General features: G+C 71.6%; 47 protein-coding genes and 3 pseudogenes (2 of these 50 only partly in view). 32 read left to right on the forward strand and 18 right to left on the reverse strand.

Features of this window, described 5'->3' with window-relative positions; all coding sequences use genetic code 11:
• From paaK to ACHMXE_RS35770, 16 genes are all read left to right on the forward strand, one after another.
• Nucleotides 1-1,069, forward strand: the 3' portion of a protein-coding gene (paaK, locus tag ACHMXE_RS35695; RefSeq protein WP_203204700.1) for a phenylacetate--CoA ligase PaaK. It extends 242 nt beyond the left edge of the window; 1,069 of the gene's 1,311 nt are visible here — the last part of the coding sequence; the start codon falls outside the window, past its left edge; it ends in the stop codon at nt 1,067-1,069.
• A 31-nt stretch (nt 1,070-1,100) separates the two neighbouring features.
• The gene (locus ACHMXE_RS35700) at nt 1,101-3,566 is read left to right on the forward strand and encodes a penicillin acylase family protein (RefSeq protein ID WP_395348604.1); all 2,466 of its coding nucleotides are present in this window, start codon (nt 1,101-1,103) and stop codon (nt 3,564-3,566) included.
• 41 nt (nt 3,567-3,607) lie between these two features.
• A complete protein-coding gene (gene paaA / locus ACHMXE_RS35705; protein ID WP_203204698.1) occupies nt 3,608-4,615 on the forward strand; it encodes a 1,2-phenylacetyl-CoA epoxidase subunit PaaA in 1,008 nt (335 codons plus the stop codon).
• On the forward strand, nt 4,612-4,908 hold the full coding sequence (gene paaB, locus ACHMXE_RS35710; protein WP_395348605.1) for a 1,2-phenylacetyl-CoA epoxidase subunit PaaB: 297 nt from the start codon (nt 4,612-4,614) through the stop codon (nt 4,906-4,908). The genes paaA and paaB overlap by 4 nt, the downstream gene beginning before the upstream one ends.
• Before the next feature lie 118 nt (nt 4,909-5,026).
• Entirely contained in the window at nt 5,027-5,806 is a 780-nt protein-coding gene (gene paaC, locus ACHMXE_RS35715; RefSeq protein WP_395348606.1) for a 1,2-phenylacetyl-CoA epoxidase subunit PaaC, read from the forward strand.
• 11 nt (nt 5,807-5,817) lie between these two features.
• On the forward strand, nt 5,818-6,336 hold the full coding sequence (gene paaD / locus ACHMXE_RS35720; protein ID WP_093352182.1) for a 1,2-phenylacetyl-CoA epoxidase subunit PaaD: 519 nt from the start codon (nt 5,818-5,820) through the stop codon (nt 6,334-6,336).
• A gap of 11 nt (nt 6,337-6,347) precedes the next feature.
• Nucleotides 6,348-7,442, forward strand: coding sequence for a 1,2-phenylacetyl-CoA epoxidase subunit PaaE (paaE, locus tag ACHMXE_RS35725; RefSeq protein WP_093351767.1), 1,095 nt, complete (start codon nt 6,348-6,350; stop codon nt 7,440-7,442).
• Between the two features lie 47 nt (nt 7,443-7,489).
• On the forward strand, nt 7,490-8,635 hold the full coding sequence (locus tag ACHMXE_RS35730) for an ABC transporter substrate-binding protein (RefSeq protein ID WP_057593734.1): 1,146 nt from the start codon (nt 7,490-7,492) through the stop codon (nt 8,633-8,635).
• 115 nt (nt 8,636-8,750) lie between these two features.
• The gene (locus ACHMXE_RS35735; protein WP_209544569.1) at nt 8,751-9,779 is read left to right on the forward strand and encodes a branched-chain amino acid ABC transporter permease; all 1,029 of its coding nucleotides are present in this window, start codon (nt 8,751-8,753) and stop codon (nt 9,777-9,779) included.
• A complete protein-coding gene (locus ACHMXE_RS35740; protein WP_395348607.1) occupies nt 9,776-11,692 on the forward strand; it encodes an ATP-binding cassette domain-containing protein in 1,917 nt (638 codons plus the stop codon). Before ACHMXE_RS35735 ends, ACHMXE_RS35740 begins: the two co-directional genes overlap by 4 nt.
• On the forward strand, nt 11,689-12,432 hold the full coding sequence (locus tag ACHMXE_RS35745; protein WP_057593731.1) for an ABC transporter ATP-binding protein: 744 nt from the start codon (nt 11,689-11,691) through the stop codon (nt 12,430-12,432). Before ACHMXE_RS35740 ends, ACHMXE_RS35745 begins: the two co-directional genes overlap by 4 nt.
• Before the next feature lie 140 nt (nt 12,433-12,572).
• A complete protein-coding gene (gene paaZ, locus ACHMXE_RS35750; RefSeq protein WP_395348608.1) occupies nt 12,573-14,639 on the forward strand; it encodes a phenylacetic acid degradation bifunctional protein PaaZ in 2,067 nt (688 codons plus the stop codon).
• The gene (locus ACHMXE_RS35755; protein ID WP_395348609.1) at nt 14,639-15,397 is read left to right on the forward strand and encodes an SDR family NAD(P)-dependent oxidoreductase; all 759 of its coding nucleotides are present in this window, start codon (nt 14,639-14,641) and stop codon (nt 15,395-15,397) included. The genes paaZ and ACHMXE_RS35755 overlap by 1 nt, the downstream gene beginning before the upstream one ends.
• A gap of 157 nt (nt 15,398-15,554) precedes the next feature.
• A complete protein-coding gene (locus ACHMXE_RS35760; RefSeq protein ID WP_395348610.1) occupies nt 15,555-16,118 on the forward strand; it encodes a methyltransferase family protein in 564 nt (187 codons plus the stop codon).
• A 204-nt stretch (nt 16,119-16,322) separates the two neighbouring features.
• Nucleotides 16,323-17,243: a cytochrome c gene (locus tag ACHMXE_RS35765; protein WP_057593727.1), complete on the forward strand. Its 921-nt coding sequence runs from the start codon at nt 16,323-16,325 to the stop codon at nt 17,241-17,243.
• 73 nt (nt 17,244-17,316) lie between these two features.
• Nucleotides 17,317-18,117: a lysostaphin resistance A-like protein gene (locus ACHMXE_RS35770; protein WP_395348611.1), complete on the forward strand. Its 801-nt coding sequence runs from the start codon at nt 17,317-17,319 to the stop codon at nt 18,115-18,117.
• Nucleotides 18,118-18,230: 113 nt separating this feature from the next.
• On the opposite strand, the pseudogene ACHMXE_RS35775 reads toward ACHMXE_RS35770, so the two are convergent.
• From ACHMXE_RS35775 to ACHMXE_RS35830, 12 genes and pseudogenes are all read right to left on the reverse strand, one after another.
• Nucleotides 18,231-18,846, reverse strand: a pseudogene (locus tag ACHMXE_RS35775) (flavin reductase family protein).
• 57 nt (nt 18,847-18,903) lie between these two features.
• Entirely contained in the window at nt 18,904-20,469 is a 1,566-nt protein-coding gene (locus tag ACHMXE_RS35780) for a transporter associated domain-containing protein (protein ID WP_395352946.1), read from the reverse strand.
• A gap of 259 nt (nt 20,470-20,728) precedes the next feature.
• Entirely contained in the window at nt 20,729-22,204 is a 1,476-nt protein-coding gene (locus ACHMXE_RS35785) for an amidohydrolase family protein (RefSeq protein WP_395348612.1), read from the reverse strand.
• Nucleotides 22,201-23,112, reverse strand: a complete 912-nt coding sequence (locus ACHMXE_RS35790) for a MurR/RpiR family transcriptional regulator (protein WP_057593723.1) — start codon at nt 23,110-23,112, stop codon at nt 22,201-22,203. The genes ACHMXE_RS35785 and ACHMXE_RS35790 overlap by 4 nt, the downstream gene beginning before the upstream one ends.
• Before the next feature lie 11 nt (nt 23,113-23,123).
• Nucleotides 23,124-24,425 carry an amino acid deaminase gene (locus ACHMXE_RS35795; RefSeq protein WP_395352949.1) on the reverse strand — a complete coding sequence of 434 codons (1,302 nt, stop codon included), beginning with the start codon at nt 24,423-24,425 and terminating at the stop codon, nt 23,124-23,126.
• Between the two features lie 2 nt (nt 24,426-24,427).
• Nucleotides 24,428-25,405: an ABC transporter ATP-binding protein gene (locus ACHMXE_RS35800; protein WP_395348613.1), complete on the reverse strand. Its 978-nt coding sequence runs from the start codon at nt 25,403-25,405 to the stop codon at nt 24,428-24,430.
• Nucleotides 25,402-26,439 carry an ABC transporter ATP-binding protein gene (locus ACHMXE_RS35805; RefSeq protein ID WP_395348614.1) on the reverse strand — a complete coding sequence of 346 codons (1,038 nt, stop codon included), beginning with the start codon at nt 26,437-26,439 and terminating at the stop codon, nt 25,402-25,404. The genes ACHMXE_RS35800 and ACHMXE_RS35805 overlap by 4 nt, the downstream gene beginning before the upstream one ends.
• Entirely contained in the window at nt 26,439-27,278 is an 840-nt protein-coding gene (locus ACHMXE_RS35810; RefSeq protein WP_395348615.1) for an ABC transporter permease, read from the reverse strand. The genes ACHMXE_RS35805 and ACHMXE_RS35810 overlap by 1 nt, the downstream gene beginning before the upstream one ends.
• A 3-nt stretch (nt 27,279-27,281) precedes the next feature.
• Nucleotides 27,282-28,238, reverse strand: a complete 957-nt coding sequence (locus ACHMXE_RS35815) for an ABC transporter permease (protein WP_395348616.1) — start codon at nt 28,236-28,238, stop codon at nt 27,282-27,284.
• Nucleotides 28,235-28,834: a lactonase family protein gene (locus tag ACHMXE_RS35820; protein WP_395348617.1), complete on the reverse strand. Its 600-nt coding sequence runs from the start codon at nt 28,832-28,834 to the stop codon at nt 28,235-28,237. Before ACHMXE_RS35820 ends, ACHMXE_RS35815 begins: the two co-directional genes overlap by 4 nt.
• On the reverse strand, nt 28,735-29,493 hold the full coding sequence (locus ACHMXE_RS35825) for a lactonase family protein (protein ID WP_395348618.1): 759 nt from the start codon (nt 29,491-29,493) through the stop codon (nt 28,735-28,737). Before ACHMXE_RS35825 ends, ACHMXE_RS35820 begins: the two co-directional genes overlap by 100 nt.
• Nucleotides 29,494-29,512: 19 nt before the next feature.
• The gene (locus tag ACHMXE_RS35830; protein WP_395348619.1) at nt 29,513-31,084 is read right to left on the reverse strand and encodes an ABC transporter substrate-binding protein; all 1,572 of its coding nucleotides are present in this window, start codon (nt 31,082-31,084) and stop codon (nt 29,513-29,515) included.
• A gap of 204 nt (nt 31,085-31,288) precedes the next feature.
• Here ACHMXE_RS35830 and ACHMXE_RS35835 point away from each other — a divergent pair, with 204 nt between their 5' ends.
• Nucleotides 31,289-31,678, forward strand: coding sequence for a RidA family protein (locus ACHMXE_RS35835; protein WP_057597741.1), 390 nt, complete (start codon nt 31,289-31,291; stop codon nt 31,676-31,678).
• Between the two features lie 151 nt (nt 31,679-31,829).
• Here the strand turns inward: ACHMXE_RS35835 and ACHMXE_RS35840 are convergent, their stop codons facing one another.
• Nucleotides 31,830-32,444, reverse strand: coding sequence for an ATP-dependent Clp protease proteolytic subunit (locus ACHMXE_RS35840; protein ID WP_209544589.1), 615 nt, complete (start codon nt 32,442-32,444; stop codon nt 31,830-31,832).
• A gap of 83 nt (nt 32,445-32,527) precedes the next feature.
• Here ACHMXE_RS35840 and ACHMXE_RS35845 point away from each other — a divergent pair, with 83 nt between their 5' ends.
• Nucleotides 32,528-33,310 (forward strand): sigma-70 family RNA polymerase sigma factor, encoded by a 783-nt coding sequence (locus tag ACHMXE_RS35845; RefSeq protein WP_395348620.1) that lies wholly within the window; start codon nt 32,528-32,530, stop codon nt 33,308-33,310.
• Nucleotides 33,311-33,443: 133 nt separating this feature from the next.
• Here ACHMXE_RS35845 and lolD read toward each other — a convergent pair whose 3' ends face one another.
• On the reverse strand, nt 33,444-34,118 hold the full coding sequence (gene lolD, locus ACHMXE_RS35850) for a lipoprotein-releasing ABC transporter ATP-binding protein LolD (RefSeq protein ID WP_395348621.1): 675 nt from the start codon (nt 34,116-34,118) through the stop codon (nt 33,444-33,446).
• On the reverse strand, nt 34,111-35,367 hold the full coding sequence (locus ACHMXE_RS35855; protein WP_203204684.1) for a lipoprotein-releasing ABC transporter permease subunit: 1,257 nt from the start codon (nt 35,365-35,367) through the stop codon (nt 34,111-34,113). The genes lolD and ACHMXE_RS35855 overlap by 8 nt, the downstream gene beginning before the upstream one ends.
• A 106-nt stretch (nt 35,368-35,473) precedes the next feature.
• Here ACHMXE_RS35855 and ACHMXE_RS35860 point away from each other — a divergent pair, with 106 nt between their 5' ends.
• The 5 genes and pseudogenes from ACHMXE_RS35860 (at nt 35,474) to ACHMXE_RS35880 (ending at nt 43,742) form a co-directional block, all read left to right on the forward strand.
• Nucleotides 35,474-36,445: a hypothetical protein gene (locus ACHMXE_RS35860; protein WP_395348622.1), complete on the forward strand. Its 972-nt coding sequence runs from the start codon at nt 35,474-35,476 to the stop codon at nt 36,443-36,445.
• Complete coding sequence (recJ, locus tag ACHMXE_RS35865) at nt 36,445-38,166, forward strand: single-stranded-DNA-specific exonuclease RecJ (protein WP_203204682.1); 1,722 nt, start codon at nt 36,445-36,447, stop codon at nt 38,164-38,166. Before ACHMXE_RS35860 ends, recJ begins: the two co-directional genes overlap by 1 nt.
• A 217-nt stretch (nt 38,167-38,383) precedes the next feature.
• Nucleotides 38,384-39,184, forward strand: a complete 801-nt coding sequence (locus tag ACHMXE_RS35870) for an SDR family NAD(P)-dependent oxidoreductase (RefSeq protein WP_395348623.1) — start codon at nt 38,384-38,386, stop codon at nt 39,182-39,184.
• A 324-nt stretch (nt 39,185-39,508) separates the two neighbouring features.
• A pseudogene (locus ACHMXE_RS35875) lies at nt 39,509-39,697 on the forward strand (WGR domain-containing protein); the annotation flags it as partial.
• A gap of 3,211 nt (nt 39,698-42,908) precedes the next feature.
• Nucleotides 42,909-43,742, forward strand: a complete 834-nt coding sequence (locus ACHMXE_RS35880; RefSeq protein ID WP_395352951.1) for a DUF4132 domain-containing protein — start codon at nt 42,909-42,911, stop codon at nt 43,740-43,742.
• 359 nt (nt 43,743-44,101) lie between these two features.
• On the opposite strand, the gene ACHMXE_RS35885 is transcribed toward ACHMXE_RS35880, so the two are convergent.
• Nucleotides 44,102-44,710: a hypothetical protein gene (locus ACHMXE_RS35885; protein WP_395348624.1), complete on the reverse strand. Its 609-nt coding sequence runs from the start codon at nt 44,708-44,710 to the stop codon at nt 44,102-44,104.
• Between the two features lie 287 nt (nt 44,711-44,997).
• Here ACHMXE_RS35885 and ACHMXE_RS35890 point away from each other — a divergent pair, with 287 nt between their 5' ends.
• The 8 genes and pseudogenes from ACHMXE_RS35890 (at nt 44,998) to ACHMXE_RS35925 (ending at nt 54,165) form a co-directional block, all read left to right on the forward strand.
• Nucleotides 44,998-47,268, forward strand: coding sequence for a DUF4132 domain-containing protein (locus tag ACHMXE_RS35890; protein ID WP_395348625.1), 2,271 nt, complete (start codon nt 44,998-45,000; stop codon nt 47,266-47,268).
• 91 nt (nt 47,269-47,359) lie between these two features.
• Nucleotides 47,360-48,502 carry an AAA family ATPase gene (locus tag ACHMXE_RS35895; RefSeq protein ID WP_395348626.1) on the forward strand — a complete coding sequence of 381 codons (1,143 nt, stop codon included), beginning with the start codon at nt 47,360-47,362 and terminating at the stop codon, nt 48,500-48,502.
• Nucleotide 48,503: 1 nt separating this feature from the next.
• Nucleotides 48,504-49,148: pseudogene (locus tag ACHMXE_RS35900) on the forward strand (DUF5682 family protein); the annotation flags it as partial.
• A 119-nt stretch (nt 49,149-49,267) separates the two neighbouring features.
• Nucleotides 49,268-49,528 (forward strand): DUF5682 family protein, encoded by a 261-nt coding sequence (locus ACHMXE_RS35905; RefSeq protein WP_395348627.1) that lies wholly within the window; start codon nt 49,268-49,270, stop codon nt 49,526-49,528.
• Between the two features lie 59 nt (nt 49,529-49,587).
• Complete coding sequence (locus tag ACHMXE_RS35910; RefSeq protein WP_395348628.1) at nt 49,588-50,904, forward strand: DUF5682 family protein; 1,317 nt, start codon at nt 49,588-49,590, stop codon at nt 50,902-50,904.
• Nucleotides 50,901-52,025 carry a VWA domain-containing protein gene (locus ACHMXE_RS35915; RefSeq protein ID WP_395348629.1) on the forward strand — a complete coding sequence of 375 codons (1,125 nt, stop codon included), beginning with the start codon at nt 50,901-50,903 and terminating at the stop codon, nt 52,023-52,025. The genes ACHMXE_RS35910 and ACHMXE_RS35915 overlap by 4 nt, the downstream gene beginning before the upstream one ends.
• Nucleotides 52,022-53,812: an SWIM zinc finger family protein gene (locus ACHMXE_RS35920; protein WP_395348630.1), complete on the forward strand. Its 1,791-nt coding sequence runs from the start codon at nt 52,022-52,024 to the stop codon at nt 53,810-53,812. The genes ACHMXE_RS35915 and ACHMXE_RS35920 overlap by 4 nt, the downstream gene beginning before the upstream one ends.
• Nucleotides 53,755-54,165: a hypothetical protein gene (locus tag ACHMXE_RS35925; protein WP_395348631.1), complete on the forward strand. Its 411-nt coding sequence runs from the start codon at nt 53,755-53,757 to the stop codon at nt 54,163-54,165. The genes ACHMXE_RS35920 and ACHMXE_RS35925 overlap by 58 nt, the downstream gene beginning before the upstream one ends.
• A 13-nt stretch (nt 54,166-54,178) precedes the next feature.
• Here the strand turns inward: ACHMXE_RS35925 and ACHMXE_RS35930 are convergent, their stop codons facing one another.
• Nucleotides 54,179-54,685: a helix-turn-helix transcriptional regulator gene (locus ACHMXE_RS35930; RefSeq protein WP_395348632.1), complete on the reverse strand. Its 507-nt coding sequence runs from the start codon at nt 54,683-54,685 to the stop codon at nt 54,179-54,181.
• 59 nt (nt 54,686-54,744) lie between these two features.
• Nucleotides 54,745-55,059, reverse strand: a complete 315-nt coding sequence (locus ACHMXE_RS35935) for a hypothetical protein (protein ID WP_395348634.1) — start codon at nt 55,057-55,059, stop codon at nt 54,745-54,747.
• A 281-nt stretch (nt 55,060-55,340) separates the two neighbouring features.
• Here ACHMXE_RS35935 and ACHMXE_RS35940 point away from each other — a divergent pair, with 281 nt between their 5' ends.
• Nucleotides 55,341-56,527: the 5' portion of an LVIVD repeat-containing protein gene (locus ACHMXE_RS35940; RefSeq protein WP_395348636.1), read on the forward strand. 466 nt of this gene lie beyond the right edge of the window; only the first 1,187 of its 1,653 coding nucleotides appear in the window; the start codon lies at nt 55,341-55,343; the stop codon falls past the right edge of the window.

A 56,527-nucleotide genomic window follows, 5' to 3' on the forward strand; every position in this document is an offset into this window, starting at 1 on the left:
CGGCATGTTCGCGGTGCCGCGCCAGCAGGTGGCGCGCATCCACGCCTCGTCGGGCACCACCGGCAAGCCGACCGTGGTGGGCTACACCAAGAAGGACATCGACACCTGGGCCGACCTGGTCGCGCGCTCGATCCGCGCCGCGGGCGGCCGCGCCGGCGACCTGATCCACATCGCCTACGGCTACGGCCTGTTCACCGGCGGCCTGGGCGCGCACTACGGCGCCGAGCGCGCGGGCTGCACCGTGGTCCCGATGTCGGGCGGCCAGACCGAGAAACAGGTGCAGCTGATCCAGGACTTCCGGCCCGACATCATCATGGTCACGCCGAGCTACATGCAGGTGATCATCGAGCAGTTCGAGCGCCTGGGCCTGGACGCCAAGGACAGCTCGCTTCGCATCGGCATCTTCGGCGCCGAGCCCTGGACCGAGGCCATGCGCCGCGACATCGAGGCCAAGGCCGGCATCGACGCCGTCGACATCTACGGCCTGAGCGAAGTCATGGGCCCGGGCGTGGCCAGCGAATGCGTCGAGAGCAAGGACGGCCCGGTGATCTGGGAAGACCACTTCTATCCCGAGATCATCGATCCCGAGACCGGCGAACTGAAGGCCGACGGCGAGGAAGGCGAGCTGGTCTTCACCTCGCTGAGCAAGGAAGCGATGCCGATCATCCGCTACCGCACGCGCGACCTCACGCGCCTGTTGCCGCCCACCTCGCGCGCCTTCCGCCGCATGGGCAAGATCGTCGGGCGCAGCGACGACATGATGATCATCCGCGGCGTGAACGTGTTCCCCACGCAGGTGGAGGAGATCGTGCTCGCGCACGGCGCCCTCTCCGGCCTCTACCAGGTGCACGTGAGCCGCGAAGGCCTGCTCGACCAGGTCGAGGTGCACTGCGAACTCGCGCCGAACGAAGCCGCCGCGGCCGACCGCGCGGCCATCGCCGGCTGGGTGCAGCACCGCGTGAAGACGCTGGTCGGCATCTCCACCCGCGTGGTGGTGCATGCACCGAACGAGATGGAACGCACGCAGACCGGCAAGGCCCGGCGCGTCGTCGACAACCGCCCGCGCTGAGGCGCCGCCGCTTTCCCTTGAACCGCCACCGATGACACTGAATTTCCGATCGATCGCCCTCGCCTGCGCCCTGGTGGCGCTGGCCGGCTGCGCCGCCAACTCCACCGCCCCGGCCACCGGCGCGGCCATGCCCCCGGCCGGCAAGGTCACGATCAAGCGCGACGACTACGGCGTGCCCCACGTCTATGCCAACGACGTGCGCGGCCTGTTCCACGGCTTCGGCTATGCCGTCGCGGAAGACCGCCTGTTCCAGATGGAGATGGCGCGCCGCGCGGTGCTGGGCACCGTCGCCGAAGTGATGGGCCCGGCCTATGTCGCGCTCGACAAGGGCAGCCGCGCCAGCTTCGATCCCGCCTCGATCCGCGCGCAGATGGCGCGCCTGTCGAGCGACGACAAGGCCATCTTCGACGGCTATGCCGCCGGCTTCAATGCGCGCGTGAACGAAGTGCTGGCCGCGCCGGCCACGCTGCTGCCCAAGCAGTTCGCCGATGCCGGCTTCCGCCCGAAGGCCGACTGGACCGGTTACGACGTGGCGATGATCTGGGTCGGCACCATGGCCAACCGCTACTCCAACGTGAGCAGCGAGCTCGCCAACCTGCGCCTGCTCGAGCAGCTGCGCAAGGCGCGCGGCGACGAGGCCGGCCGCCAGCTGTTCGACCAGATCCGCTGGGTGGAAGACCCGCTCGCGCCCACCACCGTGCCGCGTCCCAAGGCCGTGGCCCGAGGCGCCGCCGACGATGCGCACGCCGCCCATCGCGCGGCGCTGGCGCCGGTCTCGCCCGAGCTGCTGGTCGCGCGCAACGAGATCGATGCCGCGCAGCGCGGCGTGGCCGAGCCCTGGACCCGCCCGATCGCCAGCAACCTCTGGATCGCCGGCCCGAACAAGACCACCGACGGCAGCACCGTCTTCATCAACGGTCCGCAGTTCAACTGGTTCAATCCCTCGTACGTGTTCGGCATCGGCCTGCACGGCGCCGGCTTCGACGTGACCGGCAACACGCCGTTCGCGCATCCCGTGGTGCTGTTCGGCACCAACGGCAAGATCGCCTGGGGCGCCACCGCCGGCCCGCTCGACGTGAACGACATGTACCAGGAGAAGCTGGACCCGGCCAACCCCTACCAGTACCGCTTCAACGGCGCGATGCGCGCCATGAGCAAGCGCACCGAGCTCATCAAGGTCAAGGGCCAGCCCGACCAGAGCCTGGACGTCTACGCCACCGTGCACGGCACCGTGACCAACTTCGACCTGCCCAACGGCACCGCGTATTCGATGAAGCGCAGCTGGGACGGCTACGAACTCGAGTCGCTGCTGGGCTGGATCCACGCGATGCGCGCGCAGAACTGGGAGCAGTGGCTGGCGCAGGCCTCGCGCGTGGCCATCACCATCAACTGGTACTACGCCGACACCGCCGGCAACATCGGCTACGTCTCGCCGGGCCGGCTGCCGATCCGCCCGGCCACGCAGGACATCCGCCTGCCCGCCGTGGGCGACGGCTCGATGGAATGGCTCGGCATCCGCCCGTTCGGCGAGGACCCGAAGACCTTCAACCCGACGCAGGGCTACGTCGCCAACTGGAACAACCAGTCGGCGCCGGGCGCGGTCAGCGACGGCGGCAACTACTCGGTGGTCGACCGGGTGCACGAGTTCACGGCGCGGCTCGAGGCCAAGCCCCGGCTCACGCCCGACGAGCTCTGGGCGCTCAACCGCACCACCGCCTACGCCGACACCAACGCGCGCTACCTCGTGCCCTTCGCCCTCGAGGCGACGCGCGGCCTGCCGGCCGCCGACCCGGCGCGCCGCGCGGCCCAGGTGCTGGCGGACTGGAACATGCTCAACGAGGACCCGGCCGAGCGCGGCGTCTACGACAGCCCGGCCACCACGCTCATGACGGCGTGGCTGCCGATCCTCTACCGCAAGGTGCTGGCCGACGACCTGCCGCCCGAGGTGTTCGCGGCCTATGCGGGCACCGGCTATGCCGGCGAGACGCAGGTGGCCAGCATCCGCCCGGGCAACGGCCTGAAGCTGGTCTACAACGCGCTGCTCGGCCCCAAGGCCGGCGTGCCGCAGCGCTACGACTTCTTCAACGGCGAAGACAAGAACGCCGTGCTGCGCGCCACGCTCGCGCAGGCCGTGGCCGAGCTCGACAAGCGCTACGGCAGCGACACCGCCAAGTGGCGCACGCCGGTGACGAAGCATGTGTTCCTCACCAGCAACTTCATCGGGGCGCCGCAGGCCGGGGCCGACGAGCAGCTGACCCTGCCGAGCTACATGAACCGCGGCACGCAGAACGACAAGGTGGTGCTCGGCGCCAAGGGCGTCGTGCTGTGCACCGCCGCCCCGCCGGGCCAGAGCGGCTTCGTCGGACCCGACGGCCGCAAGTCGCCCCACTACGCCGACCAGATGGCGCTGTTCAAGGATTTCGGCTGCAAGAGCGAGGCCCTGACACCGGCCGAGGTGGACCGCCGCGCGCAGTCCAAGAAGCAGCTGAGCTACTGACCACCGATCGACGACCTCTTCACCTCTCAAGGAGAACCGCGATGTACACACAAGCCATGGACACCATGGGCAAGGATGCCGGCGACGGCAAGAAGGCCCTGCGCTCGGCCGACGAGTTGCGGCTCGAGGAACGCTTCGACGCGCGCATCGACGCCGGCGACTTCATCGAGGCCAAGGACTGGATGCCCGATCACTACCGCAAGACGCTGGTGCGGCAGATCAGCCAGCATGCGCACTCGGAGATCGTCGGCATGCTGCCCGAGGGCAACTGGATCAGCCGCGCGCCCACGCTCAAGCGCAAGGCGATCCTCTTGGCCAAGGTGCAGGACGAGGGCGGCCACGGCCTCTACCTCTATGCCGCGGCCGAGACGCTGGGCACCTCGCGCGACCAGATGTTCGACGCGCTGCACACCGGCAAGGCCAAGTACAGCTCGATCTTCAACTACCCCACGCTGACCTGGGCCGACATGGGCACCATCGGCTGGCTGGTCGATGGCGCGGCCATCATGAACCAGGTGCCGATCTGCCGCTGCTCCTACGCGCCCTATGCGCGCGCCATGATCCGCATCTGCCGCGAGGAGAGCTTCCACCAGCGCCAGGGCTACGAGGCACTGCTGACCATGATGACCCACGGCACCGACGCGCAGAAGGCGATGGTGCAGGACGCGGTCAACCGCTGGTGGTGGCCCTCGATCATGATGTTCGGCCCGCCCGACGACCAGTCGCCCAACTCGGCGCAGTCGATGCGCTGGGGCATCAAGCGCTTCAGCAACGACGAGCTGCGCCAGAAGTTCATCGACGCCACCGTCGAGCAGGCGGCCATCCTCGGCGTGACCCTGCCCGACCCCGACCTCAAGTGGAACGAGGAACGCCAGGCGCACGACTTCGGCACCATCGACTGGAGCGAGTTCTGGCGCGTGATCGGCGGCGACGGCCCCTGCAACCGCGAACGCCTGCAGGCCCGTGTCGACGCCTGGGACGACGGCGCCTGGGTGCGCGAAGCCGCACTCGCCCATGCCAACAAGCAACCGATGAAGGAGGCGGCATGACCGTCGAACAGAAACAAGAATGGCCCCTGTGGGAAGTGTTCGTGCGCAGCAAGGCCGGCCTGGACCACAAGCATTGCGGCAGCCTGCATGCCGCCGACTCGAAGATGGCGATCCAGATGGCGCGCGACGTCTACACGCGGCGCCAGGAAGGCTGCAGCATCTGGGTGGTGCGCTCCGAGCAGATCGTCGCGAGCGATCCGGGCGACAAGGACATGTACTTCGATCCCGCCGAGGACAAGGCCTACCGCCACCCGACCTTCTACGCGCTGCCCAAGTCCGTCGACCACATGTGATGCAACCCGTCGTGCCACCCCACCCGTTCGGGCTGAGCCTGTCGAAGCCGGGCACCGCCGTTCGACAAGCTCAGGGTGAACGGTCTGGGGTCTGCGACAGCCATAGGACACACAACACATGCAAGCATCGATCGAACTGAACCGCACGCCCGCCGTGCAGTACCTGCTGCGCATCGGCGACACCTGCCTGGTGCTGGCCCAGCGCATGGGCGAGTGGTGCGGCCACGCGCCCGTGCTCGAGGAGGACATCGCGATGGCCAACATCGCGCTCGACCTCGTGGGCCAGGCGCGCGCGCTGCTCACCCACGCCGGCAAGCTCGAAGGCGCCGGCCGCGAGCACGACGAGGACCAGCTCGCCTACCTGCGCGAGGAACGCGACTACTTCAACCTCACGCTGGTCGAGCTGCCGCGCGGCGACTTCGCCTTCTCGGTGGTGCGCAACACCATGATCGCCACCCTGCTCAAGCTGCTGTGGGAACGGCTGGCGAGCTCGAGCGACGAGGAAGTGGCCGCCATCGCCGGCAAGGCGCTGAAGGAAGCGCGCTACCACCAGCAGCATTCGGCCGACTGGGTCGTGCGCCTGGGCGACGGCACCGAGGAGTCGCGTCGCCGCACCGAGGCCGCGCTCAAGCAGGCCTGGCTCTACATGCCCGAGCTGTTCGAGGCCGACGCGGTCGACCGCGAGGCCAGCGCCAGCGGCCTGGGCCCGGCCTGGAACGAACTGCGCGAGCCGTGGTTCGCCGAGATGCAGCAGGTGCTCAACGCCGCCGGCCTGGCCGCGCCGGCTGAGGCCAAGTTCCGCAGCACCGGCAAGCAGGGCGTGCACAGCGAGCACATGGGCTACATCCTGGCCGAGATGCAGCACCTGCAGCGCGCCTTCCCCGGGGGCGTGTGGTGACTGCCGACACCATGGCCGCCTCGCGCATCGACGCCGCCTGGGAGGTGCTGCACTCGGTGCCCGACCCCGAGGTGCCGGCCGTGTCGGTCTGCGACCTCGGCATCGTGCGCGACGTGATCGAGCACGACGACGGCCTCGAGGTGGTGCTGACGCCGACCTATTCGGGCTGCCCCGCGACCGAGGCCATCGAGCACGACGTGCTGGCCGCGATCGAGCGCGCCGGCCTCGGCCCCGCGCGCGCCACCCTGCGCCGCGCGCCGGCCTGGACCAGCGACTGGATCAGCGACGAGGGCCGCGCCAAGCTCAAGGCCTACGGCATCGCCCCGCCCGCCCACCTCACGCCCGAGCAGGCCGCCGGCACCGCGGTGCCGATCCGCCTGTTCGGCCGCCTCGCCGGCGAGCGCATCGCCTGCCCGCGCTGCGCGAGCGAGCGCACCGAGCGGCTTTCGGCCTTCGGCTCCACCGCCTGCAAGGCGCTGTACCGCTGCCTCGCCTGCCGCGAACCCTTCGAACATTTCAAGCCGATCTAGGCCCCACGCCGATGAGTACCCTGTTCCACCCCCTGCGCGTGAAGGCCATCGAGCCCGACACGCCCGAGGCCGTCATCGTCTCCTTCGAGGTCCCCGAGACGCTGCGCGAAGTCTTCGGCTTCACGCAGGGCCAGTACCTGACCCTGCGCAACGAGATCGACGGCCAGGACCTGCGCCGTTCCTATTCGATCTGCGCCGGCGTCGACGACGGCGAGCTGCGCGTGGGCGTGCGCAAGGTGCGCGGCGGCCAGTTCTCCAACTGGATCAACGCCCACCTCAAGCCCGGCGACTCGATCCAGGTGATGGCGCCGCAAGGCCGCTTCTTCGTGCCGATCGAGGGCGAGTCCGCGCGCCACCACGTCGGCATCGCGGGCGGCAGCGGCATCACGCCGATCCTGTCGATCATGAAGACCGTGCTGGCGCGCGAGCCGAAGAGCCGCTTCACGCTGATCTACGGCAACCGCCAGCTCCAGTCCACGATGTTCAAGGAAGAGATCGAGGACCTGAAGAACCGCTACATGACGCGCCTGGTGCTGCAGCACGTGTTCTCCGACGAGCACACCGACTCGCCGCTGGGCTTCGGCGTGATGAACCGCGAGAAGATCGGCGAGTTCCTGCAGGGACTGGTGCCGGCCGGCAGCATCGACCACGTCTACATCTGCGGCCCGTTCCAGATGAACGACGAGGCCGAGGCCGCGCTGCTGGCCGCGGGCGTGCCCGAGGAACGCATCCACATCGAGCGCTTCGGCGTCGCGCTGCCCTCGGCGAGCTCGACCGCCCAGGTCGGCGCCGTGGTGCACGAGGCGCTGCCCGGCGACGCCAAGCGCGCGCGCGTGACCATCGTGCGCGACGGCCTGCAGCGCGAGATCACCTACACCGAAGGCCAGCCCAGCATCCTCGACGCGGCCTCGGCGGCCGGCCTCGAGGTGCCGTTCTCGTGCACCTCGGGCGTGTGCGGCACCTGCCGCGCGAAGTGCGTGGACGGGGAAGTCCGCATGGAAAGAAACTTCGCGCTCGACAAGAATGAAGTGGCCGCGGGATTCGTATTGACCTGCCAGGCCCACCCCCTTACCGAACGCGTCACCCTGTCGTTCGACGAGCGCTGAGATACTTCAGGCCTCAACCTTTCTTTTCAACCGGAGACAAGCCAACCATGAAATTCTTCAAGCCCCTGCTGATCGCCGCCCTGTGCGCCACGGCCCTGTCGGCCTGGGCCGACGTCAACGTCGGCGTGACCATCTCGGCCACCGGCCCGGCGGCTTCGCTGGGCATCCCAGAGAAGAACACGATCTCGCTGATGCCCAAGACCATCGGCGGCCAGAAGATCAACTACATCGTGCTCGACGACGCCTCCGACACCACGGCCGCCGTCAACAACACGCGCAAGCTGATCGCCGAGAACAAGGTCGACGTGATCCTGGGCTCGACCACCACGCCGGCCTCGCTCGCGATGATCGACGTGGCCGCCGAAGCGCAGACGCCGATGATCTCGGTGGCCGCGTCGGCGCGCATCATCGAGCCGATGGACGCCAAGAAGAAGTGGGTCTTCAAGACGCCGCAGAACGACATCATGATGTCGCTGGCCATCGCCGAGCACATGGCGGCCAACGGCGTGAAGAGCGTTGCCTTCATCGGCTTCTCCGACGCCTACGGCGAAGGCTGGTCGCAGGAATTCGCCAAGGCCGCCGAGCTCAAGAAGATCAAGGTCGTGGCCAACGAGCGCTATGCGCGCACCGACACCTCGGTCACCGGCCAGGCGCTGAAGATCATGGCCGCCAAGCCCGATGCGGTGCTGGTCGCCGGCTCCGGCACGCCGGCCGCGCTGCCGCAGAAGACGCTCAAGGAGCGCGGCTACACCGGCAAGATGTACCAGACGCACGGCGTGGCCAACGCCGACTTCCTGCGCGTGGGCGGCAAGGACGTGGAAGGCACCTTCCTGCCCGCCGGCCCGGTGCTGGTGGCCGACCAGCTGCCGGCCTCCAACCCGGTGAAGAAGTCCGCGCTCGCCTACGTGGCCGCCTATGAAGCCGCCTACGGCAAGGGCTCGGTCTCGACCTTCGGCGCGCACGCCTGGGACGCCGGCCTGCTGATGAGCTCGGCCGTGCCGGTCGCGCTCAAGAAGGCCCAGCCGGGCACGCCCGAGTTCCGCGCCGCGCTGCGCGACGCGCTCGAGCAGACCAAGGACGTGGCGGGCGCGCACGGCGTGTTCACCATGAGCGCCACCGACCACCTGGGCCTGGACCAGCGCGCGCGCGTGATGGTCAAGATCGAGAACGGCGCCTGGAAATACCAGCCCTGACCGCACGGGGTTGAACGACGGACACCGCGGGCCGGCGCCACCGGCCCGCGGTGTTCCTGCAAGAGGGGCACGGTTTTTCTTTTCGCCCCTGGTCTTCTGAAGGAAAGTTGGTCGTATGGATTTGCAGATCGCCCTGCTGCTCGGGCAGGACGGCATCGTGAACGGCGCGGTCTACGGACTGATGGCGCTCGCGCTGGTGCTGGTGTTTTCGGTCACGCGCGTGATCTTCATCCCGCAGGGCGAGTTCGTCGCCTTCGGCGCGCTGTCGATGGCCGCGCTGCAGGGCGGCCGCGCGCCGTCCACGCTGTGGCTGCTGCTGGCGCTGGCGGTGACCGTGCTGGCGGTCGAGGCCTGGCGCTGGAAGCGCGGCGCCACGGTCGACTGGCGCTCGGCGCTGACCTGGTGCGTGGCCTTCCCCGCGGTCGCCGCCGCGCTGGTGCTGGTGCTCAAGCCCACCTCGCTGGCCGCGCAGGCGCTCACCGTGCTGGTGCTGATCGCGCCGCTGGGCCCGCTGCTCTACCGCCTCGCCTACCGCCCGCTGGCCGACGCCAGCGTGCTGATGCTCCTGATCGTCTCGGTCGCGCTGCACGGCGTGCTGGTCGGCCTCGGGCTCTTCTTCTTCGGCGCCGAGGGCTCGCGCACCAGCGCGTTCTCCGAGCTGCGCCTCGACCTCGGCGGCATTCCCGTCAGCGGCCAGTCGCTGGTGGTGGTCGGCGTCACGCTGGTGCTGGTGATCGCGATGTTCTGGTTCTTCGGCCGCTCGATGATCGGCAAGGCGCTGCGCGCCACCGCCATCAACCGCGTGGGCGCGCGCCTGTCGGGCATTCCCACCGAGCTCTCGGGCGACCTGAGCTTCGCGCTGGCGGCCGTCATCGGCGCCATCTCGGGCCTGTTGATCGCGCCGATCACCACGGTCTATTACGACACCGGCTTCCTGATCGGCCTCAAGGGCTTCGTGGCCGCCATCGTCGGCGGCCTCGCGAGCTATCCGCTGGCGCTCGCGGGCGCGCTGCTGGTGGGCCTGCTCGAGGCCTTCTCCTCCTTCTGGGCCAGCGCGTACAAGGAAGTGCTGGTCTTCACTTTGATCATCCCGGTGCTGTGGTGGCGTTCGCTGCGCAGCCATCACGTGGAGGACGAGGAATGAACCCGTCTTCATCGACCCCTGTGGCTTCTTCTTCCGCCAGCGCCGTGCCCGAGGGCCGTCCGCTCGTCACGCCGCGCGTGCTCACGCTCGTCTTCATCGTCGCGCTCGCGCTGGCCTGGGGCTGGCTGCCGGCCTTCACCGTCACCGTGCTCAGCAACATCGGCCTCTATGCGCTGGTGGCCGTGGGCCTGGTGCTGCTGACGGGCGTCGGCGGCATGACCTCCTTCGGCCAGGCCGCCTTCGTCGGCATGGGCGCCTATGCCACGGCCTGGATCTGCACCTCGCCGACCGCGGCCGGCTGGCTCGGCGGCCTCGCGGGTTCCGCGCTGGTGCCCTGGCTCGGCCTGCTGCTCGGGCTGGTGCTGACCTTCGCGCTGGCTTGGGCGCTCGGCGCGGTCACGCTCAAGCTCTCGGGCCACTACCTGCCGCTGTGCACCATCGCCTGGGGCCTGAGCCTGTACTTCCTGCTCGGCAACATGGAGTTCCTCGGCGGCCAGACCGGCATCACCGGCATTCCGCCACTGGTGGTGGCGGGCTTCTCCTTCGCCACGCCGCGCATGCTCGGCGTGGTGATCTGGGCCGTGCTGCTGCTCGCGCTGTGGGCCATGCACAACCTGCTCGACTCGCGCGAGGGCCGCGCCATCCGCGCGCTCAAGGGCGGCCGGCTGATGGCCGAGTCGATGGGCGTGGACACCGCGCGCCACCGCATCAAGCTGTTCGTGCTGGCCGCGCTGCTGGCCGCGATCTCGGGCTGGCTCTATGCCCACATGCAGCGCTTCGTGAACCCCACGCCCTTCAACCTCAACATCGGCATCGAGATGCTGTTCATGGCGGTGGTCGGCGGCGCGGGCCATCTCTGGGGCGCGGTGCTCGGCGCCACGCTGATCACGCTGCTGAAGGAGAAGCTGCAGGACATCCTGCCCGCGCTCTTGGGCACCAGCGGCAACTTCGAGGTGGTGGTGTTCGGCCTCTTGATGCTGTTCGTGCTGCAGCGCTTCGCCGACGGCCTGTGGCCCACGCTGGCGCGGCTCACGCGCCGCTGGGTGCGCGAACTGCCGCGCGCCGCCGGCGCCGGCCCGGCCGTCTCGAGCACCGAGCAGCTCGCGCAGCGCGCGCTGCCGGCCACCGGCAGCCTGCTGCTGCAGGCCGACGGCGTGAGCAAGCGCTTCGGCGGGCTGGTCGCCAACAACGACATCTCGATGACGCTCAAGGCCGGCGAGGTGCATGCGCTGATCGGCCCCAACGGCGCCGGCAAGAGCACCTTCTTCAACATGATCTCGGGCGTGGACGATCCCACCACCGGCGAGGTGCGGCTGGTCGGCCAGGCGATGTCGGGCCAGCCCTCGCGCGCCTTCGCCGCGCTGGGCCTGGGCCGCACCTTCCAGCACGTGCGCCTGCTCGGCCAGCGCAGCGTGATCGAGAACGTGGCGCTCGGCGCCCACCTGCGCGCCAAACGCGGCTGGGTCTCGGCGATGCTGCGGCTGGACCGCGCGGAGGAAGCCGCGCTGATGGCCGAGGCACGGCGCCAGATCGAGCGCTGCGGCCTCGGCGCGCATGCCGACACGCCCGCGGCCTCGCTCTCGCTGGGCCAGCAACGCGTGGTCGAGATCGCGCGCGCGCTCGCGGGCCAGCCCTCGGTGCTGCTGCTCGACGAGCCCGCGGCCGGCCTGCGCCACCTCGAGAAGCGCGCGCTGTCCGAGCTGCTCGGCCAGCTGCGCGCCGAAGGCCTCGGCATCCTGGTGGTGGAACACGACATGGAGTTCGTGATGAACCTCGCCGACCGCATCACCGTGCTCGAGTTCGGCACCGTGATCGCCACCGGCTCGCCCGCCGAAGTGCAGGCCAACCCGCGCGTGCTCGAGGCCTACCTCGGCGGCGCCGACGACGAACTGCTCGAGGACGCATCGCGATGAGCCAACCCCTGCTTCAACTCGACGGCTTCTGCGTCGCCTACCGCGAGGTGGAGGCGGTGCACAGCGTGCGCCTGCACGTGAACGAAGGCGAGATCGTCACCGTGATCGGCCCGAACGGCGCCGGCAAGACCACGCTGCTGTGCGCGGCGATGGGCCTCCTGCCCTCCACCGGCAGCCTGTCGCTGCACGGCGAGCGCATCGCGCGCCCCGGCGTCGAGGCCATGGTCGCGCGCGGCGTGGCGCTGGTGCCCGAGCGGCGCGAGCTGTTCGGCGAGATGTCGGTGGAAGACAACTTGCTGCTCGGCGGCTTCTACCAGTGGCGCAAGGGCAAGCGCGACCAGCGCGCGCGCATGGACGAGATCTTCGAGATCTTCCCGCGCCTGAAGGAACGCCGGCCGCAGATGGCCTCCACGCTCTCGGGCGGCGAACGCCAGATGCTGGCCATCGGTCGCGCGCTGATGGCGCGCCCGCGCCTCCTGATGCTCGACGAACCCTCGCTGGGCCTGGCCCCGCTGGTGGTGCGCGAGGTGCTGCGCGTGGTGGCGCAACTGCGCAAGCACGGTGTGTCGGTGCTGCTGGTGGAGCAGAACGCACGCGCCGCGCTGCAGGTGGCCGACCGCGCCTACGTGCTCGAGATGGGCGCCGTGGCGCTCGAGGGCCCGGCGCGCGAGCTGCTGCACGACCAGCGGATCATCGATACCTACCTGGGCATCGGCAACCGCGATGCCGAAAAGCACTGAGGCGCGCACCGCCGCGATCTTCCATCCCCGTTCACGTTGCTGAACATCCATCCCCATCACCGTTCGGGCTGAGCTTGTCGAAGCCGGCGCAAGGCTTCGACAAGCTCAGCCCGAACGGTTTTAACTTCGAGGACCCTTTCATGACCACCCTCCAAAGCTACATCGCCGGCCGCTGGATCGGCCGCGAAGCCGCGCAGTCGCTGCGCAGCGCCGTCAACGGCCAGGCCATCGCCAGCACGCACGCCGAGGCGATCGACTTCGCCGAGGCGCTGGCCCATGCGCGCCGCGTCGGCATCCCGGCGCTGATGGCGCTCGACTTCCAGCAGCGAGCCGAACGCCTCAAGGCGCTGGCCAAGTACATCGCCGCCAACAAGGAAACGCTCTACGCCGTCTCGGCCCACACCGGCGCGACGCGCGCCGACGGCTGGGTCGACATCGAGGGCGGCGCCGGCACGCTGGCGGCCTACGCGGGCATCGGCAGCAACGAGCTGCCTTCGGGCAACCTGGTGCACGAAGGCCCGGCCTTCCCGCTGGGCAAGAAGGGCGGCTTCGCGGGCACCCACATCCTGGTGCCGCGCGGCGGCGTGGCGGTGCACATCAACGCCTTCAACTTCCCGGTCTGGGGCCTGCTCGAGAAGTTCGCGCCCAGCTTCCTCGCGGGCATGCCCTGCATCGGCAAGCCGGCCACCGCCACCAGCTACCTCACCGAGGCGGTGGTGCGGCTGATCGTGCAGTCGGGCATCCTGCCCGAGGGCAGCCTGCAGCTGGTCATCGGCGGCACGGGCGACCTGCTCGACCGCCTCGAGGGCCCCGACGTCGTGACCTTCACCGGCTCGGCCGACACCGCCGCCAAGCTGCGCGTGCATCCGAACCTGGTGCGCCAGTCGATCCCGTTCAACGCCGAGGCCGACTCGCTCAACTGCGCGATCCTCGCGCCCGACGTCACGCCCGACGACGAGGAGTTCGACCTGTTCGTGAAGGAGGTGGCGCGTGAGATGACGGTGAAGGCCGGCCAGAAGTGCACCGCCATCCGCCGCGCCATCGTGCCGCGCCAGCACCTCGACGCCGTGGCCGAGCGCCTGCGCGCGCGGCTGGCCAAGACGGTGGTGGGCGATCCCTCGCGCGAGGACGTGCGCATGGGCGCGCTGGCCTCGCACGCACAGCAGGCCGACGTGGCCGAGCGCGTGGCCGAGCTGCGCAAGGGCGCCGAGCTGGTGTACGGCGGCGGCGACGGCTTCTCGCCGGTGGGCGACGGCACGGCCGAGGGCGCCTTCTTCGCGCCCACGCTGCTGTTGAGCCGCAAGCCGCTCGAGCACGACGCGGTGCACGACATCGAGGCCTTCGGCCCGGTCAGCACGCTGATGCCCTACGAGGGCATCGACGAGGCGCTCGCATTGGCCGCGCGCGGCCGCGGCAGCCTGGTCGGCACGCTGGTCACGCGCGATCCCGCCACCGCCGCCAAGGCGATCCCCGTGGCCGCGGCCTGGCACGGCCGGCTGCTGGTGCTCGACCGCGAGGCCGCCGCCGAATCGACCGGCCACGGCTCGCCGCTGCCGCCGCTCAAGCACGGCGGCCCGGGGCGCGCCGGCGGCGGCGAGGAGCTCGGCGGCCTGCGCGCCGTCAAGCACTACCTGCAGCGCGCCGCGCTGCAGGGCTCGCCCACCATGCTGGCGGCCGTCACCGGCGAGCACGTGCGCGGCGCCAAGGTGCGCGAGAGCGAGGTGCATCCGTTCCGCAGCCACTTCGAGGACCTGCAGATCGGCGACTCGCTGCTGACGCACCGCCGTACCGTGAGCGAGGCCGACATCGTGGCCTTCGGCGGCCTGTCGGGCGACTACTTCTACATGCACTTCGACGAGATCGCGGCCAAGGAGTCGCCGTTCGGCAAGCGCATCGCGCACGGCTACTTCGTGCTGTCGGCGGCTGCGGGCCTGTTCGTCTCGCCCGCGCCGGGCCCGGTGCTGGCCAACTACGGCCTCGACACGCTGCGCTTCGTCAAGCCCGTGGGCATCGGCGACACCATCCGCGCGCGCCTGACCTGCAAGCGCAAGATCGACCGCAACCGCAAGGACGCCAACGGCCAGGGCCAGGGCGTGGTGGCCTGGGACGTCGAGGTGACGAACCAGGACGGCGAGCTGGTCGCGAGCTACGACATCCTGACGCTGGTCGCGAAGAAGCCGGTGCCGGCGGCGGCGGCGGCGGCCTGATGTTCGACCTCGGCGGCAAGGTCGCGCTGGTCACCGGCGGCAACGGCGGCCTGGGCCTCGGCATGGCCCAGGGCCTGGCGCGGGCCGGCGCGCGCGTGGCGATCGCCGCGCGCAACCCCGAGAAATCGGCCGCCGCGGTCGAGACGCTGAAGGCGCTCGGCAGCGACAGCTTCGCGGTCGCCATCGACGTGGCCGACGAGGCCTCGGTGCAGCAGGCGGTCGACGCCGTGGCCGCGCGCTGCGGCCGGCTCGACATCCTGGTCAACAACGCCGGCACCACCGTGCGCAAGCCGGTCGACCAGCTGACGCTGGACGAGTGGAACCTCGTGCTCCAGACCAACCTCACCAGCGCCTTCCTCGTGAGCCGCGCGGCGCATCCGCACATGCAGCGCGCGGGCGGCGGCAAGATCGTCAACGTCGGCTCGATGATGTCGATCTTCGGCGCCGCCTACTCGCCCGCCTATGCCGCGAGCAAGGCCGGCGTGGTGCAGCTCACCAAGTCGACCGCGCTCTCGTGGGCGGCCGACAACATCCAGGTCAACGCGATCCTGCCGGGCTGGTTCCAGACCGAGATGACCGATGGCGCGCGCGCCCAGGTCGCGGGCCTCTACGAACGCGTGGTCGCGCGCACGGCCGCGGGCCGCTGGGGCCGGCCGGCCGACATCGCGGGCACGGCCGTGTTCCTCGCGAGCCCCGCGGCCGACTACGTGACCGGCGTGTCGATCCCGGTGGACGGCGGCTACTCGACGATGGGCTGACAAGGTATGAATAAACCTACTGCGCGCCCCGATCTCGCACCTGCGGTCCTCACCGTACGTGAGTACGGCTGCGGTCCTCGGCGCGACCTCGGGGCGCTCGCTACGGTTTCTTCACACCTTGTGAGGGCGCCGCGGCCCGGCGTGTAGATTCGGGCCCATGCCTTTCGCCTGGATCCAGATCGCCCTCTTCGTCGCCGTCTCGGCCGCGCTGCTGCACGTCTCGCGCGGCGCGCTGCGCCGGCGCGGCTCGCACGGCTTCTATCGCTTCTTCGCCTGGGAGTGCATGCTGGCGCTGATCCTGTTGAACCTGCCCGTGTGGCACGTGGATCCGCTGGCGCCGCACCAGTTGCTGTCGTGGCTGCTGCTGGCGCTGTCGGCCTGGCTGCCGGTGCATGCCTGGCGCCGGCTGCGGGCCGCGGTGCGGCCCGGCGCGGCACGCGACGACGATCCCGCGCTGCTCGGCTTCGAGAAGACCGCGTCGCTGGTCACCGACGGCGCCTTCCGCTACATCCGCCATCCGATGTACACCGCGCTGATGCTGCTGGCCTGGGGCGCCTGCCTCAAGGACATCGGCGGCCCCGGCCTCGCGCTGGCGCTCGCGGCCACCGTGCTGCTGGTGCTGACCGCGCTCAGCGACGAGCGCGAATGCATCGCGCATTTCGGCGACGCCTACCGCGCCTACATGCGCGGCACCCGGCGCTTCGTGCCCTTCCTGGTCTGACAAGGTCCGAGGCCTCGGCCGGCCCGGCGCCGGGCATAGGCAATCCGGCCAATGCCCATGGCCGGCGCTTTCTCCTATCGTTCGGGCCTGAACGGCGCGCGCCCATCCGGCGTCGCCAACGATCCCACGATTCCCCATGACAGAGAAGAAGAAAAAGAAGCCCGCCCGCCGCGCGCCATGCCATCGCAGCGCGGAGGCGGCGCGATGAGCGCGCCCGGCGCCACCGCCCGCTGGCTGCGCCGCGGCGTGCTCGCGCTGTTGACGCTGGCCCTGCTCGCCGCGGCCGCGCTGGCCGGCGGCGTGCTGATGGCGCGCCACAAGATGGAACGCCGCGTCGACATCGAGGTCAAGCCGGTGGCCCTGCGCCCGCGCGGCGACACCGCGGCGCTCGAACGCGGGCGCTACCTCTATGCCTCGCGCGGCTGCGTCGACTGCCACGGCGCCAACGGCGGCGGCCGCCGCTTCATCGACGCGCCGAACGGCCTGCGCGTGGCCGGGCCGCAGATCGCGCCCGGTGCCGCGAACGCGACCGCCGGCTACCGGCCCGAGGACTGGGTGCGCGCGATCCGCCACGGCGTGGCGCCCGGGGGCCGGCCGCTGATGATCATGCCGAGCGAGGACTACAACCGCCTCACCGACGAGGACCTCGCCGCGCTGGTGGCCCACGTCCGCGCCCTGCCGCCGGTGCAGGGCACGCCCGCCGTGGTCGAGATGCCGCTGCCGGTGCGCGCGCTCTACGGCTTCGGCCTGATCCAGGACGCGGCCGCCAAGATCGATCACCGGCTGCCGCCCGCGCAGCCGGTGGCCGAGGGCGTGAGCGTGGCGCATGGCGCCTACGTGGCGAACATGTGCCTGGGCTGCCATGGCGCGCAGCTCGCGGGCGGCAAGGTCCCGGGCGGCCCGCCCGACTGGCCCGCGGCCTCGCGACTCGCGCCCGGCGGGGATTCGGCGATGGCGCGCTATCCCGATGCCGAGTCGATGATCCGCCTCTTCCGCAGCGGCCTGCGCCCCGACGGCACGCCGGTGCGCGTGATGCCCTTCGAGTCGCTGCGCGAGATCAGCGACACCGACATGCGGGCGCTGCACCTGTACCTGCGGCAGCTGCCGGCGCCGCGCCAGGGCTGAACGCGGCGGTCAGGCGGGCCGGGGCGGCGCGCGGCTAACATGCCGCGCCACCTCCCCGCCAGCGCCCGTGCCCATGCCCTCCCCGAACCGCCCGGCCTTCCCCTCGGCGACGCAGGCCGTCCTGCTCTACCTCGCCCTGTTCCTCTGCGAGCTGGTCGTGGGCGCCGCGCTGCGCGACGCCAACCGGCTGTTCGGCCTGAGCGGCATGCAGATCGGCGTGCTGTCGGCCGTGCTGGGCAACGGACTGGTGTTCGCGGTCGTGATGCAGCGGCAGAAGCTGGGCTGGCGCGCGCTGTTCCATTCCTCGCACGCATCGATGCGCGCCACCTTGATGCTGGTGGTGCCGCCCACGCTGCTGCTGGTGCCGGCGCTGATGCTGGCGATCACCTGCGCGATCAACCTGCTGACGCTGGCGATGCCGCTGTCGGCCTGGGAGGAGGCGATGTTCAGCCGCATGGCCGACGGCAGCGTGGCGGCGGTGCTGGCGGTCTGCGTGATGGCGCCGCTGCTCGAGGAGATGCTGTTCCGCGGCATCGTGCTGCGCGGCTTCCTGCAGCGCTACCCGCGCTGGCAGGCGATCCTGATGTCGGCGCTGCTGTTCGGCGCGGCCCACATGAACATCTACCAGTTCGTGGTCGGCGTCGCGATGGGCGCGGTGCTGGGCTGGCTCTACGAGCGCACGCGCTCGCTGATCCCGTGCATCGCGCTGCACGCGGCCTACAACAGCACCACGCTGCTGGTGGCCGGCTGGCTCGAGGACGCCTCGCCGGCCGGCGTGCTGAGCTTCGTGCTGCTGGCCGGCGCGGCCGCTTTGTGCGGCGGGGTGGTGCTGCGGCAGCTGCTGGTGGCGTCGGGGCGGACCAGCGAGGGCTGATCTACGAAAACCGTTCACGCTGAGCTTGTCGAAGCGCCGCGCCGGGCTTCGATCCTTCGACAAGCTCAGGACGGGCCGAGCTCAGCCAGAACGGTTCTGTCGGTGCTGCCGCATCAACCGCTGAAGGGCGCCAGCGGCTTCGCGTCCACCGCCTCGCCGTCGACGATGAAGTGCCCGCCCGCCACATGGTGCAGCGTGCGCAGGTCGTCGTGGCCCTCGAAGTGCCAGCGGCCGTTCGAGAACACGCCGCGCGTCGGCCTGGGCCGCGATCACCTCGCCGAGGAACAGGTCGTAGCGCTGCTGGATCGGCGGCTCGGGCAACAGCCGGCATTCGAGCCAGGCCGCGCAGCCCTCGAGCAGGGGCGCCTCGGTGGCGCTGCCCGCGAAGCTCTGCAGCCCGTAGGCCTCGAACTTGTCGCGGCCGTCGCGTTCGACCAGCTCGCGGCCCGAGCTGCTGCCCAGCGCCTCGGTCAGGTCGAGCTGCGCGCGCACCGGCACCTGCAGCGCGAAGCTGCCCGCGCCCTCGAGCAGCACGCGGGTCCAGGTGCTCTTGTCGAGCACCACCGCCACCTTGGGCGGATCGAAGTCCAGCGGCATGGCCCAGGCCGCCGCCATGATGTTGCGCCGGCCCGCGTGGGCCGCGCTCACCAGCACCGTGGGGCCGTGGTTGAGCAGGCGGTAGGCCTTGGCGAGGGGAACGGGCTGGCGGTGAGCGGCGTTGGAGGTCATGCGCGGAGCGGGTCTGAAAGCGGAGCGCCAGCCTACCAAAGCGGCGCCCCGCGCGCTTCAGGCCTCGGGCAACGCCACGGGCACGCGCCGCACCGCCACCTCACGGATGCGCTGCGCATCCACGCCGGTGACGACGAACTCCCAGCCGTCGTGCACCCAGGTGGCCTCGGCCGCGGGCAGGCCGCCGAAGCGATCGAGCAGCAGCCCCGCCACCGAGGTGTAGCTGTCGTCCTCGCTCGCCAGGCCATCGGTCTGCAGCGCCTGCTCGAGCAAGTGCGGGTCGGCGCTGCCGGCCACGGTCCAGGCCTCGGGGCCGGTCTGCTGGATCTCGAGCGCCTCGTCCTCGTCGGGGAACTCGCCCGCGATCGCCTCCAGCACGTCGATCGGCGTGACCACGCCCGTGAGCGTGCCGTGCTCGTCGGCCACCAGCGCGAGCTGGCCGCGCGCGCCGCGCAGGGTGTCGATCAGGCGGATCACGCGCGTCGACTCGGCCACGTAGATCGGCGCGCGCAGGCCATGGCCCTCGTCGATGCGGCCATGGCGCAGCAGCTGGCCCAGCAGGTCCTTGGCGCGCGCCACGCCCACCACCTGGTCGAGCGAGCCGCGGCACACCGGGAAGATGCCGTGCGGCGTGTCGAGCAATTGCTCGCGCAGCGCCTCGGGATCGTCGTCGAGGTCGACCCAGGAGACGTCGGCGCGCGGCGTCATCACCGAGCGCACGTTGCGCTCGGCCAGCGAGAGCACGCCGCTGACCATGTTGCGTTCCTCGATGCCGAAGGCGGGCTCGGCCGCGGGCGCATCGGCATCGGCCGCATCGCCGCCCACGGGTACCGGCTCGCCGCGCGTGCGGCCGCCGAGCAGGCGGATCACCGACTCGGCCGTGCGCTCGCGCAGCGGCCGACGCGCCTCGTGGCGCAGTTCGTTGCGGCGCACCCACTGGTTGAGCGCCTCGATCAGCACCGAGAAGCCGATCGCGCCGTAGAGGTAGCCCTTGGGAATGTGGAAGCCCAGGCCCTCGGCCACCAGGCTCAGGCCGATCATCAGCAGGAAGCTCAGGCACAGCACCACCACCGTGGGATGGGCGTTGACGAAGCGCGTCAGCGGCTTCGAGGCCCACAGCATGATCGCGATCGAGATGATCACCGCGGCCATCATCACCGGCAGGTGGTCGACCATGCCGACGGCGGTGATCACCGCGTCGAGCGAGAACACCGCATCGAGCACCACGATCTGCGCCACCACCACGCCGAAGCTCGCATAGGCCGCGCTGCCGGTCACGGCATGGCTCACGCCCTCGATGCGCTCGTGCAGCTCGGCCGTGGCCTTGAACAGCAGGAACAGGCCGCCGAACAGCAGGATCAGGTCGCGCCCCGAGAAGCCCTGGCCGAACAGGCTGAACAGCGGCGTGGTCAGCGTCACCAGCCACGAGACGATGGACAGCAGCCCCAGGCGCATCAGCAGCGCCAGGCTCAGGCCGATGAGCCGCGCGCGGTCGCGCTGGTGCGGCGGCAACTTCTCCGCGAGGATCGCGATGAAGATCAGGTTGTCGATGCCCAGCACGATCTCGAGCACGACGAGGGTGAGGAGACCGATCCAGACGGCGGGGTCGGACAGCAGTTCAATCATGGAAGGTGGCGCGCGAGCGCGTGCGGCCCGGCATGGCGCGAACCATGGCGGGCGATGAAGGGGGAAATCGGGAGGGGAGAAGCGGCCGTTGGACGCGGCGGAGGCCGTGTCATTGGCGGGGACAGCGCGCTCGGAAAGCGGCGGCGGGGAACGGGGAGGCTGGCGCAGGCCAGCGACGGACTGGGAGGCTCGGAAGAGTTTGTCACCCCTTCAGTCTATAGAAGCCCCTCCGCGCACCCCCGCGCCATGGGGTCTTTCAGGTCCCGCGCGTCAGCATGCGCCCCGCGCGCGCCAGCACGCGCGCCTCGTCCACCGTCGCGCCGCCGCGATAGGCCAGCACACCGTTGACGAACACGTGCTCGATGCCCAGGCTCAGCCCCTTGGGCCGGTCATAGGTGGCGGTGTCGGCGATGGTCTCGGGATCGAACACCACCACGTCGGCCATGTGGCCCGCGCGCAGCAGGCCGCGCTCGGCGATGCGCAGGTTGCGCGCGCTCATGCCGGTCATCTTGTGCACCGCCTGCTCGAGCGTGAACAGCCGGCGCTCGCGCCAGTAGCGCGCGAACACGCGCGGGAACGCACCCCACAGCCGCGGATGCGGATGGCGGTCGTGCGGCAGGCCGTCGCTGCCGATCATGGTCAGCGGATGCGCGATCACGCGCTCCACGTCCTCTTCCTGCATCTGGAAGTAGCAGGCGCCGCCGGGCTTCAGCCGCAGGCAGGCCTCCTGCTCGCTCACGCCCCATTCGCGCGCGATGTCCGACACCAGCCGGCCGGTCATCTCGGGATGCGGGTCGGACCAGGTCAGCAGCACGTCGATCACGCCGTCGACGAGGTCCTCGCGCAGCACGGTGGAACCGGCGACGTAGGGGTAGACGTCCATCGCGATCTTCTGGCGCTGCGCGAGCGACTCGATCAGCGGCAGCGTCTCCTTGGTGCGGCCCCAGTTCGCGGGCCCGGCGCACTTGTGGTGCGAGATCACCAGCGGCACGCCGGCGGCGAAGGCCGAGTCGCCGGCCTCGTGCAGCGCCTCGACGATCTGCTGCATCTCGCTGCGCAGGTGGGTGGCGTAGACGCCGCCATGGCGCGCCACCACGCGCGCGAGCGCGGTCACCTCCTCGGCCGGCGCGGCGAAGGCTTCTTCATAGAACAGGCCCGAGGACATGCCGTGCGCCCCCTCGACCATGCAGGCCTCGAGCAGCGCCGCCATGCGCGCGAGTTCGTCGGCGCTGGCGGGCCGATCGAGCGCCTCCATGGCCGCGAAGCGCAGGGTGGTGTGGCCCACCAGCGCGGCCACGTTGAGCGCGGGCTGCGTGGCGTCGACCGCGGCACGGTACTCGGCCATGCTCGCGTGGCGGAACGAATCGGCGCCCAGCAGCGTGAGCGGCGGCTTCGATTGCGGCGTGCGGTAGGGCGCGAGCGAGATGCCGCAGTTGCCCGTGACCACGGTGGTGATGCCCTGCGACACCTTGGGCAGGCACAGCGGGTCGCGCAGCACGATCGCGTCGTCGTGCGTGTGGGCGTCGATGAAGCCCGGCGCGATGACCTTGGCGCGGCAGTCGACGACCTCGACATCGGCTGGTTCGAGACCCTCGGGCAGGCGCGCGCGCAGGCCCTCGCCGAGCGCGAGGATGCGGTCGCCCCGCAGCAGCACGTCGCCGGGCCACGAGGGGCCGCCCGAGCCGTCGACCACGAGGCCGGCTTCGAGCAGCACGGCTTGGGGAGCGCTCACGACCGTTGTCCTTTCTCGTTGATGCCGCCGCCGTCCCAGCTCTGCAGCGGGTGCGTGGTGGCGTCGATGCCGTGGCGCTGGAAGGCTTCGCGCGCGCGCTGCAGGCGCTGCACCGCCGGCTCGCCGCGCCGCTGCGCGACCAGCACCGTGAGGATCTCGATCGCGGTGAGGTGCGTCAGGTAGGCATCGATGCCCACGTGCATCACGGCGTCGTCGGGCACCGAGAGCCCGAGCAGGAAATCGGCCCTGGCCGCGAGCGCGGTGCCGGGCCGCGTGAGCGCGACCACCTTGGCGCCCTGCCCGCGCGCGATGTCGACCGCGTCGAGCAGCGAGGGCATGCCGCCCACGTGCGAGATCGCGATCACCACGCCGCCGGGGCGCTGCGCGGCGCCGGCCACCTGCTGCAGGTGGTAGTCGGCCCAGGCATTGGCCGACAGGCCGAGCCGGAACAGCCGCGCCTGCAGGTCGTTGGCCATGAACCACGAGGTGGCGCCGGCGCCGTAGAGGTCGACGTGCGGCGCGGCCGCGATGGCCGAGACGGCGCCGTCGAGCACCTGCATGTCGAGCTGGCCGCGCACGCCCGAGACCGAGGCGGCCGCGCTGCGCGCGATCTTCGACACCACCTCGTCGGCGGCGTCCTCGATGTTGACGCGGCGGTGCAGCGGCGAGCCGCCGAGCGCGAGTTCCTGCGCCAGCGCGAGCTTGAACTCGCGCAGGCCCGCGAAACCGAGGTCGCGGCAGGTGCGCATGATGGTCGGCACCGAGCTGCCGGAGCGCTCGGCCAGCGATTCGAAGCTCTCCTCGAGCACCCGGTCGGGGTCCTCGAGGATCAGGTCGAGGATCGCGCGACGCGTGGCGGGCGCGCCCTCGCGGGTCTGCGCGATCTTCTGGAGCAGCGAGGGATTCATCGGCCGCGCGGTCAGAAGTGCATCGCCACCGCGTCGCTCACGCGGTAGTCGTTCTCGACCACGGGCATCCAGTGCCACTTGTCGAAGGTGGTGCAGGGATGCGAGATGCCCAGGCCCACGCGGTCGCCGACGGCCGGCGCGCGCGCCTCCTCGTCGGCCTCCCAGCGCAGGTAGGCATGCTGGTCGTTGAGCGCGGTGATCTTCCAGCCCGCGGGCACGGCCTCGGGCGCGAGCACGCCGCGCGCCGCGCGCGCGATCGGCACCGGCAGCGAGAGGTCGAAGGAGATGTCGCGCTTGCCCACGGCCAGGATCGCGAGGCCGGGCTCGGGCCGCGACTGCACGGTGGCCCAGACCTCCATCGCGGGCACCAGGCTCTCGCCGCAATCGCAGCCCAGGCGCTCGTCGACCGCGCTGACCATGCGCTTGTAGAAGCCATGGTCGTGCGTGACATAGCAGCCCGAGCGCAGCAGGCCGCGCACCGGCGACGCCAGCGCGGGCTTCAGCCGCCCGGCCACGAGGTCGAAGATGGCCGAGCCGCCGGCCGAGACCAGCACCTCGTCGGTCTGGAACAGCTGCTGCGTATCGCAATGGCGCGCCACCGCTTCCACGCGGTCCATCAGGGTCGCGGCATAGGCCGCGTCGGGCTCGCTGGCGCCGGTGGCGCCCTGCCCTTCGTAGGTCTCGATGCCCACCAGCCGCACCGCGTCGCTCGCGCGCAGCCGCGTGGCGAGCGCCACCGCTTCCTCATGCGTGCGGCAGCCGGTGCGCGCGCCCGCGACGCCGATCTCGAGCATGACCTCGAAGGGCACGCTGTTGGGGTGGCGGCGCGCCCAGTCCTCGATCAGCGCGAGCTGCGCCAGCGAATCGACCAGGAACACGATGCGCAGGCCCGCATGGTCGCGCAGCAGCAGCTGAATGCCGGCCAGGTCCTCGTCGCTCACCACCTGGTTGGCGATCAGCGTGCGGCGCGCGCCGGCGGCCACGCCCACCGCGAGCTGGGTCACGGTGGCGAAGGTCAGGCCCCAGGCGCCGGCGTCGAGCTGGCGCTGGAACAGCTGCGGCGACATGGTGGTCTTGCCGTGCGGCGCGAGGTCGATGCCCCATTCGCGCACGCGCGACTGCATCCAGGCCAGGTTGTGCTCGAGCGCCTCGCGCTTGAGCACGGCCAGCGGCAGCGGCAGGTCGCCCGCGAGCACGTTCCAGCCCGCGGCGCCGATCTCGCTGCGCCGGCGCGGCGCCTGGGTGCGCGGATAGCCCTTGAAGCTGCTGCCCAGCAGCGGGTCGTCGAAGGAGGGAGCGGCGGTGTCGGTCATGGTCATGCGGCGATGGGGGAAAGCAGGTCCTTGCGGATGCAGGCGCTGTAGTGTCCGCTCGAAACCTGCTCGAGCGGCGGCACGGTCTGCGCGCAGGCGTCGATGGCATGCGGGCAGCGCGTGCGGAACACGCAGCCCGAAGGCGGCGAGATCGGACTGGGGATGTCGCCCTTGAGCGCGATGCGCTCGGTGGCGAGTTCGGGATCGGGCTTCGGGCTCGCGGCCAGCAGCGCCTGGGTGTAGGGGTGCGAGGGACGCGCGAAGAGCTCGTCGGTTTCCGCGACCTCCATCACCTTGCCCAGGTACAGCACCACCACGCGGTCGCACAGGTACTCGACCACGTCGAGGTCGTGCGAGATGAACAGCATGGTCAGGCCCAGGCGCTCGCGCAGGTCGGCCAGCAGGTTGATGACCTGCGACTGGATCGACACGTCGAGCGCCGACAGCGGCTCGTCGGCCACGATGAACTCGGGCTCCACCGCGAGCGCGCGCGCCACGCCGATGCGCTGGCGCTGGCCGCCCGAGAACTCGTGCGGGAAGCGGCTCGCATGCTCGGCGCGCAGGCCCACGGTCTCGAGCAGCTCGGCGATGCGCCTGTCGCGCGCGGCCGCGCCCTTGTGCAGGCCGTGCGTGGCCAGCGCCTCGCCGAGGATCGCGCCGATGCGCATCTTCGGGTTCAGGCTCGCATACGGGTCCTGGAAGATGATCTGCAGCTTGCTGCGCAATTTGCGCATGCGCTCGCCCGACAGCGCGCCGATGTCGTCGCCGCGGTAGAGCACCTGGCCCTCGGTGCGCTCGAGCAGGCGCAGCACGGTGCGGCCGATGGTGCTCTTGCCCGAGCCCGATTCGCCGACCAGGCCCAGCGTCTCGCCGGGCTGGATCGCGAACGACACGTCGTCGACCGCGCGCACGGGGCGCTCGCCGCTGCCGAAATACTTCTTGAGTCCGCGGACTTCGATGAGGGGGGAAACGGCGGTCATGCGAGCCTCGCGAGTTGGACATCGGGCTGCACGCGAACGCAGCGCGCCTGGCGGCCGGCATGGGTCTGCAGCAGCGCCGGCATCGCGGCACTGCACTGCGCCAGCGCAAGATCGCAGCGCGGCTCGAACGCACAGCCCGGCGGCGGCGCCAGCGGGCTCGACACCTGCCCGCGGATCGCGAACAGGCGCTTGGGCTTGGGCTGCCCCGGCTGCCGCGCCTTGCCCGGCAGGCAGGCCAAGAGGCCCTGGGTGTACGGATGCTCGGGCTGCGCGAACAGCGGGCGCACCGGCGCGCTCTCGACCACGCGGCCGGCGTACATCACGACCACGTCGTCGGCATGGTGCGCGACCACGCCGAGGTTGTGCGTGATGAACAGGATGCTCATGCCGGTCTCGGCCTGCAGCCGGCGCATCAGCACCAGGATCTGCGCCTGGATGGTCACGTCGAGCGCGGTGGTGGGCTCGTCGGCGATCAGCAGCGTCGGGTCGCAGGCCATGGCCAGCGCGATCATCACGCGCTGGCGCATGCCGCCCGAGAGCTGGTGCGGGTACTCTTGGAGGCGCTGCGCCGCGGCCGGTATCTCGACCAGGTCGAGCATGCGCTTGGCATGGGCCAGCGCGGCCTGGCGGTCGAGCCCCTTGTGCAGCCGCACGCTCTCGGCGATCTGCTCGCCGATGGTGAACACCGGGTTCAGGCTGGTCATCGGCTCCTGGAAGATCATCGAGAGCTGGTTGCCGCGCAGCGCGCGCATCTCGCGCTCGGGCAGGGTCAGCAGGTCGACGGTCTTGCCTTCGCGCGTGACGAAGCGCGCGCCGCCGCTGACCTGGGCGTTGGCGGTCCTGGGCAAGAGGCGCATCAGCGTGAGGCTGGTGACCGACTTGCCCGAGCCCGATTCGCCGACCAGCGCGGTGGTCTTGCCGGGCTGGATCGCGAAGCTCACGTCGGCCACCGAGCGGATCAGGCCGTCCTCGGTGGGGAAGCTGGTGCTCAGGCGGTCGACCACGAGGCGCGGGGAGGATGTGGCGGTCGTCATCACGCAGTTTTCTTGAGCTTGGGGTCGAGCAGGTCGCGCACGCCATCGCCGAGCAGCTGCAGCGACAGCGCCGTGAAGATGATGGCGAGCCCCGGGAACAGCACCACCCAGAAGGCCTGGTGCGCGTACTGCTGGCTGCCCGCGACCATGGTGCCCCAGGTCGGGATCTCGGGCGGTACGCCGACGCCGAGGAAGGACAGCCCCGCCTCGGCCAGGATCGCGTAGGCGAAGATGAACGAGACCTGCACCAGGATCGGCGACATCAGGTTCGGCAGGATGCGGCGCCACAGGATGCGCGAGGTGCGCACGCCGAGCGCGCGCACGGCCTCGACGAACAGCAGCTCGCGCACCACCAGCGTGGAGGCCCGCACCACGCGCGCCACGCGCGGCGTGTAGACCAGCACCAGCGCCAGCACCGTGTTGACCAGCGAGGGTCCGAGGATCGCCACCAGCGCGATCGCCAGCAGGATGTCGGGGAAGGACATCATCGCGTCGACCACGCGCATCAGCGGCGCGTCGAGCCGGCGGAAGAAGCCGGCCATCAGGCCCAGCACCGTGCCCGCGACGACGGCGCCCAGCGCGGTGAGCGCCGCGATCGCCAGCGAGTAGCGCGCGCCGTGCACGATGCGCGAGTAGAGGTCGCGGCCCAGCTCGTCGGTGCCCAGCAGGTGCTCGGCGCTCGGCGCCTTCAGGCGCTGCAGCACGGCCGTGTCGTTGGGATCGATGGAGGCGAACAGCGGCGCGCCGATGGCGAGGATGGCGATCGCCAGCAGCACCAGCGCGGACAGCATCACGATGCGGCGGTGCATCAGTTGGCGCAGCATTCTTGGCATCTGCATGGCTCAGACCTTCACGCGCGGATCGACCACCGCATACAGCAGGTCGATAGCGAAATTGATGAGCACGTAGATCGCGGCGATCACCAGCAGCGCGCCCTGGATCACCGGGTAGTCGCGCCGCAGCACCGCGCTCACCACGAGGTTGCCCACGCCCGGCAGGCCGAACACGGTCTCGGTGATGACGGCGCCGCCGATCATCAGCGCCACCGTCAGGCCGATCACCGTGACGATCGGCACCAGCGCGTTGCGCAGCGCATGCTTGAGCACCACCACCGTCTCGCTCAGGCCCTTGGAGCGCGCGGTGCGCACGTAGTCCTCGCCGAGCACGTCGAGCATCGAGGCGCGCGTGAAGCGGATGATGAGCGCGGAGTTCAGGAGGCCCAGCACCGCGGCCGGCAACACCAGCGAATGCAGCCGCTCGGCCAGCGCCGCGTCGGGCGCGCCGTAGCCCGAGACCGGGAACCAGCCGAACGAGACCGCGAAGATCTGGATCAGCACGATGCCGAGCCAGAAGCTCGGGATGCTCGCGCCCAGCATCGCGATGCCGGTGAACAGCTGGTCGACCGCGCGGCCGCGGAACACGGCCGAGACGATGCCGCAGGGCACGCCGATCAGCGCGGCGATGGCCACCGCCATCAGCGCGAGCAGCGCGGTGGGCTCGGCGCGCTCCCACAGCGCCTGCGTGACCGGGCGCTGCAGGAAGATCGAGGTGCCGAGGTTGCCCTGCAGCACCTCGCGCAGCCAGTAGCCGAACTGCACGGGCAGCGGCTTGTCGAGGCCGTACTCCTTCTGCACGCGCGCGATGTCGGCCGCGGTGGCCTGGTCGCCCAGCAGCACCGAGACCGGGTCGCCCGAGGCGGCGCGCGTGAGCACGAACACCAGCACCGCCACGATGGCGAGCACGATGAGCATGCCGCCCGCGCGCGAGGCGATGTAGCGAAGCGAGGCGTTCTTCTTCATGCCGAGAACTCGATCGCTGCCGCGCTGCCCACCGCCACGTACTGGCCAGTGAACGCGATGTCGCCGTTCTTCACGCGGAAGACCGTGACGTTGTCGCCCTGCTTGTTGTGGCAGACGTAGAGGAAGCGCCCGCTCGGGTCGAGCGTGCAGCTGCGCGGGTAGTTGCCGCGCGTCCATTCCTCGCGCACCAGCGTGGGCGCGCCGGTGCGGGCGTCGATCGCGAACAGCGAGATCGAATCGTGCAGCCGGTTGAGCGACACGAAGTGCCGGCCGCCGGGCAGCATGCGGATGCCCGAGGCGTAGCTGGTGCCCTTGAAGCCCTTCGGCAGCGCCGAGGTCTCGCTCACGGGCGTGAGCACGCCGGTGGCGTCGTCGTAGCGCATGAAGGCGATGGTCGAGGCCTCCTCGTTCACGAGGTAGAACCAGCGGCCGTTCGGATGAAAGACGAAGTGGCGCGCGCCCGAGCTCTCCGACACGGCCACCGTGCCGGGCTGGCTCAGCACGCCGGTCGCGCGGTCGAAGCGGTAGGAGATGACGCGGTCGAGCCCCAGGTCGGCCACGAGCACGAAGTTGCCCTTGGGATCGGCATGCACCATGTGCGCATGCGGGCCGTCGTGGTCGGAGGTGGCGAAGCCCTCGTGCGCGCGCGCGCGGCCGCCGGCACCACGTCGGCGCCGGGCTTGCAGGGCGTGGCGCCGCAGGCGGCCGCGTCCGGGTAGACGACGGCGGCACGGTCGGTCTCGAAGCCGCCGTCGGCGCGCAGCGCGATCACGCTGACGTCGCCGCTCGCGTAGTTGGCGGTGAACAGGAAGCGGCCCTCGGGATGCACGCTGAGGTGCGCCGGGTCCTTGCCGCCGCAGGGCATCTCGGCCACGAAGGACAGCGCGCCGTTCGCGCCGATGCGGAAGGCCGAGACCGAGCCGGCCTCGAACTCGTTGGCCGCATAGAGCAGCGGCAGGCTCGGATGGCGCGCGAGCGAGGCGGGGTTGCGCAGCTTCGCGCCCTCGCCCTGGCTCGCCACCGCGGGCGGTGCGCCGGGAATGGGCGTGAGCGCGCCGGTCGCGCCGTCGAGCACGAACTGGTGCACGCCCAGGCCGCGCCCGCCGCGCCACGGCTTGCCGCCGTCGCTGTAGGTGCCGACGTAGGCGTACACGGGCCCCGGCGTGGCGGCCTGGACGGTGGAGGCCGTGAGGCCCAGGGCTCCGAGACCGGAGGCCCATGCGGTGGCTTGCAGAAGCTGGCGACGCGATGGCATGACGGGAGTCCTCGCGGCCTTACTTGATCTTCGCGTTCCAGAAGAAGGGCCAGGTCGCGGGCTGGTAGTTGTCGAGCGCCGGGCTCCTGGCCGACAGCCCGTTGAACTTGCCGACGTTGATGTACGGCACCTCCTCGTAGACCACCTGCTGCACCTTGCCCCACAGCGCGCCGCGCCTGGCCGGGTCGCTCTCGACGTTGAAGGCCTGCAGCGCCGCCTTCTTGGCGGGCGTGTCCCACCAGCCGGGCGCGCCGTCGCCGAGCTGCGGCGGCGAGAGCATGGGCTCGGGGAACTGGCCCGAGTGGGTGACGTAGATGTCCCACAGCTTGGCGTCGTTGCGGCGCTGCACCAGCGTGGCCCAGTCGACCACGTTGAGGTCGACCTTGAAGCCGGCGCGCTTGAGCTGCTCGGCCATCAGGAGCGACATGTTGTAGTGGAAGTCGTACTGGCGGCTCGTGAGCACGCGGATCGGCTCGCCCTTGTAGCCGGCCTTGGCCGCGGCCTCCTTGGCCTTGGCGGCGTTGCGCTGGTTGTACTGGTCGGCGCCGGCGGTCGAATAGAAGGGCGAGCCCTTCGGGAAGTGGTTGGCCTCGGCCACGAAGAAGCGCGTGTCGCCGAAGCCGGCCGCGAGCATCTCGCCCTCGCCGAGCGCGGTCTGGATCGCCTGGCGCACCGGCTGGCTCGCGGCCACGCCTTCCTTGGTGTTGAGCACCAGGTAAGGGAAGCCGAACGAGGGCGTCATGATCGGCACCGTCTTGCCGCCCGATTTCTCGAGGCGCGGCAGCGCCTCCACCGGCAGCAGGTCGGCGAAGTCGTACTGGCCGGCCAGCGCGCCCTCGACGCGCGTGCTGGCGTTGGGCACGGGCACGAAGCGCAGTTCCTCGATCGCCGCCTCGCGCTTGCCGCCGTAGCCGCTCGCGGGCTCCTTGCGCGCCGCGTACTTGTCGAAGCGCGTGAGCAGCACGAACTGGTCGGGGCGGCGTTCCTTGAACTTGTAGGGACCGGTGCCGACGAAGTCCTTGAGCGGCGAGGCGATCGATTCCTTGGCCATGATCGCGGCCATGCCGCTGGGCAGCGCGAGCTGCGACAGCAGCGGCGCATAGGGTTCCTTGAGCGCGATCTCGACCGCCAGCGGGCCCTTGGCCTTGAGGCTGTCGATCTCCTTGCCCACGGCCTTGCCGCGCGGCGACTGGTCCATCCAGCGCTGCAGGCTCGCGACCACGTCGTCGGCCGTGAGCTCGCGGCCGCTGTGCAGCATCACGCCCTTGCGCAGCGCGATCGCGTAGGTCTTGCCGTCGGCCGAGATCTTCGGCATGCCCTCGGCCAGCATCGGCACCACGTTCCACTTGGCGTCGAAGGTGTAGAGCGTCTCGTAGACGTGCTGCATGATGGTTCCGACCAGGTCGGCGGTCGAGGCCATCGGATCGAGCGTCTGCGGCTCGGCCACCATCGCCAGCGTGGCGAAGTTGCGCGGACCCTGCGCCTGGGCGTTCAGCGGTGCCACGGCATACAGCGCCGCGAGCAGGGTGGCACCCAGAAGGGTGCGCTTCGACAGCATGGGCAGGCGCGGGAAAGAGCCGGCGTGGGGCATGGAGTTCTCCTTCATGGGGCGAGACGCGTTTGTGAAAAAAACTTTCGTTGCGGGCCGCACTTTGAAGCAGTATCCATGCCAAATCATCCGTGAAAACCCTTGATTCAGCGTTATCACTGAAATAGATTTTCAGTTTCGGCCGATACTGGCGGCCGTTTTCACCCCCTCCCCTTTCATTTCCCTTCTTCAGACAGGAGCTCGTCCATGCCTCTCGAATACCTCGGCGCCCCGCCCACCGCTTCCGACCGCCAGGTGCGTCCCTTCTCGCCGGCCGTGCGCGCGGGCGATTTCATCTACGTGTCGGGCCAGGTGCCGGCCAATGCGCAGGGCGAGATCGTGGCCGGCGGCATCGAGGCGCAGACGCGCCAGGTGATGGAGAACCTGAAGACCGTGCTCGCGCTGGCCGGCGCCACGCTCGACGACGTCTGCAAGACCACCTGCTGGCTCGACGACGCGCGCGACTTCGGCGCCTTCAACCGCATCTACATGAGCTACTTCGGCGAGAACAAGCCCGCGCGCTCGACCACCGAGGCGCGGCTGATGGTCGATGCGAAGGTGGAGATCGACGTGGTGGCGTACAAGCCGAAGGCTTGAGACACGGGGACCGGGCAGCCGAACGCAGAGGTCGCGAAGGTTGCGCGAAGGTCGGCGGAAGAAAACCGAAAGATGCCTTCGGTCTTTTCTGCGACTTCTGCGCAGCTTTGGGCTTTCTTCTGCGTTCGGCTGTTCGGATTTCCGTTCCGCGTCAGCCCCGCAGCTCGCTCTTGCGCTGCACGATGCGCGAGACCAGCCCGTAGTCGACCGCCTCCTCCGCCGACAGCCAGCGATCGCGCTCGATGTCGGCCAGTACCACCTCGAGGGGCTTGCCGGTCTCGCGCGCGATCTCGTGCGCGATGCGCTGGCGGGCCTTGACGATCTCCTGGGCCTGGATCGCGATGTCGGTGGCCTGGCCGCCGGCCCCGCCCGAGGGCTGGTGGATCAGGAAGCGGGTGTTGGGCAGGCACACGCGGCGCTCGCGCGGCGCGGCCAGGAACAGATGGGTGGCGGCGCTGCCGACCCAGCCGGTGCCGATCATGTGCACCGGCGCGGCGATGAAGCGCACCACGTCGTGGATCGCATCGCCCGATTCGAGATGCCCGCCGGGCGAGCTCACGAGGATGTCGATCGGCTTGTCGGCGCTGTCGGCGTCGAGCGCGATCAGCCGGCGCGTGACGTCGGCGGCCACGGCGTCGGTGATGCTGCCGAAGATCAGCAAGGTGCGCGAGCGGAAGGCCTTCTCCTCGAGGTAGGAATTGCGCGGCTCGGCGGTGGCGGCCGGGCGGGTGTCGTCTTCGGATTCCAGCGTGAACATGGCGGTCATGAAAAAAGCTCCAGGGGGTTGGAGCTGTCTTGACGAACAAGCCCACGCTTTCGTGACATCGCCGGCCGTGGCAAGCTGCGCCGATGCTCGACGAACGCTATCTCTCGCAATTCCCTCTGCTGCGCGGCCGGCTGGTGCGCGCGGCGGCGCGGCTGGTCGGCGGCACGGCGCAGGCCGAGGACCTGGTGCAGGACAGCTACCTGCGCGCGCTCGAGGCCGGCGAACACGCCGGCATCGACAGCACGCAGGCCTGGCTCACGACCGTGATGCAGCACCTCGCGATCGACCGGTTGCGGCGCGAAGGCTGGATGCGGCGCTGGCTCGACGAGGCCGGCTCGACGCCGGAGACGGCGGAATCGGCCGAAAGCGAGGCCGCGCGCGCCGAAGAGACCGGGCAGGCGCTGCGCCTCCTGGCCGAGCGGCTGAGCCCCGCCGATGGCGCCGCGGTGCTGCTGCGCGAGGTGTTCGAAGTCAGCTTCAAGGAGCTGGCCGAGGTCACGGGCCGGACCGAGGCCGCCTGGCGGCAGCAGATGCACCGCGCGCTGCTGCGGCTGCGCGAGCCCCGCGAGAAGGCCTCCGATGCGGCCGGGCGCGATGCCGCCTTTGCTCTCTACCAGCAGGCGCTGCGCGATGCGGATGCGCGGCTGCTGTTCGCGATGCTGCGCCAGCCGCCGGCGCGGGCGATCGGGTTGTCGGTCCATGCCGCACCGCCGCCGGCCTCTGGCTCGCCGCGCGCGGCCTGCCAGGTGGTGCAGATCGGCGGCCGGCTCGGGCTGGTGCTGACGCTGGGCGGGAAGCTGTTGTGCGTGCTGCCGCTGGAGGCGCGGCAGGAAGAGCAGGAAAAGGTGGAAGCGCTCTCGCTCTGAATCGCGGTATTGCTCCTTCCCCCTCTGGGGGAAGGCCGGGATGGGGGCACGCGGCGATGGCAAGGCCAAGGCCTATCGACCGCCCGCTGCCCCCACCCCTACCCTCCCCCAGCGGGGGAGGGAGAAAAGACATTCAGGCCAACCGCCCTGCCACCAGCTGCAGCACCCGGTCGCAACGCCGCGCCAGGTCCTGGTCGTGCGTGACCATCACGAAGGCCGTGCCATGGCGGCGCGCGAGGTCGAGCATCAGCGCGAACACGGTGTCGGCGGTGCTGCGGTCGAGGTTGCCGGTGGGCTCGTCGGCCAGCACGCAGGCCGGCTGCGTGACCAGCGCGCGCGCGATCGCCACGCGCTGGCGCTCGCCGCCCGACAGCTCGGCCGGCCGATGGTGCAGCCGCTCGCCCAGGCCCACGCTCTCGAGGATCTTCGTCGCCGACTGCGCGGCCGTGGCCGGGTCCACGCGGCGGATCTTCAACGGCATCGCCACGTTGTCGAGCGCGCTGAACTCGGGCAGCAGGTGATGGAACTGGTAGACGAAGCCCAGGTGCAGGTTGCGCAACCGGCCCTGCTCGGCGGGGTCGGCATGCGCGATGTCCTTGCCGAGCAGCTCGACCTTGCCCGAGGTCGGCGAATCGAGCCCGCCCATCAGGTGCAGCAGCGTGCTCTTGCCCGAACCCGAGGCGCCGACGATGGCCAGCGTCTCGCCGGCATGCACGTCGAGGTCGATGCCGTGCAGCACGGTCAGATCGAGCCTGCCTTCGTGGAAGCGCTTGGTCAGACCGCGCGCCTTCAATACGACTTCACTCATAGCGCAGCGCCTCGGCGGGATTCACGCGGCTGGCGCGCCAGCTCGGATACAGCGTGGCCAGGAAGGCCAGCACCAGGGAGATGATCGCGATCGGCATGATGTCGCTGCGCTGCGGATCGCTGGGCATCTTGCTGATCAGGTAGATGTCCTTGGGCAGGAAGCTCGCGTGGAACAGCTGCTCGAGGAAGGGCACGATCACGTCGATGTTGTAGGCGATGCCCAGGCCCAGCAGCAGGCCGGCCACGGTGCCGATCACGCCCACCATCGCGCCCTGCACCACGAAGATGCCCATGATGCTGCGCGGCGAACTGCCCAGGGTGCGCAGGATCGCGATGTCGGCGCGCTTGTCGGTCACCGTCATCACCAGCGTCGACACCAGGTTGAACGCGGCCACCGCCACGATCAGCGTGAGGATGATGAACATCATGCGTTTCTCGACCTGCACGGCCGCGAACCAGGTCTTGTTCTGGCGCGTCCAGTCGCGGATCAGGAACTGGCCCGGCAGGGTCACGGCCATCTCGTCGGCCACGTCTCGCGCCTGGTTGAGGTCCTTCAGTCGGATGCGGATGCCGGTCGGGCCCTCGAGCCGGAACACGCGCGCCGCATCCTGCTCGTTGATCAGCGCCAGCGCCGAGTCGTATTCGTAGTGGCCCGAGTCGAAGGTGCCGACCACGGTGAACTGCTTGAGCCGCGGCACCACGCCGGCCGGCGTGACCTGGCCGCCCGGCGCCACCAGCGTGACCTGGTCGCCGGGCTGCACGAACAGCGAGCGCGCCAGCTCGCCGCCCAGCACGATGCCGAACTCGCCGGGCACCAGCTTGTCGAGCGTGCCCTTGGGCGCGGCGGCCGCGATGTCGGTGACCTCGGGCTCGAGCTTGGGCTCGATGCCGCGCACCAGCGTGCCCTTCATGTCCTCGCCGCGCGCGATCAGCGCCTGGGTCGCGATGAAGGGCGCCGCGCCAACCACCTCGGGATGCTTGCGCGCGGCCGCCATGATGGTGTCGAGCTCGGGCAGGGCCTGGCCGTCGCGCGAGATGATCTCGATGTGCGAGACCACGCCCAGCATGCGGTCGCGCACTTCCTTCTGGAAGCCGTTCATCACGCTCAGCACGATGATCAGCGCGGCCACGCCGAGCGCGATGCCGAGCATCGACACGCCCGAGATGAACGAGATGAAACCGTTGCGCCGGGTCGCCCGGCCCGCGCGCGTGTAGCGCCAGCCGAGCTGCAGTTCGTAGGGGAGTCGCATCAGGTCTCCTGCGGCGCTCGGGGCGACGGCATGGGTCGGTTCATGGAAAAAGGGTGAAGACGAAGAGGAAGGCGGGCGGAATTGTGGCATCCCGGACAATAGGCCCATGGCCGAACCCGCTCCCGCCCGTCATCTCCTGATTCCCTTTGCCGGCCGCGGTTCCCCGTCCTGCCGCGCAGCCCTCTCGACCTTGAGGTTGCCGAAGCTCGAGGCCCTGCTCGGCCGGCTCGCCGTCACGGCCACCGACACGCAGGACGAAAGCACCCGCTCCCCCCCGCACGAACGCGCCCTGGCGCGCGCGCTCGGCATCGCCGCGGCCGACGGCTGCCTTCCCTGGGCCGCGCTCGAGGCGCGCCGCAACGGCACCGCCGAAGCGGGCGACACCGGCGCCTGGGGCCTGGTCACGCTGTGCCACTGGCAGGTCGGCATCGACGACGTGGTGCTCGGCGATCCCTCGGCGATCGAGATCGATGCCGAGGAGTCGGCCGCGCTGCTGGCCGCGGCGCGCCCCTTCTTCGAGGAGGACGGCATCGCGCTGCATCCTTCGGCGCGTCCCGGCCGCTGGCTCGCGCGCGCGCCGATCTTCCAGGACCTCGCCACCGCCGCCATCGACCGCGCCGTGGGCCACCCGATCTCGCAGTGGTCGCCGCTGGCCGATGCCGCGCGGCCGCTGCGCCGGCTGCAGAACGAGATGCAGATGCTGCTCTACACCCAGCGCGTGAACGACGACCGCGCCGCGCGCGGCGCGCCGCCGATCAACTCCTTCTGGCTCAGCGGCACCGGCGCGCTCGCGGCCGGCGCCATCGGTCCCGAAGGCGCCGCGCCGCAGGTCGACGATTCGCTGCGCACCGCCGCGCTGCACGACGACGGCATCGGCTGGGCCGAGGCCTGGCAGGCGCTCGACGCGGGCCCCGTCGCCGCGCTGCTCGACCACTACAACGCGGGCGCCCCAGTCGCGATCACGCTGTGCGGCGACCGCACGGCGCAGCGCCACGAGATCCAGCCGCGCGGCTTCGTGGGCTGGGCCCGCAGCCTGTTCGACCGGCCACGCGCCGCCGCCGTGCTGGAGGCGCTCTGATGAAGATCCATCCCCGCGACATTCCCCCGCGCAGCGCCTGGGCGCTCGAGCAGGCCGGCGTGCATCCGCTGCTGGCCCGGCTGTTCGCCGCGCGCGGCGTCAGCGCCAAGGACGAGCTCGACGACGGCCTGGCGCGCCTGCTGCCGCCCGACACCCTGCGCGGCACGCAGGAGGCCGCGGTGCTGCTGGCCGACGCGATGGCCGCCGACAAGCGCCTGTGCATCGTGGCCGACTACGACTGCGACGGCGCCACCGCCTGCGCGGTCGGCGTGCGCGGCCTGCGCCTGCTGGGCGCGAAGAACGTGAGCTACCTCGTGCCCGACCGCGTGGTCGACGGCTACGGCCTCACGCCGCCGATCGCCGAGCGCGTGGCCGCGAGCGGCGCCGACATGCTGATCACGGTCGACAACGGCATCGCCAGCGTCGACGGCGTGGCCGCGGCCAAGGCGCGCGGCCTGCAGGTGCTGGTGACCGACCACCACCTGCCCGGCCCCGAGCTGCCGATCGCCGACGTGCTGGTGAATCCGAACCATCCCGACTGCGGCTTCGAGAGCAAGTGCATCGCCGGCGTCGGCGTGATGTTCTACGTGCTGCTCGCGCTGCGCTCCGAGCTGCGCCGGCGCGGCGTGTTCGACGTGGCGACGCAGCCCAAGCTCGACGCGCTGCTGCCGCTGGTGGCGCTGGGCACCGTGGCCGACGTGGTGAAGCTCGACGCCAACAACCGCCGGCTGGTGGCGCAGGGCCTGCGCCGCATCCGTGCGGGCGCCATGCCCGCGGGCGTGTCGGCGCTGTTCAAGGCCGCGGGCCGCGTGGCCGCCGCGGCCACCACCTTCGACTTCGGCTTCGCGCTCGGCCCGCGCATCAATGCGGCCGGCCGGCTCGCCGACATGACGCTGGGCATCGAATGCCTGCTGACCGAGGATGCCGCGCGCGCCGACGAGCTCGCGCGCCTGCTCGACGGCATCAACCGCGAGCGGCGCGACATCGAGGGCGGCATGCGCGACCAGGCGCTGCTCCTGGCCGAGTCGCTGTTCACCGTCGACGGCGAAGGCATCGAGACCGTGCCCGCGGCCATCAGCGTGTTCGATGCCGACTTCCACGAGGGCGTGGTCGGCATCGTGGCATCGCGCATCAAGGAGCGCTTCCACCGGCCCACCTTCGTGTTCGCGGCCAGCGGCGCGCCCGGCAAGGAGCACGAGCTCAAGGGCTCGGGCCGCTCGATTCCGGGCTTCCACCTGCGCGATGCGCTGGACCTCGTCGCCAAGCGGCATCCGGGCGTGCTGCTGCGCTTCGGCGGCCATGCGATGGCGGCCGGCTGCACGGTCGCGCGCGAGCAGTTCCAGACCTTCGAGCGCGCGCTCGCGCAGGTGGCCGACGAATGGCTCGATGCCGCCACGCTCACGCGCCGCATCGACACCGACGGCCCGATCTCGCGCGAGTACCTGCGCGTGGACCTGATCGACACCCTGCACCGCGAGGTCTGGGGCCAGGGCTTCGCGCCGCCCACCTTCAGCGAGGAGGTCGAGGTGGTGTCGCAGCGGCTGGTCGGCGAGCGGCACCTCGCGCTCAAGCTGCGCCACCAGGGCCAGCCCATCGACGGCATCTGGTTCGGCCACACCGACCCGCTGCCGCCGCGCGTGAAGCTGGCGTTCCGGCTCGACGCCGACGAATGGCAGGGCGTGCGGCGCGTGCGCTTCCTGGTCGAGGGCGCCGAAATCTGAAGCGCTCGAGCCCCGGCCACAGGTTACGCCGGGGTTTCCGCTGCAAGCAATTGCATGCGCCGTCCCGCCTCGACGGGCGCGCGCTCGGTACACATTCCTACATGGAAGGCGCGCGGGGCTTCTACGCTGATCTCCATGCACGGCGCGCCACGGCCGATTTCCGGCAGCGTCCACGCGGTGCAACGCAGGAGACCGGCATGCACAGACCCTCCCCGACGTGTTCCCCGGCGCCGAACGCCGCCCGCTCGCGCTGGTGACCGGCGCCTCCTCGGGCATCGGCTACCACCTCGCGCGGCGCGCGGCCGAACATGGCTACGACCTGCTGATCGGCGCCGACGAGTCGCTGGCCCAGGCCGAAGCCGAGTTGCGCGCGATGGGCGCGCGCGTGTTCGCGGTGCGCGAGGACTTCGCCACGCGCGACGGCGTCGACGCGCTGCTCGCGGCCTGCGAGGACCGGCCGATCGACGTGCTGTTCGCCAACGCGGGCCACGGCCTGGGGCATGGCTTCCTCGACCAGGAGTTCCACGACGTGCAGCACGTGATCAACACCAACGTGACCGGCACGCTCTACCTGGTGCAGCGCGTGGGCCGCGCGATGCGCGAGCGCGGCCAGGGCCGCATCCTCATCACGGGCTCGATCGCGGGCTTCCAGCCCGGCGCCTTCCAGGCGGTCTACAACGGCACCAAGGCCTTCATCGATTCCTTCGCGATGGCGCTGCGCAACGAGCTCGAGGACACGGGCGTGACCGTGACCTGCCTGATGCCCGGCGTGACCGACACCCACTTCTTCGCGCGCGCCGATATGCTCGACACGCGCGTGGGCCAGCAGTCCGACAAGGCCGATCCGGCCGAGGTGGCGAAGGAAGGCTTCGACGCGCTGATGAAGGGCGAGAGCGGCGTGATCGCGGGCTGGCGCAACAAGATGCAGGTGGCGCTGTCGCGCGTGATGCCCTCGCCCGCGCTGGCCGAGCAGCACCGCAGGATCGCGGAACCGGGCAGCGCGCACGCGCCTTCCTGAGCTTTTTCGAGGCGTCGGCGCGCGAACCGCAGACCTTCTTCGTACATTCCAGACGCCCTACGCGGCCTTGCGACTTTTGGAGGTGCACGCGCGCGTGCACCGCGGGCATGATCGCGCCCATGCGTTGTCCTTTCCCGATCGCTCCGGCGCGCAGCACGCGACTGCCGGACGCCCATCGGGCGCCTGCGTCTTGAACCCCCGCGCCCTTCGCTGCGCCGCTTGCACGCGGCGTTCACATGGCGCGCCTATCCTGCCCCCAGGCTTGCGTACGGCAACGCTTCTTGATGCCCGCTCATCGACGAACCCCAGGAGGATTTTCTTTCCATGCGCCGTTTTGAACTGATCGAGGGAACCGCCAGCAAGTTCTGGGAAGTGGAACAGGCGGAGAACGATCTCAACATCCGCTGGGGCCGCATCGGCACCGCGGGCCAGAGCCAGACCAAGTCCTTCGCCGATGCCGCGAAGACCGCCACCGCGCTGACCAAGCTGGTGAGCGAGAAGACCGGCAAGGGCTACAAGGAAGTCGGCGTGAGCGCCGATGCGAGCATCGGCAAGACCGAGTCCAAGCCCAAGGCGGAAGCGCCTGCTGCCGCACCCGCCCAGGCACCGGTGCAGGCACCAGTCGCCACCGCACCCGCCACGCCGGCACCGCCCCCCGTCGCGAGCGAAAGCCTCGACAGCCAGTGCGAGCGCGTCGTCGAGGCCGTGCGCATCGCGATCGAGGACGGCAGCGTCAAGACCGGCGACAAGTTCTCGGCCGCCGCGCTCAAGCGCCAGTACGGCGTGAGCGAGCAAGGCGCCACGATGGCCTTCGAGGAGCTCAAGTCCCATGGCCTGCTCTCGGGCTGGGGCACCACCGCCGAGGTGCGCGAGAAGGCGCAGGATGCGGCACGCGAACTGGCGCAGCGCACGGCCGTCGCGCGCGGCGAGGTGCCGGCCCAGCCCGTGACCGAAGGCGCGCCGCCCTGGCTCGCGCAGGGCGCGCCGCTGCGCGTCACGGCGCAGACGCGCGAGTTCGCCTATGCCTCGCGGCGCTTCCCCTCGACCCGTCCGGTGCTCGACCTCGCGCAGGCCTGGAAGCGGGCCTGCAACGACCTCGAACTGCCGCTGGACCTGGCCGCGACCGATGCCGCGCTGCGGCCCGCGGCCGAGCGCATGCTCGCGCGCGACAAGCCCGTCGCGCCCGCGCCCGATGCCGAAGCCGATGCATTGCTGTTGGCCTTCATGGACCACAACACGCGCCGCGACAAGGCCGGCTCTGTTGTGTTCCTGATCCAGTACCTGGTCGCGCAGTACGGACTGGCCGGCGCGATCGAGGTCTATCTGTCGGCGCTGCGCCTGCAGGTGGAGGGCAGCTACGACCAGCAGGCCAAGAAGTGGCGCAGCCATTTCTCGAGCAACCCCGGCCAGGCGGTCAACCACGGCTGGTACGGCGCCGTGGGCGATGCCGAGGAAGTGCTGCGCGAGCAGCTCTCGACCGCACCCGAGGCCGAGTGGCAGCAGTGCGCCGACCTGATCGAGGCCGCGCTGCCCTCGCTGCATCCGAGCCGCCAGCCACTGGCGGCGCTGCTGCTGCCCGAGCGGCCCGAACTCTCGAACGCGCTCGCGCTGCGCCTGGCCGGCGAGAAGGACAGCGGCGAGACCTTGCACTGGCTGCTGCTGACCATCACCGATGCCGCCGCCGCCGCGCAGGCCGCCAAGGTGCGGCTCAGCTATTCGAGCGGCTTCTGGGGCCACTACAAGATGACGGCCACCGCGCTGCTCGAGCGCGGCACCGAAGCCGTGGCGCTGCTCGAACGCGGCGCGGCCGAAGAGCATGCCGGCGAGACGCTCGCGGCCATCGGCACGCCCGAGGCGGTGGCGGCGCTCGCCAAGGTCGCGAGCGGTTCGAAGGCGGCGCTCGCGCGGCTGTCGCTCGCGGTGGACCGCTGGCCGCAGGCCGCCATCGTCGCGCTGGCGCGGCTGGTGGCCGCCGGCGGCAAGGACGCGGGCCTGCTCACGCCCAGCCTCACGCGGCTGCTGCGCGCGCACGGCGGCCTGGTCGACGGCCTGCGGCCCTGGCTCGATGCCGGCGCGCAGGGCGCGATCGACCGCCAGCTCGCGCTGCTGTCGGGCCCGAGCGAAGTCGCCGAGCCGAGCGAGCTGCCGGGCGTGCTGGCCGCGCCGCCCTGGCTCGCCAAGGTGCAGAAGAAGGCGGCGGCGGTGCTGGCCCTCGAGCCGCTCGCGCTGGCGCCGGTCGAGCAGTGGGCGCCGGGCGCGCGCGAGGAAGCGCAGCGGCCCGGCACCTCGTGGCAGGTCAACCGCTTCGCGACCGCGCGCACCGACGTGCAGGTGATGCTCAAGGAGCTGGGCTTCGAGAGCAAGGCCAGCAAGCTCGCGCACGAGGAGCAGGTGAAGCTGATGCAGGCCGCCTACGAGGCCGAGGACTCGCCCGACGCCGCGGTGCTGCAGGACATCCACCAGCGCGGCGAGGCGCGCGAGAAGGAGCTGCTCGAGAGCCTGCGCGACCCGATCCTCGACACCGCGCGCGCAGGCATCCGCGGCGGCGATGCGGGCAAGCTGATCGCCGCCTGGCGCGGCATGCTGGCCGCGCGAAAACAGGAGCGCTACTACTTCTTCTGGTTCGATGCGCGCTATGCGGCGCTGCTGCCGCCCGAGATCGGCGTGCCGTTCTGGAACGCGGTGGCCGGCCAGGCCGAGACGCAGGGCGCCGACTTCGTGATGGCGAACTTCGGCCTGCCCGCGCTGCCGGGGCTGCTGTCGGTGGTGCGCGCCAAGCCCGGCGAGAACCTGCAGCTGGCGCTGAACTACGGCGCAGTGGAACTCGCGGCACCGGCCGCGCGCGCCTTCGCCAAGCTCAAGACCGTGCGCCAGGCCGGCCGCGACTGGCTGCTCAGGTATCCCGAGCACGCGGCCTGCGGCCTGATCGCGCCCGCGCTCGGCAAGGCCGGCGAGGCGCGCGACGTGGCGGGCTCGGCGCTGCGCCTGCTGCAGGCCGAGGGCCATGCCGAGCTGCTGCTCGAGGTCGCCGGCCGCTACGGCCAGGACGAGGTGGTGCAGGCGCTGCGCGCCGTGCTCGAGGAAAGCCCGCTCGACCGCTTCCCCACCAAACGCGCGAAGCTGCCCGAGTTCTGGCAGCCGCGCGGCTGGCGCCGGCCGGTGCTGCGCAACGGCAAGGCACTGCCCGACGAGGCGCTCGACCACCTGGGCCAGATGTTCACCTTCCCGACCAACGAGGAGGTCTACGGCGGCATCGCGGTGGTCAAGGAGGCCTGCGCGCCCGAGTCGCTGGCCGACTTCGCCTGGGACGCGTTCAGCGCCTGGCTCGAGGCCGGCGGACCGAGCAAGGAAGGCTGGGCGCTCACGGTGCTCGGCTTCCTCGGCAACGACGACACGGCGCGCCGGCTCACGCCTTTCATCCGCGCCTGGCCCGGCGAGGCCGCGCATGCGCGCGCCGTCACCGGCCTCGACGTGCTGGCCGGCATCGGTTCCGACGTGGCGTTGATGCTGCTCAACGGCATCGCGCAGAAGGTGAAGTTCAAGGGCCTGCAGGACCGCGCACGCGAGAAGATCGACACGATCGCCGAGGGCGCGCGGCCTCTCGACCGAGGAACTCGAGGACCGGCTCGCGCCCGACCTCGGCCTCGACGAACAGGGCACCCTGCTGCTGGACTTCGGGCCGCGCAGCTTCAAGGTCGGCTTCGACGAGGCGCTCAAGCCCTATGTGCGCGAACGCGCCGACGGCGTCGACGGCGCGCGCCTGTCCGACCTGCCCAAGCCCAAGAAGACCGACGACGCCGAGAAGAGCAAGGAGGCGGTCGAGCGCTTCAAGCTGCTCAAGAAGGACGTGCGCACCATCGCGAGCCAGCAGCTGCTGCGGCTCGAGGTCGCGATGTGCGCGCGCCGGCGCTGGACGCCCGAGGTGTTCCGCACCTTCCTGGTCGAGCATCCTCTCGTGCGCCACCTGGTGCAGCGGCTGATCTGGGGCGCCTACCGCGTGCAGGGCGAGGCCAGCTACGGCGGCGAGCTGCTGGCGTGCTTCCGCGTGGCCGAGGACGGCAGCTTCACCACCGCCGAGGACGATCCCTTCGAACTGCCCGCGGGCGAGGACATCCGCATCGGCGTGCCGCATGCGCTCGAGATCTCGCCGGCCGACGCGGGCGCCTTCGGCCAGGTGTTCGCCGACTACGAGCTGCTGCAGCCCTTCGCGCAGATCGGCCGCGACACCTACGTGCTGACCGAGGACGAGAAGAAGAGCCAGAAGCTCGAGCGCTGGAAGGACGCCACCGTGCCCACGGGCCGCGTGCTGGGCCTGGTCAACAAGGGCTGGCGCCGCGGCGAGGCGCAGGACGGTGGCGGCATCTGGTACTTCACCAAGCCGCTGGGCCCGAGCCGCGTGATCGAGCTCTACCTCGACCCCGGCATCATCGTCGGCATGGTCGACGAGTACCCGAGCAGAAGCTCGGCGAGGTGCAGGTCGGCAAGCCCTCGGGCTGGGGCAACATGCAGAACGCCGAGACGCTGGACCAGCTCGATCCGATCTCGGCCAGCGAGCTGATCCGCGACATGGAGGGACTGAGGGCATGAGCGCGGCGCCGGGTAGCCCCAAGCAAGCCCGCACCGCAGTGCGAAGCACGAAGGTCTTCGAATGAGCGCGGCGCCGCTCGTGCTGCCACCGGAACTCCAGAACGCGCTGCCGCCCGGCGAGGCCGGCGCGAAGCCGCCGCCCAAGGCCTCGACCTTGCCCACGCTGCGCAAGCGCGTGCTCGACAAGTGCGACGAGTACGCGGTCGACGCGCTGCTGCCCGAGCCCTTCGAAGTGCGTTCGCCCGCCACGCGCGGCTGGCTCGAGGCCGCGATGGACGCGGCCGACACGCGGCGGCTGGGCCTGATGATCGCGCGCTTCCGCGAGCAGGCCTACACCGGCCGCGACGAGCCGGCCGAGGCGCTGGTGCACTGGCTGGTGCTGCAGCACGGCCTGGCCACGGCCTTCGACGCGCTGCTGCATGCGGCGCGCTGGCGCCGCGAGCGCATCGGCCACAAGCCGCTGCGCCAGGATGCGCCACCCGACGATGGCGCCCATTCCTTCTGGGGCCAGCCCGCGAGTTCGCTGTGGCAGTTCCGTGGCCACTGGATGGCGGCCGACGCCGCGACGCGCGCCGCCTGCATCGAACGGCTGCGCGCGCTCGACCCGCAGCTGCCGCTGGCCGCGCGCGCCCGCTTCGCGATCGCGCTGCCCGAATGGCGCCCGCTCGCGCGACAGCTGTTCGAGCAGGCCACGCCCGAGCAGCTCGAGCGCTGCGGTCCCTGGCTGCGCTGGGCCGCCGGCCTGCCGCTGGCCGAGGTGGCGGACGACGGCATGCGGCTGCTCGACCAGCCGTCGCTGCTCGCGCTGCTGCTGCGCGAACACGGCGAAGCGCTGCTGCCGCTGCTGCTGGACCTCGGCGCGCGCCAGCGCAGCGTGGCCGTGGCCTGGACGCTGGCCCCCTTCGACACGCCCGAGGCCACCGAGGCGCTGGCGCGCATGACCGCCGCCGACGCCGGCTGCGCCAAGGCGCTGGGCTGGGTCGCGGGCGAACGGCCCGAGCGTTGCTTCCTCGCGCTCGCGAAGGTGCTCGAGGACGGCGGCCTGCCCAAGGCCGGCGCCGCGCGCCTCGTGCCACAGCTCAAGACCCTGGCCGGCACGCTCGGCGATCGATTGCCAGCGCTGTTGCCGGCGCTGCCGGCGGCCGTGCGGCGCCAGCTCGGCGCGGTCGCCGACCAGTCCGGGGTCGGCACCAGAAGCCTTCGCCGAACGCGCGCGCTGGCCCGCGGTGCTGGCCGACCCGCCCTGGGCGCGGCGCGCGGCCGATGCGGCGCCGCCGCTGGTGCTGGCCGGCCTGCCGGTGCTCGAGGTGCCGCTCGAGGAGGACTGGGGCGACGAGGTCCGCCAGGACTGGATCGACCGCGACACGCCCTACGTCTACCGCCAGCCGATGGAGGCCGAGCGCGCCATCGGCGAGCGGCTGCGCGAATGGACGCCCGAGCGTGTCGCCGCGCTGCACACGCAGCCGCCGCGGGAGCTGGAGCGCTTCATCGCCGACTGGCAACGCGTGCACGACGATGCCGCGCCCGACCGCCGCCAGTACGGCAACTTCATTGCGGTGCAGTCGGCCTGGTTCCTGCCGCCGGCCACCGGGCTGGCGTTCTGGAACGCCGTCGGCAGCGGCAAGGAAGCACCGCGCGCCGGCGGCTTCGTGGCGCGCTTCGGCAGTGCCGCGCTGCCGGGCCTGCTGCAGGCGCTGGCCAACGACGGCGACGAGTATTTCGTCGCGCGCTTCATCGGCGCCACGCAGCTCGCGCCCTTCATGGCGCAGGCGCTCGCGCGCCGACCGACGCGCCGCGCGCAAGCACGGCAGTGGCTGGTGCGCTTCGCGCCGCATGCCGCCGCCGGCCTGCTGCCCGCCGCGCTGGGCCCCGAGGGCGAAGCACGCCAGCAGGCCCGCGCCGCGCTGCGCGCCATGGCCGCGCTGGGACAGGCCGAGGCGCTGCGCGCCACCGCGCGCCGCCACGACGACCCGGCCGTGGCGGCCGCCGTCGATGCGCTGCTGGCCGAGGACCCGTTGCGCGACTTCCCGTCGCGCATCAATGCACGCAGCAAGCTTCCGACCTTCTGGCAACCGGCCGGCTGGCGCAAGCCGCGCTTGCGCGACGACGGCCTCGCGCTGCCCGACGAGGCGCTGCAGCCGCTGGGCCTGATGCTGAGCTTCGCGGCCGACCTGCCGCAGGGCTATGCGGGCCTGGACGCCGTGCGCGCCGCCTGCGAGCCCCAGAGCCTGGCCGACTTCGGCTGGGACGTCTGCGAATCGTGGGAGGCCGCGGGCGCCGGCGCGCCGGGCAACTGGGCGCTGCGCGCGCTCGGCCTCATCGGCACCGACGACACGGCGCGCCGGCTCGGCGCCCTGGTGCGGCGCTGGAGCGCGCCCGGCGCCGGCGGCACCGCCACGCGCATCGGCTGGGTGCTCGAGGCGCTGGCGCGGCTGGGCAGCGACGTCGCGCTGATGCAGCTCGACGCGATCGCGCGCAAGAACCGCATCGCCACGGTGCGCCAGTCGGCCGCCGAGAAGCTGGCGCAGGCCGCGGCCGAACGCGGCCTGAGCGCCGACGAGCTCGAGGACCGGATCGCGCCCGACCTCGGCCTGGACGAACGCGGCGGCCTGCTGCTGGACTTCGGGCCGCGCCAGTTCCACGTCGGCTTCGACGAGGCGCTGGTGCCCTTCGTGCGCGAATCGGTCGAGGGCCGGCCCGGCGCGCGCCTGGCCACGGCGCCGCGGCCGCGCGCGAGCGACGATGCCGAACGCGCGGCCGCGGCCGCGGAACGCTTCAAGGCACTCAAGCAGGATGCCGCCACCGTCGCGGCCCAGCAGCCGCTGCGGCTGGAGCGCGCGATGCGCACGGGCCGCGGCTGGCCGGTGGAAGACTTCCGCCGCTTCATCGCCGGGCACCCGCTGATGCGCCACCTGACCGAGAGGCTGGTGTGGGGCGTGACCGACGGCGGGCGCGACGCGCGCGGCCTGACGCTGCTGCGCGCCGCCTTCCGCGTGAGCGCCGAGGGCGAATGGGTCGATGCCGACGAAGCGCCGCAGGCCTTCGACGACTACGATGCCGCGCGCATCGTCGTCGCCCATCCGCTGCAATTGAGCGCCGCGCAGATCGCGGCCTTCGCGCAGCAGTTCGCGGACTACGAGCTGATCCAGCCCTTCGAGCAGCTGCACCGCGCCGTGCATGCGCCGCGCGAGGACGAACGCGCGCTGACCGCGCTCACGCGCTGGTCGGGCCGCATCGCGCGGCCCGGGCCGCTGTGGGCGCTGGAGTCGCGCGGCTGGCTGCGCGGGCGCGGCGGCGGCGGTGCCTACGACCATGCCTGGCGGGGGCTGGGCGGCGGCCGCGCGCTCGCGCTGCGCTTCGGGCCCGGGCTCGACAACGCGGGCGCCGGCGAGGACCAGACGCTCGACGTGCTGCACCACGGCCACCCGTTCGGCGAACTCGATCCCGTCGTCTTCAGCGAGGCGGTGCGCGACATCGACGCGCTGGGCGCGCGCTGAGGAGCACGGCGCCGTCCTGCCATCGCTCTGCTATGTTCATTCGCGCGGGCACCATCCCGCGCCCTTTTCAGATCCGACACCGATCCAGACCATGGCCACCTCCCGCAAGCCGACAGACACCCCACCCGCCGGTTCCCCTGCCCTGCAGCGCCCGCCCGCCGAGATCCAGTACGCCGCGCAGATCGCGCAACTGCAGGCGCAGGACAAGGACCCGCGCCCGCCGGGCTGGGCCATGAGCCTGAAGGCCGCGCGCGCCTTCATCCTCGGCGATGCGCAACTGGGCATCGCGCCGAAGATCGTGGCGCCGGTGGCGAGCATCGAGCGCATGCTGGTCACCCTGGCCACGGGCCGCGGCCTGATGCTGGTGGGCGAGCCTGGTACGGCGAAGTCGATGCTCTCGGAGCTGCTGGCGACCGCGATCTCGGGCGTGTCCACGCTGACCATCCAGGGCGGCGCCTCGATCACCGAGGACCAGATCAAGTACGGCTGGAACTACGCGCTGCTGATCAACGAGGGCCCGAGCCCGCGCGCGATGGTGCCGGCGCCGCTGTACATCGGCATGCAGCAGGGCCAGGTGGTGCGCTTCGAGGAGATCACGCGCGCGCCGCTCGAGGTGCAGGACTGCCTGCTGGGCATGCTGTCGGACCGCGTGATGGCCGTGCCCGAGCTCTCGGGCGAGCACGGCATGCTCTATGCGCGCGAGGGCTTCAACATCATCGCCACCGCCAACACGCGCGACCGCGGCGTCAACGAAATGAGCGCCGCGCTCAAGCGCCGCTTCGATTTCGAGACCGTGTTCCCGATCCTCGACTTCGAGCGCGAGCTCGCGCTGGTGCGCGAATCGTCGGCGCGGCTGCTCGCGCAGAGCGGCATTCCGAAGACCGTGCCGCAGCCGGTGCTCGAGCTGCTGGTGGCCACCTTCCGCGACCTGCGCGGCGCGCCGGCTTCCTCCGAGAAGAACGGCGGCGGCGGCGACGCCGCGATGGACCGGCTCACGGCCGTGATGTCGACCGCCGAGGCGGTCAACGTGGCGCACGCGGTGGGCGTGCGCGCCTGGTTCCTCGAGCAGCGCGAGGGCTCGCCGGCCGACCTGGTCGACTGCATCGCGGGCACGGTGGTCAAGGACAACGCCGACGACCGCGCCAAGCTGCGCCGCTACTTCGAGCAGAAGGCGGCCAAGCGCGGCGGCGAGCACTGGCGCGCCTACTACGAGGCCCGCCACCGCCTGCCCTGAGATGAACGCGCCCCACATCGTCGGCGTGCGCCACCACAGCCCCGCCTGCGCGCGGCTGGTGGCCGAGCGCATCCGCGCGCTGCGCCCGGCCCATGTGCTGATCGAAGGCCCGGCCGACTTCAACGCGCGGCTCGAGGAGCTCTACCTGCCGCACCGGCTGCCGGTGGCGATCTACAGCTACCTCTCGGCCGGCGAGACGCACCACGGCTCGTGGTCGCCGTTCGCCGAGCACTCGCCCGAATGGCAGGCGCTGCAGGCCGGCCGCGAGGTCGGCGCCGAAGTGCGCTTCATCGACCTGCCCGCCTGGCACGACGCCTTCTCGCGCATGGAGAACCGCTATGCCGACGTGGCCGACACCCAGCACGAGGAACGCGCCGCGGCCTACGAGCGCGCGCTGACCGAGCAGCTCTCGGTGCAGGGCCGCGATGCGCTGTGGGACCACCTGTTCGAGGACGGCTGCGACAGCGCCGAACTCGCGCAGCGGCTGTCCACCTACTTCGAGCACCTGCGCGGCGAGGACCCGGGCTCGCTCGGCAACCAGGCGCGCGAGACCATGATGGCGCGCTGGATCGCCTGGGCCATGGCGCAGCCCGCGGTGCGGGCCGGCGCGCCGGTGCTGGTGGTCTGCGGCGGCTACCACGCGCCCGCGCTCGCTCGGCTGTGGCCCGGGCTGCCGGCGCAGCTTCCCGAGACGCCGAACCCATCGTCGAGGACACGCCCGATGCCGGTGACCAGGACCCCGTGGTGCGCTACGGTTCCTACCTCGTGCCCTACACCTTCAAGCGGCTCGATGCCTTCGCGGGCTATGCCTCGGGCATGCCCTCGCCGGCCTACTACCAGTGGATGTGGGAGCACGGCCTCGAGGGCGCCGCGCACCGCGCGCTGCAGCAGGTGATGCAGCGGCTGCGCGACAAGAAACTGCCGGCCTCCACCGCCGACCTGATGGCGGTGCACCTGCGCGCGCAAGGCCTGGCGCGGCTGCGCGGCCACGAGAGCCGCTGCGCTCCGACTGGCTCGACGCGCTAGCCGGCGCGCTGGTCAAGGAAGCGCTGGACGCGCCGCTGCCCTGGACCTACCGCGGCCCGATGCGCCCCGGCACCGCGCCGGTGCTGGTGCAGGCGATGGACGTGCTGGCCGGCGACATCGCGGGCCAGCTCGCCGACGGCACGCCGCAGCCGCCGCTGGTGAAGGCGGTGCGCGACGAGCTCGCGGGCGCACGGCCTCGAGCTGCGCGGCCAGCGCAAGCTCGACCTGCTCGATGCCGCCGACCGCGCGCGCAGCCGCGTGCTGCACCGGCTCGCGCTGCTGCGCCTGCCCGGCGTGGTGCGCAGCGCCAGGGGCCGAAGCTCGCGATGTCGGGCGAACGCACCGAGGTCTGGACCCTGGGCCAGCCCTTCGAGCAACAGGCCGCGCTGATCGAGGCCGGCGCCTGGGGCGCCAACCTGCACGATGCGGCGCGCGCGCGGCTCGAGGACGAGCTGCGCCACGCGCAGGGTCGCATCGGTCCGCTGGCCGAGGGCCTCAACCAGGCCGCCTGGGCCGGCCTGCCGGCGCTCAGCGGCGCGCTGCTGCGCGAGCTGCAGCAGGCGATGGCTCGGGAGCCGCGCTTCGAGGCCATGGGCCCCGCCCTCGCGGTGCTGCACACGCTGCTGCGCCACGGCCAGCTGCTCGGCATGGCCGACGCGCCGGTGCTGCGGGTGGCGATCGAGGCAGGCTTCGACCGCGCGCTGTGGCTGCTCGAGCCGCCCGCGGCGATCGCGCCGTCCGACATCGACGCGCACCTGCAGGGCCATCTCGCGCTGCGCCGCATCGTGGCCGACGTGCTGGCCGACCGCGAGGACGCCGCGCAGGCCGAACCGCTCGACGTGGAACCCGCGCGCGCGCTCGCCGTGTGGCAGCGCAAGGCGGCCGATGCCGGGGCGGCACCGCTCAGCCGCGGCGCGGCGCTGGGCGCGACGCTGAGCCTCGCGCACCGCGTGCCGCAGGCCACGCAGGCCGGCGTGGCCGATGCGATGCAGCTGCTGCACGCGATGCCCGCGCCGGTGCTCGGCGATGCGCTCACGGGCCTGCTCGCGCTGGCGCGCGAGACGCTGTCGTCCGAGCCCGCCTTCGCCGCCGGCATGGACCGCACCGTGCAGGCCCTGGACAACGCCGACTTCGTGCGCGCCATGCCGAGCCTGCGCGCCGCCTTCGCCTGGCTGCCGCCGCAGGAGCGCGGCCGGCTCGCCGACCAGGTGCTGACGCTGCACGATGCCACCCACCTGTCGCGCCGCGCGCTCACGGCGCGGCACGAAGGCGAGGCCGCGCCCGAGGCGCTGGCCGCGGCGCGCGCCGCCGAGGATGCGGCGATCGCGCGGCTCGCGGGCTGGGGCCTGAGCCTCGATACGGAAGAACAGCCATGAGCCTCGACATCCCCGATCCGCTGCAGCGCTGGCGCCTGCTGCTCGGCGATCCGGCCGAGCGGGCCTGCGGCGGCCTGAGCGCCGAGGCGCAGGCGGCCGACGCCGCGCTCGACTGGCTCTACGGCCGCGACGGCGACCGCGCCGAGCGCGGCGAGCGCAGCGCCGGCCTCGGGCCCTCGGCGCTCAGCACGCCCGACTGGATCAACGCCATCCACACGCTATTTCCCAAGGAGGTGATCGAGCGGCTCGAGCAGGACGCGGTGGAGCGCTACGGCATCGACGAGGTGGTGACCAACCTCGAGGTGCTCGAGCGCATCGAGCCTTCGGAGTCGCTGCTGCGCGCGGTGCTGCACACCAAGCACCTGATGAACCCCGAGGTGCTCGCGGCCGCGCGCAAGCTGGTGGCCGAGGTGGTGCGGCGCATCATGGAGAAGCTCGCGACCGAGGTGCGGCAGGCCTTCAGCGGCAGCCGCGACCGGCGCCGGCGCTCGCGCATGAAGGTGGCGCGCAACTTCGACTTCAAGCAGACCCTGGCGGCCAACCTGCACCGCTACGACCCGCAGCGGCGCAAGCTCTACGTCGAGCGGCCGGTGTTCATCAGCCGCACCAAGCGCCATGCCGAGCCCTGGGACATCATCCTGCTGATCGACCAGAGCGGCTCGATGGTCGACTCGGTGATCCACAGCGCGGTGATGGCCGCCTGCCTGTGGCAACTGCCGGGCATGCGCACGCGACTGGTGGCCTTCGACACCGCGGTAGTCGACCTCACGGCCGACGTGTCGGACCCGGTCGAACTGCTGATGAAGGTGCAACTCGGTGGCGGCACCGACATCGCCAAGGCGGTGGCCTATGCGCAGTCGCTGGTGGCCAATCCCGCGAAGACCATCGTGGTGCTGGCCAGCGACTTCTACGAAGGCGGCAGCCCCTACGAACTGGTGCGCCGCGTGAAGGCGCTGGTGGAGGCCGGCGCCAAGGTGCTGGGCCTGGCCGCGCTCGATGCGAAGGCCGAGCCCAGCTACGACCGCGAGATGGCCGCGCGGCTGGTGCGCGAGGGCGCCCAGATCGGCGCCATGACGCCGGGCCAGCTCGCGGGCTGGCTGGCCGAGAAGGTGCAGGCATGACGGCGGTGCGCGGCGATCTGCTCGAACTCACGCCCGAGGCACTGACCGCGCTCGCCAACGCGGGCTTCGTGAAGCGCGCGCAGAAGGACGTGGCGGCCGGCCTGCTGCCGCTGCTCGAGACCGCCGACGACGGCACGGTGAGCGCGCGCTTCGACGACGGCGTGCGCACCAGCCTGCCGCCGGGCCGCACCCTGCGCGATGCGCAGTGCAGCTGTCCGGCCAGCGGCATGTGCCGGCACCGCGTGATGCTGGTGCTGGCCTACCAGGCGCAGGCGGCCAGTGCCGCGCCCGCGCCTTCGGCCACGCCGGCAGAGGACGAGGTCGACGCCTCGGCCGCGGGCGGCGAATGGAGCCCGGCCCATTTCGACGACGCCGCGCTCGCCGCGAGCTTCGCGCCCTCGGTGATCGAACAGGCCCAGCGCCTGGCCGCCGCGCGGCCCGTGGTCGCGGTACAGGCCTGGCGCAGCGCGAGCGCGCCGCCGATCGCGCGGCTGCCGATGTGCAGCGTGCGCTTCTTCTCGCGCAGTTCGCTGGTGCATGCGCGTTGCGACTGCAAGCAGGGCAGCGGCTGCGCCCACGTGGTGGTGGCACTGTGGGCCTTCCGCCAGGCCGGGCCGCTGGCCGCGGGCTCGCCCGAGCGCATGGTGGAGGTGCGCGCGCCGGCCACCGGCGACGCAGCCTGCGACGCGGCCGGCGACGGCCACCGCCCCGCGGCGCTGATGCAGGGCGAGGCCGCGCGCGCGCTGCAGGCGCAGCTCGAGGCGCTGAGTCTCTCGCTCTGGCTCGATGGCTCGAGCCAGCCGCTGATGGCGCTGGCGGCGCGCTTCGAGGCCGCGCGCGAGCAGGCGCGCGCGCTGGGCTGGCGCTGGGTGGAGGACGGCATCGACGAGCTCTGGATGCTGCTGCAGGCGCAGCAGGCGCGCAGCAGCCGCTTCGATCCTCGACGCCTGCTGCACGTGATGGCCGAGCTCTGGGCGCGGCTGCGCGCGGCGGCCCATGCCGACAACGCGGCCGGGCCGCCGCCGCTGCCCGCGAGCCAGATCCTCGGCGTGGGCGTCAAGGGCGAGGTCGCGCTCGACCACTTGCGGCTGGTGTCGCTGGGCGCCGAGCTCTGGTCCGACGAGAGCGGCGAAGGCGCGAGCGTGATGTTCGCCGACCCCGACACGCAGGCCGTGACCGTGCTCGAGCGCCAGTGGTCGCGCGCCGACGATGCCACGGCCGGCGGCACGCCCGCGAACCTGCTGGGCCGCCGCGTCGCGGGCTTTCCGCTGCGGCAGCTCGCGAGCGGCCAGGTCATCACCAAGACCGCGACCCGGCGCGCCAATGGCCAGATCGACATCGCGCCCGGTGCGCGCCAGACCGGCGTGATGCCGCTGTCGCCGAAGTCCTGGGACGACCTCGTCGCGCCGCTCAAGCAGCCGAGCGTGCAGGCACTGGTCGCGCACCTGCTCGAGACCCCGCCCGACTTCGTGCGGCCGCGCCAGGCGGCGAGCGGTGCCGCGGCGGGTGCCTCGGGCCAGTTGCATGTGGTGGCCTTCGAACACATGGCGGTGCTGGCCAGCCACTGGGATGCGGCGGCGCAGGTGCTGCATGCGCGCATCGGGCGCGCGGCGGACGACGCGGAAGCGGCCGCGCCTGCCGATGATGTCCCGCCCCTGCATCTCGCCCTGCCCCATCGCGCGGCCGCGCCCGGCGCGGTCGATGCACTCGCGCGCGCGCTCGCCGGCGAATGGGCGCGCTGCGCGCCGTGGCCGGCAGCGTACGGCTGCAGGACGGCGAGCCCGTGATGCAGCCGACGGCCCTGCTGACCGTGCAGCGCGCCGTGGTGCTGCAGGCCGAGACACCCGCGCCGCAGCCGCTGCCGCTGCAGGGCGAGCACGAGGAGCCGCCCGCGCTCAACGCGCTCGCCACCGACACCCTCGACCTGCTCGCGCTGTGGCTGCGCCAGGGCCTGCGCCACCAGGGCGGCGGCGCCGGCTCGCGCGCCGAGACGCAGGCCGCGCAACTCGAGCGGGCCGGGCTCGCGCGCAGCGCGAAGCTGCTGCGCGGCGTGCCCGCCCAGTTGCGCGCGGCGCAGCGCGGCGCGCTGGTGGGCCAGCTCGCGCTGCTGAGCCTGTGGATGCAGGGCGTGGGGCAATAGGCCCCTTCGCGCGCTAGACGGCGCAGCAGTTGCGGTATTCGAGCGCCGTGCGCCGCTCCACCTTCTTGAAGGTGTCGGCGAAGTGGCTGGGACTCGCGAAGCCGCAGCGCAGCGCGATGTCGGTCACCGGCAGCCGCGTGAGGTGCAGCATCTGCTTCGCATGCTCGATGCGCGCGCGGATCAGGTACTGGTGCGGCGTCACGCCGGTGCTGCGCTTGAAGGCGCGCAGGAAGGCATACGAGTCCATGTCGAGCAGCGCGGCCAGCGCGCCGAGCGACACGCCACTTTCGAGCCGGCCGCGGATGTGCTCCTTGACGCGCTCGAGCGCGACCTTCGACAGCAGGCCCTCGGGCTGCGTCTCGCTGGCCGCGGCCGTGTGCGTCTGCCGCAGATGCGCGAGCAGCGCGATCAGCAGCGTCTCGCCATAGCCGGGCCCCTCGGGCTGGCCGGTCTTCGCATCGGCATGCAGCGCGAGCAGCAGCTGCGCGATCAGCGGGCTCGATACGTTGCAGCAGGGCACCAGCGCGCGGTCGCCGCCGTCGCTTTCGCCGGCACTTTGGAAGTGGCGCGGATCGATGCTCAGCGTGAGCGCCTCGCACGGGTCCCAGGTGCGTCCCTTGATCTGCGCGCCTGCGGCAGGATGCTGATGCCCAGCGGCTGCGCGGTCGCGGACCAGAAGCGTTCGTCGTGCAGGCGCATCTCGAAGCGCGTGGGGCCGCCGAGGTTGACCGAGACGCAGTGGCGGATCAGCCCGCCCTCGACGTTGTCCATCGGGTCGGCCTCCTCGTGCTCGAGAACGATGCCTTCCCAGCGGGCCTCGAAGAGAAGCCTGCCGCAGCCGCGGTCGATGCCGACCGGCTGGCCGCGGCCCTGCACGCGCTGCCGAACGCCCATGGCCTGGTCCTTGTGGTTGTATGTTGTCTCCGGGCGGCGATGGTTTGCGAGCGGACTTACAGCGCGCTGACGGGCCGCGGATGGTTAGCCAACGCCACGCCGCTGCAATTTTCCGGAAGCCGCACCGCCGCCGCGCGGGGCCGGCGCGCCCCGCATGCGCCTGCAATTCCCCGGAAGCGCCGAAACGCCCCGCCGCGAATACTTCTCTCCACACGCAACGAAGCACGGCGGCCCGCGCCGCGCCAACGCTGCGTGGATCACAACAACGGAGACACGCAGGAATGAAACGCGCAAGACTCATCGGCGCCGCCGCATCGGCGACGGCACTTCTCATGGCATGCGGTGGCGGCAGCGGCGGGAGCACGGTGCTGCCCATCCTGCCGCCGCCCAGCAGCGTGGCCGAGCCGCCCGCGCCGCCACCGGCACCCGCGGGTCCGCCACCGCTCACGGTCGCGAAGGCCGTCTGCGCCGAAGGCGGCACGCCCGAGTCGGCCTTGCAGGGCCAGGTGCCCGCGGCGATGCGCCAGGGCTTCAAGGGCTTCTCTTGCAACCTGCAGCTGGTGGGCCAGTTCGAAGGCGAAGGCGGCAACTGGTCGGCGGCGTCGTTCCGCGATCCCGGTGGGCGCACCTGTGCGTACCACGCGACCGCTTACCCCGTGGGCTTCGACGGCAAGCCGCGCGGGCGCGTGAACCCCGGCGTGCCGGTGATCGACATCACCGATCCGGCCAAGCCCTGGCGCAGCATGTCGCTCACCACGCCCGCGATGCTCGATCCATGGGAATCGCTGCGCGTGAATGCGCGCCGCCAGCTGCTGCTGGCCGACAACGGCAACAACGGCAGCGTCTTTGCCGGCTTCGGCGGCGCGGAGATCGACATCTACGACCTGTCCGCCGACTGCCGCACGCCGCAGCTGCTCGCGAGCATGGAGGTGGGCACGGGCAAGGACGGCGGCATCGTGCCGCCCGACAGTCCCAAGGGGCACGAAGGCAATGTGTCGCCCGACGGGCTGACCTACTACATCGGCGACATCGCCACCAGCCGCTACCACGCCGTCGACATCACGAACTCGACCAAGCCGCGCATGGTGGCTTCGTTCGACATGAAGAGCGTGGACCTCGGCGGCACGCACGGGCTCTCGGTCAGCGAGGACGGCAAGCGCGCCTACGTGGTGTCGACGAGCATCCCGACGGCCAGCGAGTTCCTCGACCCCGATGCGAAGACGCGCAACGGCTTCCTGATCCTCGATACCTCCGAGGTGCAGGCGCGCGTGCCCAACGCGCAGATGAAGCTGATCTCGGCCACGACCTTCAAGGACGGCAGCGTGGCGCAGCACACCATTCCCGTGACCATCGCGGGCAAGCCGCACCTGGTGATGGTCGACGAGGGCGGCGCCGCGGGCCTGAGCGACACGGCCGCCGTCAAGCTCGCCTGCGAGGCGAAGATGGCGCCCTACCCGATGGCGCGCAT

It is taken from the genome of Variovorax sp. UC122_21, assembly GCF_044056785.1.
In the GTDB taxonomy this organism is placed as follows: Bacteria; Pseudomonadota; Gammaproteobacteria; order Burkholderiales; family Burkholderiaceae_C; genus Variovorax.

Bases quoted from the DNA above. Each gene is read 5' to 3' on its own strand.
- ACHMXE_RS35700 (WP_395348604.1), top strand. From the start codon at position 1,101: ATGACACTGAATTTCCGATCGATCGCCCTCGCCTGCGCCCTGGTGGCG.
- paaA (WP_203204698.1), top strand. From the start codon at position 3,608: ATGTACACACAAGCCATGGACACCATGGGCAAGGATGCCGGCGACGGC.
- paaB (WP_395348605.1), top strand. From the start codon at position 4,612: ATGACCGTCGAACAGAAACAAGAATGGCCCCTGTGGGAAGTGTTCGTG.
- paaC (WP_395348606.1), top strand. From the start codon at position 5,027: ATGCAAGCATCGATCGAACTGAACCGCACGCCCGCCGTGCAGTACCTG.
- paaD (WP_093352182.1), top strand. From the start codon at position 5,818: ATGGCCGCCTCGCGCATCGACGCCGCCTGGGAGGTGCTGCACTCGGTG.
- paaE (WP_093351767.1), top strand. From the start codon at position 6,348: ATGAGTACCCTGTTCCACCCCCTGCGCGTGAAGGCCATCGAGCCCGAC.
- ACHMXE_RS35730 (WP_057593734.1), top strand. From the start codon at position 7,490: ATGAAATTCTTCAAGCCCCTGCTGATCGCCGCCCTGTGCGCCACGGCC.
- ACHMXE_RS35735 (WP_209544569.1), top strand. From the start codon at position 8,751: ATGGATTTGCAGATCGCCCTGCTGCTCGGGCAGGACGGCATCGTGAAC.
- ACHMXE_RS35740 (WP_395348607.1), top strand. From the start codon at position 9,776: ATGAACCCGTCTTCATCGACCCCTGTGGCTTCTTCTTCCGCCAGCGCC.
- ACHMXE_RS35745 (WP_057593731.1), top strand. From the start codon at position 11,689: ATGAGCCAACCCCTGCTTCAACTCGACGGCTTCTGCGTCGCCTACCGC.
- paaZ (WP_395348608.1), top strand. From the start codon at position 12,573: ATGACCACCCTCCAAAGCTACATCGCCGGCCGCTGGATCGGCCGCGAA.
- ACHMXE_RS35755 (WP_395348609.1), top strand. From the start codon at position 14,639: ATGTTCGACCTCGGCGGCAAGGTCGCGCTGGTCACCGGCGGCAACGGC.
- ACHMXE_RS35760 (WP_395348610.1), top strand. From the start codon at position 15,555: ATGCCTTTCGCCTGGATCCAGATCGCCCTCTTCGTCGCCGTCTCGGCC.
- ACHMXE_RS35765 (WP_057593727.1), top strand. From the start codon at position 16,323: ATGAGCGCGCCCGGCGCCACCGCCCGCTGGCTGCGCCGCGGCGTGCTC.
- ACHMXE_RS35770 (WP_395348611.1), top strand. From the start codon at position 17,317: ATGCCCTCCCCGAACCGCCCGGCCTTCCCCTCGGCGACGCAGGCCGTC.
- ACHMXE_RS35790 (WP_057593723.1), bottom strand. From the start codon at position 23,112: ATGAATCCCTCGCTGCTCCAGAAGATCGCGCAGACCCGCGAGGGCGCG.
- ACHMXE_RS35795 (WP_395352949.1), bottom strand. From the start codon at position 24,425: ATGACCGACACCGCCGCTCCCTCCTTCGACGACCCGCTGCTGGGCAGC.
- ACHMXE_RS35800 (WP_395348613.1), bottom strand. From the start codon at position 25,405: ATGACCGCCGTTTCCCCCCTCATCGAAGTCCGCGGACTCAAGAAGTAT.
- ACHMXE_RS35805 (WP_395348614.1), bottom strand. From the start codon at position 26,439: ATGACGACCGCCACATCCTCCCCGCGCCTCGTGGTCGACCGCCTGAGC.
- ACHMXE_RS35810 (WP_395348615.1), bottom strand. From the start codon at position 27,278: ATGCAGATGCCAAGAATGCTGCGCCAACTGATGCACCGCCGCATCGTG.
- ACHMXE_RS35815 (WP_395348616.1), bottom strand. From the start codon at position 28,238: ATGAAGAAGAACGCCTCGCTTCGCTACATCGCCTCGCGCGCGGGCGGC.
- ACHMXE_RS35820 (WP_395348617.1), bottom strand. From the start codon at position 28,834: ATGGTGCATGCCGATCCCAAGGGCAACTTCGTGCTCGTGGCCGACCTG.
- ACHMXE_RS35825 (WP_395348618.1), bottom strand. From the start codon at position 29,493: ATGCCATCGCGTCGCCAGCTTCTGCAAGCCACCGCATGGGCCTCCGGT.
- ACHMXE_RS35830 (WP_395348619.1), bottom strand. From the start codon at position 31,084: ATGCCCCACGCCGGCTCTTTCCCGCGCCTGCCCATGCTGTCGAAGCGC.
- ACHMXE_RS35835 (WP_057597741.1), top strand. From the start codon at position 31,289: ATGCCTCTCGAATACCTCGGCGCCCCGCCCACCGCTTCCGACCGCCAG.
- ACHMXE_RS35840 (WP_209544589.1), bottom strand. From the start codon at position 32,444: ATGACCGCCATGTTCACGCTGGAATCCGAAGACGACACCCGCCCGGCC.
- ACHMXE_RS35845 (WP_395348620.1), top strand. From the start codon at position 32,528: ATGCTCGACGAACGCTATCTCTCGCAATTCCCTCTGCTGCGCGGCCGG.
- lolD (WP_395348621.1), bottom strand. From the start codon at position 34,118: ATGAGTGAAGTCGTATTGAAGGCGCGCGGTCTGACCAAGCGCTTCCAC.
- ACHMXE_RS35855 (WP_203204684.1), bottom strand. From the start codon at position 35,367: ATGCGACTCCCCTACGAACTGCAGCTCGGCTGGCGCTACACGCGCGCG.
- ACHMXE_RS35860 (WP_395348622.1), top strand. From the start codon at position 35,474: ATGGCCGAACCCGCTCCCGCCCGTCATCTCCTGATTCCCTTTGCCGGC.
- recJ (WP_203204682.1), top strand. From the start codon at position 36,445: ATGAAGATCCATCCCCGCGACATTCCCCCGCGCAGCGCCTGGGCGCTC.
- ACHMXE_RS35885 (WP_395348624.1), bottom strand. From the start codon at position 44,710: ATGCGCGCCAGCGCCTCGGTGGCCTCGGGCGTGTCGAAGGGGGCCAGC.
- ACHMXE_RS35895 (WP_395348626.1), top strand. From the start codon at position 47,360: ATGGCCACCTCCCGCAAGCCGACAGACACCCCACCCGCCGGTTCCCCT.
- ACHMXE_RS35910 (WP_395348628.1), top strand. From the start codon at position 49,588: ATGCGCCCCGGCACCGCGCCGGTGCTGGTGCAGGCGATGGACGTGCTG.
- ACHMXE_RS35915 (WP_395348629.1), top strand. From the start codon at position 50,901: ATGAGCCTCGACATCCCCGATCCGCTGCAGCGCTGGCGCCTGCTGCTC.
- ACHMXE_RS35920 (WP_395348630.1), top strand. From the start codon at position 52,022: ATGACGGCGGTGCGCGGCGATCTGCTCGAACTCACGCCCGAGGCACTG.
- ACHMXE_RS35925 (WP_395348631.1), top strand. From the start codon at position 53,755: ATGGGCGCGCTGCGCGCCGTGGCCGGCAGCGTACGGCTGCAGGACGGC.
- ACHMXE_RS35935 (WP_395348634.1), bottom strand. From the start codon at position 55,059: ATGGGCGTTCGGCAGCGCGTGCAGGGCCGCGGCCAGCCGGTCGGCATC.